The following is a 57671-nucleotide window of genomic DNA, read 5'->3' on the forward strand; positions in this document are numbered from 1 at the left end:
ACCTGTCTTCTGGTTCCTTACGGCACTCTCCCCTTTCAAGGAGATTCCAGAGATGTCAAGTCCTGGTAAGGTTCTTCGCGTTGCATCGAATTAAACCACATACTCCACCGCTTGTGCGGGCCCCCGTCAATTCCTTTGAGTTTCACACTTGCGTGCGTACTCCCCAGGCGGGAAACTTAACGCGTTTGCTTCGGCACGGCCCGGGTCGATACAGGCCACACCTAGTTTCCATCGTTTACCGCTAGGACTACTGGGGTATCTAATCCCATTCGCTCCCCTAGCTTTCGTCCCTCAGTGTCAGTTATAGCCCAGCAGAGCGCCTTCGCCACCGGTGTTCTTCCTGATCTCTACGCATTTCACCGCTACACCAGGAATTCCCTCTGCCCCTACTACACTCTAGTCTTCCAGTTTCCACTGCCTTTACGAGGTTAAGCCTCGCTCTTTAACAGCAGACTTGGATGACTACCTACGGACTCTTTACGCCCAATCATTCCGGATAACGCTTGCATCCCCCGTATTACCGCGGCTGCTGGCACGGAGTTAGCCGATGCTTTTTCCTCAGGTACCGTCATTGTGTTCTTCCCTGAGAAAAGGGGTTGACAATCCAAGAACCTTCCTCCCCCACGCGGTCTTGCTCCGTCAGGCTTTCGCCCATTGCGGAAAATTCCCCACTGCTGCCTCCCGTAGGAGTCTGGGCCGTGTCTCAGTCCCAGTGTGGCTGATCATCCTCTCAGACCAGCTACTGATCGTCGCCTTGGTGGGCTCTTACCTCACCAACTAGCTAATCAGACGCAAGCCCCTCTCTAGGCGATTAATCTTTTACCTTTCGGCTCATCCGGGTTTAGCAGTCGTTTCCAACTGTTGTCCCCGTCCTAGAGGCAGGTTCTTACGTGTTACTCACCCGTCCGCCACTAAATCCCTAAGGATTCCGTTCGACTTGCATGTGTTAAGCAGACCGCCAGCGTTCATCCTGAGCCAGGATCAAACTCTCCGTTTTGAAGAATCTGTTGTTTTGGCTCTAAAACTTGTTTCTCAAAGTTTTAGAATTTTTTGCTTTTTCAGAAAGTTTGTGTTAAACTCCCTGGTTAAGCTCTAAATTCTGTTTCGACGAGAATAAAATGTTTTAACTTGGCTTTCAAACTCTTTAGTTGTCCAGGTTCGGTGTGTCTTTGTTTTTCGACACTTTTATAAATCTATCAGTCTTTCTCGAAGATGTCAACCATTTTGAGAAAATATTTTTTTATGCCCGCCAAATCCTATCTGTATAAAGGGTTCAGCTTTTTGTCTCTGGGATTGACTCGCCTAGGGAACAAATGATGGCATCAGGATTTAATTGTTTTTGTCCGATACAAGGGTCAACGGTCTAATCTTGGACATACGCAGACACATATATATGGATATTGGGCGTTGCTGAATCAGGGGGTATGCCTAAGAAGCGAAGCGATTCTGCAAGGTGGAGACTACGCCATTTTGTTAATTTTGTATGATAGAATTTGGGATCTTCGCCCAGATGCACTTAAATAAGTGAAGTCCCGAAAGGAAAATTTACTTTTTAGACTCTGATTGACAATCCACCCATCTGAAATTAATGAGGTTATGAGCTAATGTCTACTTCTAGTCATTCTCAACCAAATGGAGATCCTAATTAGGGTTGAAGCCCGCCCCAACCCTAGGATTTTTGAAGTCTCAGCCAATTTATAAATCCATTCAAATTTAAGTTTATTAGTCGTTTTTTTACAACTTAAACCGCTATTTTTTGATGAAGTTTTTTAGAAGCTGAAATAACTTCTTGTCTTGCCCAACGGTCTGACTCTATAATATCTTCTAAAGTTGGATATTGACGATTATCAATTTGATGACGATCGCAAGTTAGTTCTATGACCTTGGGAATATCTAAAAATGCAATTTTTTCTTCTAAAAATAAAGCAACTGCTTGTTCATTTGCTGCATTTAAAACCGCAGGCATCGAACCCCCAGCCCTGCCGGCAGCATAGGCTAAAGACATACAAGGATATTTTTGATCATCCGGTTCTTTAAAGGTTAGATTCCCCGCTTTAACTAAATCCAAACGTTGCCAATTTGTATAAATTCTTTCCGGCCAAGACATGGCATATAAAATTGGTAAACGCATATCTGGCCAACCCAATTGGGCTAAAACGGAGGTATCTTGTAGCTCAATTAAAGAGTGAATAATACTCTGGGGATGAATCACAATTTCGATATCATTATAATCCAATCCAAACAAGAAATGCGCTTCAATCACTTCTAAACCTTTGTTCATCATTGTGGCTGAATCAACGGTGATTTTTTTGCCCATTGACCAGTTAGGATGGGTAATGGCATCAGCAACGGTTACTTCCTTTAATTTTTCCACAGGCAAATCTCTAAAAGCACCCCCAGAAGCTGTTAAAATAATTCGTCTTAATCCCGCTTGGGGAACTCCTTGTAAACATTGAAAAATTGCTGAATGTTCCGAGTCCGCAGGTAATAATTTTACCCCATGTTTTTTGATTAAAGGATTGACAACAGGCCCCCCAGCAATTAAGGTTTCTTTATTAGCTAGGGCGATATCTTTTCCGGCTTCAATGGCGGCAATTGTAGGTAATAAACCTGCACAACCGACGATTCCGGTAACTACTGCTTCCGAGTCCCCATAGCGTGCAACTTCGATAATTCCTTCCTCTCCCGCGAGTAAAATTGGTTGGGGGTTAATATCAGTAATCAGGGCTTTTAATTCGGGTAACTGGTCAGGATTGGAAATGGCGACGATACTGGGGCAAAAGGCGCGAATTTGTTGGGCTAATAGGTTAATATTGCTTCCGGCAGTGAGTCCCACAATCCGAAACTGTTCGGGATATTCTGCTACAATGTCTAAGGTTTGAGTCCCGATGGAACCTGTAGAACCCAGAAGTGTAATTGCTTTCATCTTTTCTTAACAAGTATTTGATATAACCATAGTACGATGGTTGATCCCCATTTCCCAATTCCTGCTCAAATCGAGTTAGGGATATTATCTAGGAATTAAAAGATTGAGATATAATCGAAGATTCTACTGTTCAGAAGATTCACTCTCAGGTAGACTGAACTTCGTTGTGAGTAATGAACAAAATGCAAACCCACCCAGACCATCCCGAAGATTCAGCGCCGATAGAGACTAAGAGCCTATTTTCCATTTCTATCTGGAAAGTTATGGGAATTGGCACATTTATTTTATTTTTCTATAGCAGTTTACGTCACTTTTTATTTCAGTCTACTGCTTATGATTTAGGAATTTATGATCAAATTATATACTTAATTAGTATAGGAAGGCAACCCATTTCTTCATTTTTGGGTTTTCATTTTTTGGGAGATCATGGAGCGATCGCAATTTATCCTTTAGCATTATTATACAAAATTTATCCGAGTGTTTATTGGTTATTTTTAGTGCAAGCAATTTGTTTGGGATCTGCGACTGGATTAACCTGGAAATTAGCTCAATTAGCGGGATTAAATCAACGATTAAGTTTAGCCGTTGCGATCGCCTATTTACTCTATCCTGAAATTTTTAATATTAATTTATTTGATTTCCACCCCGATGTTTTAGCAGTCCCAGCAATTTTTGGAGCAATTTTAGCAGCAAAACAGAAAAAAATTATCTGGTTTACTATAGCAATTATTTGGATATTAGCCTGTAAAGCCGTTTTCGCATTAACCGTAATTGCTATTGGATTTTGGTTGATCTTTTTTGAACAACGTCGTTTTTATGGAATGATAGCAATAGCGCTAGGAATCACTTGGTTTTTAATTGCAACTCAGGTTATGATTCCTTTTTATAGTGGTCAAGAAGCCGCCGGAGTATCTCGATATGATTATTTAGGGGATTCGGTTTTAGGGGTAATTTTCAATACAATTATTAAACCTAAATTGATTTTAGGAAAATTATTATCTATCAATACTTTAGTTTATTTCTTGGAGTTTAGTGTCGCGGTGATTTGGTGGTTAAATCCTCAAAAGTTTATCGTATTAGTTCCCGCCATTCCAACTTTATTACTCAATATATTATCTATTGACCCGATGCAACGCAGTTTAATTTATCAATATTCTCTCCCGGCATTACCTTTTTTATTATTAGTGATGATAGAAACTTTAGCAGCAGAAAAGCCAGGACTTGCTAATAGTTTATGGGGTTTATGGAATAAATTTCAGACCCCCCCTAGCCCCCCCTTGCTAATGGGGGGAAAAGAACTGGGTGAAAATGTATCTTCTCACCCCCCATTACTAAGGGATGGACGGCGGGGGTCTTCTTCTCATCTATTCACAATTCCCCATCAAAAACTACCGAAATGGATCATACTTTGGTCAATTTTAGTATTCTTATTATGGGCAGATCATACACAAGTTTTAGGCTATTTTACTCGAATTAATAATTGGTCAGCAACCCAAAAAGCTGTCAGCCAAATTCACACTAAAGGTGGAGTTTTGACCGATAACAGACTTGCACCCCATTTTACCCATCGTAAAACTATTAAATTACTCAATCAAGTATCACCAGACTTTAATTTAATAGAATTTGATTATGTGATTTTAAATTTACGTCATCCTTGGCCCGATACAAAAGATTTAGGGGAAAAATATGCAACTCAATTAAAAGCAAAACCCAATTTTAAATTGTCCTATCAAAAGAATGGTGTATTAGTTTTTAAACGACTTTAATAGATTTAAAGCGACCAGAAAGACGAAAACACAAAGACAAAAAAAAGAAGAATTAAATTATTTTCTAGGTATTCTTCTTTTTTGTGAAAACTTGCATTATCAAGAATATTTAAGTGATTTTTAGCAGGCATCTTTTTATTGATTTTTCTAAACTTAGTTTTTCATTATACCCTATTTAGATACTTAACAGCTTATTCCCAATGTAATATTTAAGATGGTTCATGGTTAGCTCTGATGGAAAATTCTTTCTATAGTATCATTTTATTAACAAGGAATCTCAATCATAAATTCTGTGCCGTTTTTCTGTTGAGTCTTAAATTCCAATTTGCCACCATGGGCTTTAACAATGACTTGATAACAAATCGCCAGTCCCATTCCTGTCCCTTGGCCTACGGGTTTTGTCGTAAAGAATGGATCAAAAATTCGAGATTTAATTTCATCTGGAATTCCTAGTCCATTATCTTGAATTGTAATTCTGATAAAATCTGGACTGTGATCTTCAGTTGTTAAAGTAACTTCTCCCTGTTTTGGATTAGATTTAACCGCATCAATGGCATTACTTAAAACTTGGAAAAAGACTTGATTAATTTGACTAGGGAAACAATTAACTTTGGGAATGGTTTGATAATTTTTATTGATTTTAATTTGAGTCATTCGATGTTCTAACAAGGTCAAACTACTTTCTAAACCTTCAGTTAAATCAACGGATTTCCATTCGGATTCGTTTAAATGGGAGAAATCTTTTAAACTATCAACAATAGAACGAATTCTCACACTTCCCTGTTCCATAGAATCAATTAACAGGGGAAAGTCCTCTTGAATAAAATCGAGTTCTACTTCCTCACCCATTTGATTTAAAAAATCTCCCACTTCTGGGCTAAACTCTCGACATTTATTCAAGACTTCTAGCAAGTTTTGAACGTAGTTTCTGGCGTGGGAAATATTAGCATATATAAAATTATTGGGATTATTAATTTCATGGGCAATTCCGGCTACCATTTCACCTAAACTTGATAATTTTTCACTTTGAATTAATTGAATTTGAGTATTTTTTAATTCTTCTAAGGTGGCTTGCAACTCTTGGGTTTGGAGTTGATATTGGCAAGCGGTTTCTTGAACTTGGGTATAAAGTTGGGCTTGTTTAATCGCGATCGCTAATTGATCAGCCAGTTGTTTTAAGCCATCAATTTCCCAAGTTTTCCAACCACGAGGATTACTACATTCATGGGCAATTAATAATCCCCAAAGTTGACCATCTATTTCAGGTTGGTGATCTTCTATTTCTGCTCCCATGATAATCGGGACAATTAAATTGGCTCGAACTTGTAACATATCCAAAAAATTCAGATGACAGGGATCTAAATCGGATTTATGAATATCATTAATCGCCCGTACTCGTCCATTTTTGTATAGTTGTCCATGTTGTTCGGGAAAACAATTATCGGTAATTTTATCTCCAAAAATTGATGGCCAAGGGATGCGATAATTCTCGACTTTGATTTCTCCTTCCCAGCCATTAATAAACTGATAAATCACCACTCGATCTGTATTTAGAACTTGCCGAACTCCCTCAACTGCGGTGTTTAAAATTGCTGTCAGATCTAAACTACTTCTAATTTGGTTAATAACTAATCTTAATAATGCTTCTTGTTCCCCTTTAGCACGGCTTTCCTGATAGAGTTGGGCGTGATGAATTGCGATCGCTAAGGGGGAAGCAATACCCTCTAAAAGTTGAATTTCCCAGTCTTGCCATTCTCGCTCATGATCGCATTGATGCAGCCCAATAATCCCTTTGATTTCACCTTGATAACGCACCGCAACCGCTAACATTGATTGAATGTCTAATTGCTCAATTAAGGCTTTGGTCGTCTGATCAAAACCCGGAAATTCTTTAAATTTTGTTACCGCTAAAGGTTGAGATTGAGATAATAATGCTTGTAAATGGGGGTTATCATTGACATTGAGTTTAATCCCTAATTGACATGAATATTCTCCTTGATTATATTCATTTCTGGTGGTAAATTCTTGATCAGAATGGGATTCTTTAACTAAAATACTAACTCGACTACAGTTAATAATTTTACCTAAATGTTGACAAGCAGAACTTAATACCCGATCTAAATCCAATGTACTAATAATCTCTTTATTAATCTGATGAACTAGATCATAAAACTGCATCCGGTGTACTTCTGGATTTTCTTTGGAGGAAGTAACTGATGATAAGTTTTCAGAATTGCTAAAAATAGAATTTTTAGGTAATGAACAGTATGGAGAATCTAAATCAAGCATAGACATAAAAATGTATACAATATTGTTCATAAAATTGGAAGTATTCCTAAAGATAGATGTGTGAATCCCCTCAATTATACTCATTCCGAAATCGTCTCTGGTTAGGATTGATGCTAGGAAATTCTCGACGCCATTGGGCTAAGTTATGCGGTCAAACGGTATTAGAGACTTGGGATGAGGACAATACCGAACCACCCCCAACCCTAAAAGATGATTTACCTTTAATCGTTGCTTCCGTGGTCTGCGAACCCACCCAATATTGGGCCAGATTCCCCCAAGTTCGGGTTTTGACCTTAGCTGATATTCCCCTGAACGGAATGTACTCAACCCTAGGCATTGATCGCGCCTTAGCGGTATTAGGAGCAGGAACACACTATGGATGGCCAATTTTAGTAATTGATGCGGGAACAGCCCTAACCTTCACCGCCGCCGACGCCGATCAACGGCTAGTGGGAGGAGCTATCTTACCCGGTTTAGGGCTACAACGGTCTTCCTTGGCTCAGAAAACCGCCACCCTACCGAGGGTTGAATTCCCTCCCCATCTACCGCCACGCTGGGCTACGGGAACCTCAGAGGCAATTCAGAGCGGAATTATTTATACCCTGTTGGCCGGAGTGCGGGATTTTATCGAAGCCTGGCAAACACAATATCCCCATGGGGCGATAGTGATCACTGGAGGCGATCGCAATTTATTACTGTCCTACTTCACCAAGCGGTTTCCTGATAGGGGTATTCATCCTGTGGCTGATCCTGATCTAATATTTCGGGGGATGGCGGCTCTGAAAACTGAACCTGATGGGTAATAAATTCCCGAATATATTGGGCGATAACTTCTGGCATTTGCAAGGGTAAATTCGGTTTCCCGCCCTCAATTATATGATATTGAGTCATCGGTGCGATTTCGGAGAAAGTTTTACTCTGGTTCAAGGCGGTGGCGGTATCCTCATCTCCTTGTAAGACCAAAGTGGGTAATTTCAACGACTCCAGAGGTTGATTCAACATTTCTGCCTGAATTTCTGCCCAGCGACGACGGTACAACAGTTGACTGGCAACAGGCCACTCCAACAGAATTTGGCGATCGCTAAACCAAGCCTGAATTTTTTTTCCTTGTCCGAATAGAAACCCTAGGGGATAAATCAGTTTCAAAAACAAAAATAACGGAGAAAAATAAGCCGATAATTGTCGTTTCCATCCCCATTCTTTTTTATAGTTTTTAAAGGTTATTCCCTCCGGGGCAATAACCACTAAACCCTTAACCACTTGGGGATATTTCAAGGCATAACTGGTTGCTATCCAAGCTCCCAACCCATTACCTACTAAACAGACTTCTTCAATTTTGAGGGTTTGAATATATTCCGCTAAACACTCAACTTCTAAATTAATAGAAGGGTGAATTTTTGTAAACGGTCGAGACTCTCCAGATCCCAAAGTATCCGGTGCAAAACAATGGTGATCCAGACTTAAATACTGCATCAACGGTACCCACTGACTGCTATCCGTCCAAGACCCATGCAGAAAAATAATTGCCGGGCCATCACCGACTTCACACCAGAAAATCTGTCCCTGGGACACTTGAATTCGGAAGTGATGAAATAATTGATACATCCTAAATTTTTAATATTGTGGACAAAACCTTACGCTAGGGTCGTTAAACCCTGTAAATAGTCCTGAAGATGTCGTTCACAGTCATGGCTAAAATCGGAGGGGAGGGATGTAACAGAAAAGGCTTTAACCTCTGTAATTTCCTGGATGTCCTGAACTTGAAAGTTACCTTGAACATCCGCTTCTACGACAACACAAATGGAATGGACTCGCGGATCTCGATCAGGCGCAGAATAGACACCCGCCAAACGGCGAATCTTAACCAATTCTAACCCAGTTTCTTCTGCCAGTTCTCTTTTAATAGTGGTGGGGATATCTTCACCCCAGTCTACCATGCCCCCGGGTAAAGCCCATTTCCCATTATCTCGACGGCGCACCAGCACAATTTTGCCATCAGGTAGAATTGGAATAATACTGGTTCCAGGGATAGGATGACGAAAAATAATTCCTAATACCGTTTGTCCAAAATTCCAAACATATTTGGCAAAGGATACTACCAAAGTGTTTTTTCTCCTCTAATTAAAAAAATAGACAGGTTTTGAGTTTTTGTTACTAATTAGCCTATCCCTATCATAAGTACAAAATCAGGAAAATTCTATGGTTTCTCAAGAGTTTGCAGGATTTCTAGGCTATGGGTTTCCGGTTTAACTTTCCGATAAATTGCTTCTATGCGACCCTGAGCATCAATCACAAAAGTATGACGAAATATCCCCATAAATTCTTTCCCCATAAATTTTTTCAGTCCGTAACTGCCATATTCGGTTGCTACTTTCCCCCCTTCATCAACTAATAGAGGAAAGGGTAACTGATATTTACTAATAAATTTACGATGAGCAACCTGGTTATCCGTACTTACCCCTAGAACAATTATATTTTTTTCTTGGTATTCTCCGTAATTATCCCGAAACCCACAGGCTTCCTTTGTACATCCAGGGGTATTATCCCTCGGATAAAAATATAAAACCACCGGTTTCCCCCGAAAATCACTGAGACGGACAGGGTTACCATCGCTATCGGGTAGAACAAAATCCGGTGCTAATTCACCGAGGTTCAGGGTTATGTCCATTTTAAAGAATTTTAATATGGGGTGATTGGGATACAGAAACCTTGAAATAATGATAAAGCCCTAAAGGGCTTACTACGCGAGTGAAGCTCTTTAAGGCTTAGAAGTGGGCGGGAAGAGACTTGAACTCTTATGACCGAAGCCGCCGCATTTTGAGTGCGGTGCGTCTACCAATTCCGCCACCCGCCCTTTCGGTTGGCTTCACCATCATACACCATAAACTTTCTTTTTAGCAAGTCCTGATAATTTGAACTACTCGACCAGCGATCAATTTCCCTCGCCCGTAGCACCGGGAGAGGATGGCTTAATTGGGCGGTTTGGGCTTGTTTAAGCAGTTCTCCGAGTTCCGTACTACTAATTTGATCATACGTCCGAGCTTGGGCTACAAAGGCATCTAAGTTGAGTTGGGGGGCTAAACTGGGAGAGCCTCCCGATAATTTCATTAATACCGACATCACAATTCTGGGATCTTGAGTGGCCAATAATGCCGCCCGATCACAAGTAAATTCTGCACAACGTACCCATTCCATTAACTGAGTCTGTAAACCCTGGGTCAACATTGTTCCCCAAGGCGATAATTGATTAGCCGCTAATATGACTAAATTCGCCAAAGTTAAATAAACCCCATGTTCACACTTTAAATGTCCCAACTCATGGGCGATCACCGCTTGAATTTCATCCGGGGTCAATAATTCAATTAACGACGTATGAATCACAATAAACGGTTGTTTTCCCCGCATCGCAAAAGTATAGGCATTAGGAATTGGATTTTGGCGAATATACAGTTGAGGAGGTTCTAAATCCAATATTTGACAAGCATCTAATAATAATTGATGCAAATTAGGTAATTGTTGCTTACTCACCAAAATACTAGAAGCAATATTTTCTAAATAAAAAAACTGTTCTCCCACACCCCCCAGAATTTGCCGAATTAATATATCTAAACCCGGAAATTGTTTTAAAGTATTCGTAGATTGTAAATCCAAAGGATGACGGAAATGGTTAGCGCGTAGCCCAATTAAAGGAATAGTTGAAAATGTCATAATAGGTAATGGGTAAGAGGTAATGGGTAATGGGTAATGGGTAATGGGTAATTGGTAATGGGTAATTGGTAATGGGTAATTGGTAATGGGTTTGGTCTATTATCGTCTTTTTCGGCTACGACTGCGACTCGAACTCCCAGAATAACTAGAATAATTATTGTTCTTCCGTCTCAACCTTTGATAATCATTGTTGTCATCTGTTTCTACAACTATGACTGGCCGAGAGGCTTCTAATTCTTGAACAATAGATAGGGTTAATTGTTGTGTTTTAATATCCCCATCATTTCCCAATAATTCCGAGGCTTTTTTAAAGTCGGCAATGGCTTTTTCTGGCTCCTTTAATTCTCGATAAATATAACCCCGATCTAAATAAGCATTTGTATGATTAGGATTCAATTTAATTACTTGATTGTAGTCCCATAACGCCAGGCCATAATCTCCTATTTTTAAATATTGTTCTCCTCTAAATAAATAAGCTTCTGGACTTTCAGGATTAATTTTAAGGGCTTGATCAAAATTAGCGATCGCAGATTGATGACTATTTAATCGAACATAAACAACACCTCGATTCAAATAGGATTCGATTAACCCTGGATTTAGTTTTGTGGCTTGGTTTAAAGTTTGAATCGCCTGTTTATATTCACCCAATTCTATTTGCTTGAGAGCTTTATTATTAAGTTGAACAGCTTGATTTGCTTGTGTGGCTCTAACACTAATAATCTCATAATTTTGCCCATAACTAATCATTTTTTTTTGAGCTTCAAGGTAAGCATAGGTATTGTTAGGAATCCCCTTTAATAAATTAATTGCTTGCTCCCATTGTTGTTGAGCATCTAACCAAACTTGGGTGGGGTGAGGTGGATTTTGAACCAGCACAGAAGCTGACATGGCTAATTTTTGAGCCGATTCTAAATTCTCTAACGCCTGGGTTTCTGGTTTCAACTGTGCTTCAATTTTTTCTAACTTTGAACCCAGGGTTTGCAGTTCAAAAGGTTCGGGAAAAATCGGTAAATTGGGTATATTATCTAAACGAATATTCACCGCTTCTAGTTGATTTTTTTTAGCCTTTAAAGTATTCAAATCCGACACTTTTCTGGATTCAAGTTCAGAGATTTGAGTTTGGACTTGAGCAATAGCTTCTTGTTGTTGGGAGTTAATCCATTGCATCCCTAAAAATGCACCCACACCCAAAATACCTAATCCTCCCAAGATTAGTTTGCCTATACCCATATTTCCCCCTAAAATTAAAATGAAATATACAACAATAGGCTGATAAAATGTCACCAAAGTTTATCAGTCTTTTCAGACGTTGAAAGATGTGTTGTTGTTGGGTAGCAGGTCGAAAATGGTGGAGTCAACTCATGGAACATCTTGAGTTCAATGAGTATATTATCATTCTTCGTGTCTTTGTGTCTTTGTGTTTAAATCAAGCCTCCCCCCCTAACGTCTTTTCCACCACACAAACACCCCCATCCCAAACCCAAATATCGGTAAAACCAATAACGCCAACCAACTCAAAGTTTGTCCTAAAAGTGGGGTCATGGCAATTCGGCGACTGGTGGCTAATTTCGGACGAATAGATAAAGTCTCTTGGTCAGACTGACTCAACCAACTCACAGAATTGAGAAACACATCGGCATTCAGTTGCTGACCAAACCAGCCATTAGTGGCAAATTGGGAATTTCCGAACACCACTAACCGGGCTTCGGATTTCTCTGGAGAGGGGCTGGGTGAGGGTTTAGTTTGCGACTTTTCAGCCTGTTTCTGGGGGCGACTCAAGGCAACTCCTAGGGATAGGGGGCCGGCTCGGTCTACTTCAGGGTTAAGTTTGAGTTCAGGACTTTTGAGATCGCTTTCCGCCCAGGTTTGATCATTTGTCCAAATTAACGGAATCTCGGTAATCCCATCAATAGTGCGGGTTTCCACCGGACTGGCGTAGGGATAAATCGAAATTCCATTCCCAAAATCCTGGGTAATCGGATGTTTACCATATTCTCGCACAATCGGAACGGTCGGCCCCAAACCAACTAAACGGCCACCCCCTGACCCATCAATAGCCAGACGCGGATCAACTTTAACCCCCCATTTTTCTAGGAGTCCATCTAAACCATGATTCGTTTGCGGGTCTAATAATAATAAAACACTACCACCTTGATCTAAATAGGTTTCTAAGGCCTTAACTTCTCCTTCAAATAATTTACGTTGGGGACTAGCCAGGATAATCACATCTGCATCCGAGGGAACAGCAGTTTGTTCGGCTAAATTTAACGGTTCGGCGATGAAATTCTTTTCAGTTAAACTTTTGATCGCCTCCGATAATCCTCCCTGTCCCTCGGTTAACGGTCGTTCTCCATGACCTTCGATAAAATAAACTTTTGGAGTCCGGTTACTGAATAATTGTGCAATATTATTGGTCAGTTTTAATTCGGTTAAGGGTTCTAAGGCTTCTTTTCTTACCCGTTGTCGTTTTTTTCCTGATTCTAAATAGATTTCGCCAAACTCTTTCACCCCAAATTGTTGCGCTAGTCCGGGTTGAGCTTGGGGGTCGATAAATTCATACTGAAAATTTTTACCGCCCAGGCGTTGATAGTTGGCTAATAATTCTTGAATTTGGGGATTTTTCCCTCGGTCAAAAACCCAAACTTTTAGCGGTTGTTCAAAGGTTTTAACTAGGTTTTGGGTTTGGGGAGATAGGGTAAATTGTTGATTTTCGGTTAAATCAATGCGGAAGTTATTTCTAATTGCGACAAAATTAATTAATCCTAAAATTAGGAATACAGAAACCGTAGATGCTAAAGCATTAGTTCCAGCTTGGGTAGCTCGGCGACGACCGTAGGGAGTTTGAGACTGATCTTGGGGTTTAAAATAGGCTTGGAATAAAAACCATAATCCTAAAATTACAACTCCAGTAATAATTAAGATTAAAGTAATTGGTTCCCAACTGCCAATCACGACCCCCGCAGATAATCCCATGACGATCAAACTAGGGCCAAGCCAGAATAGGAATTGTATAAATTGACGATTGATTTTAAATTGGTTTTTGATCATATTATTAAGAACGTTGGAAGCGTAAAGCATCAATTGACTGCGCTGTTAGAAATACACCTAAAATAATATAACTAGCTAACAGGACTATACTACTACTATCCACAATTCCTCGGATAAAGTTAGTATAACTAGAAATTAGAGATAATTGTTTTAACCCCTCTCCTAATAATCCTCCCAGACTTCCACCAATTAAGTCAATTACCCAGAGAAATAAAACTAAAGCAAAGGTAAATACCGCCGCCAAAATTGTACTATCGGTTAGAGAAGAAATAAACATTCCCAGGGATAAAATTCCCGCCGCCAATAAAATTAACCCCAAATGAGCTAATAAAAACAAACCCGGAGAAACCGGAGGTTTAGAAGCGCTGAAGGCTAATACCTGTAATCCCATTAAGGGTAAAATCATAGTTATATAAAACGTCAGCACCCCTAATAATTTTCCCGTGGCGATCACCCAATTCGTTATCGGAGAAGTGGCTAACAATTCCAAAGTTCCCAGTTTTCGTTCTTCTGCATATAACCCCATCGACAACATCGGTAACACAAATAACGATAAGGTTCCAATCAAACGCAAATATACTTGTAAAAATTCATAAGGTAAATCAATCGGGGGGTCAGTCATTCCCATCTGATCTCGGTAGGCAACCTGTTGAATTAACCCTTCTGGCCCTAATAAAATTGCTATGAAAAAGTATCCGGTAATTAGCCAAAAAACTCCCGCAATAGCATAGGCCAATGGAGAGGCAAAATATCCCTGTAATTCCTTGCGATAAATTGCCATAATATTGTTCAAAATTATTAACACAATTATTCCTCCTCCCGATCTAATGTTGAATTTTTAGGTTGAGAATCAGGATCTTCTATATTTTTAGATTCCTCATTCCCCAATTCTGAACTAATATTTTTCTCTGTTTCCATATCCTCTACAGTCTGGGAATCTGTTGTTGTGAACAACTCGGTTTTTTCAGGCTGAGTTTGGGTAGTTAACTCTAAAAATACATCTTCCAAACTTGCACGAGTCCGCCGCAGTTCATACACTTTCAAATCCGATGCCAATAACATCGCTAAAATTTCCGGTGCAGGTTCTTGATCTAGTTCACAACCAAACCGCCATATCCCTCGGTTCAAATCCCCTAAATTACCAACTTTTTCAATAACTTTTACCCCCGATATCTGTTTCAACCCGACCAATTTCTCCTCCTCTATTTCTCCGTCGAGTTCTACTTCATATCCCGAACCTCCCGTCAACTGTTCCATAAGGGTTTCCGGTGTCCCCGTTGCCACAATTTCACCTCGGTTAATAATCGCCACTTGGCTACAGGTCATACTAACTTCCGGTAGAATATGCGTTGACAAAATAATCGTATGACTCCCGGCTAAACTCTTAATTAAATTCCGCACTTCAATAATTTGTCGCGGGTCTAACCCTACCGTCGGTTCATCTAATACAATTACAGGGGGATCATGGACAATAGCTTGAGCAATTCCTACTCGTTGACGGTAGCCTTTCGATAATTTTCTAATTAGGAATTTTCGCCTTTCCAATAATCCACATTTTCTGATCGCCGTTTCTACGTTGGTTTGGCGATCGCCCGCCGATACTTGTTTAATTTGTGCCACAAAATACAAATAACTTTCCACACTCATATCGGGATACAGTGGCGGATTTTCCGGCAAATAACCAATCCGTTGTCGCACATCCATGGATTTTTCATGCACATCAAACCCGGCAATTCTCGCAGTTCCACTGGTAGCCGGAAGATAGGCCGCTAAAATTCGCAGGGTGGTGGTTTTTCCCGCCCCATTCGGCCCTAAAAATCCTAAGATTGCCCCAGGTTCCACCGCAAAGGAAACATCCCGCAGCGCTACAGTAGAACCGTAGGTTTTACACAACTTTTCAACTTCAATCATGCTTACCGCTTGAGCAACGTCTCTTACTTTAGCTTGAAACGGACATTCAATTATCCACTATTATTTTTAACTCTATTATCTCCCATGCCCAAGGAAAAAACAATAAGTAAAAATAATAAATCTGTACAGATGATTTTAAAATTTAAAACATTCGGAATTGTAAACAACTGTAAACCGCCAAATTATTGAGAATTATTCTCATATTTTTGACGAAAAATCAGGGGGTTGACAGGATGAGGTGGGTGAGATAAAATCTTTCTCAAAATACTATAATGGTTTTCTTGTGCAAAAAATCAGCGAGAGTGGCTACAAGTCTCAATTTATTGTGAATTTAGCTAATTAAACTGTGAATTTAGGGATAATATCTGCCCAAATTATCCTTCCTAATCCCCCTTGAAGAACATTTCTGATTATTACGGAGTATAAATATTTGTAACTGCTATTGACAAAATTATAATAGTGTGCATATTATCTGAGATAAATTTCTGATATGGGGTATTCTATTGTAATCCTTGAGTAATTCCATTATATTTTAATATGGCAAATCGCCTGTTTTTAGACAACCGACTCCGAGAAAAATTTTTGAGTCAGAATGTCAAAGAATTCAATATCAGTTTACCCCAAGATATTCTGGATATTGAGGACAAAACTCGGTCTAACCTGTTTAACTGGCGTGGACAATTTGCTCCTCAATTAGTGGAAAATCTAATTTTTGCCTATGCTCCCAAAACCGCCACAATTTTAGATCCCTTTCTTGGAAGTGGAACTGTAGTTTATGAAGCTGGGTGTTTAGGCTTAAAAGCATTTGGATGTGAACTTAATCCCGCAGCCTGGATTTTAAGTCGTACCTATCAATTGATCAACTTAACACAACAGAAACGAGAACAGATCATTACATCCGTAACCCAGAAATTAGAAATTATACTGGAAATATCTAACTTTTTTGATATCCAGTACCATCAACCCCTGACAATAGAAGAATTTCAACAAAATTTGAGTGAACTCTATGATCAATTAGAAGATTTTGAGAGTATTATTGTTCATGGGTTAGTGATCCTATTAGATATCTCAGAAAATCATAACTTAACCAGAGAACAGATTTACCATACCGCTTGTAAACTCTACCAATTAATTCGGGAACTTCCCTATTCTGAAGCAAAAATTAATCCAGTTTTAGGAGATGCGCGTCAGCTTCCCCTCGAAGATGATTGTATTAATTTTGTGATTACCTCTCCTCCCTATATCAACGTTTTCAATTATCACCAAAATTATCGTTGTTCCGCAGAAATATTGGGTTGGGACTTACTCAAAATTGCTAAATCCGAAATAGGTTCAAATCGAGCTAACCGAGGCAATAGATTTTTGACTGTCATCCAATACTGTTTAGATCTAGTTGCTGTTCTCCAAGAGCTTCAGAGAGTCTGTCAAAAAGAAACACGAATCATTTTTGTAGTCGGTTATCAATCAACGGTGTTAGGTGTTCCCTTCTATAATTCAGAAATTATTGTAGAATTAGTGAAACAGTCTGGTGTTTTTGACTCGGTACTCACACAAAAACGTCAATTTAAAAATAAGTTTGGTCAAATCATTCGAGAAGATTTATTACACTTAGTCAACAAAAAAGTTTCTATATCAGTTCAAAACTGGGATATAATTGCTAGACAGGTTGCTGAACAAGTTTTAACCCAAGGATTAGATGTAGTTTCAGAAAAAAATGAATCTTTTCTCAGAGACGCAATTAATAAAGTTTACAGTTTAACTCCATCTCCCTATTTACAACAATAAAACCTCGAAAGGATCATCTGACAATGCTGAAATTCCCAACGCCTCATTATGATAAACTCAAAGCTTGTTTGAACAACCCTCAATTACCTGCTGCTGACAAACAACGAGTTGAAGAATCCCTAAAACAATATCAACAGTGGATACAAGCATTAGAAGCTGTTGAACAAGATCAAACAGATACGGTAGAAAAGTTAGTAGAGGTAACTAATTCCTATCAGCGTTTCATTGAACTGGACTTAATCTTTGATAGTTCTGATAATTTTCTATATCGTCAAAAAGGACAACTCAAAAATGAGGACATTTTTAACTAATTTTAATGAGCCACCAATACTAATTACCGATTTCCGGCGTGTTATAATGGGAATGATTGCTAGGCTGTATAGTCTAAATGCTGAACAGCTTATGCTATTATGAATTTATAAAACCCGATGAAATCACAATCAAATCATACCCCGAATAAAAATGCGATTAATTATTACTCACACAACTCTGTTAAAATTACGTCCTGTTGATTCTTCAGCCTTAACAGAGGCTCAAAAAATCAATTTTCCAGTTGGTAGTCGCTTAATCCTAAGCAGCTACGAGGATCACAACCCCGATCATTATAAACTTACATTAGTTGCATCTTTAGGAAGTGGCAACGATAAAAGTATGGTTTGGTATGTCTATAAACCCCATGGCTTAGTTGTGCTTTCTGATCGAGAATTTGCCACCGTGAATTTATCCACGGACACCAATCTTAATGTGCGTTCATCTCCTCATGTTGTTTCTGATAATGTAATTTATAAAATCCCTAATCATGTTGGTGTAGAATTAATTGAATGTTGCTTTAATCAGCAATTATGGTGGTTAGGAAAACCGTTAGGTGATGATAAAAAAGCCTATGGCTGGATGTCAGCAAAATATTTAAACCTTTATACTCCAGAAGGGTGTTCAATGTAATTGTTTTCCTGATTAATCCAATTTTCAATCAAGGGTTAAAAAGCGGTCAGTCTTTAAACCAGGCGATCGCTTTTTTAACTTTGAGCAAATATTGAATTAACCCGCACGCAACCAACCATTGAGGGTAAAGCGTCCATCTTCAAACCGTTGGGACGGACAACTGACAGGCATGACCTCATGTTTGCAACGACTATCAAAAAAAACAATACTATTATTATGGGGTTCAATATCAATAAATTCCCGTTCATTCAAGGCATAACCATTTTGCCATTCCGTAGCATATAGTCTTAAATTTCCCCCTGAAAAGTTTTTAGGTTCTCTATAAAAATAATAGACATAAGTAATTACGCGAGTATTAGTTTCGGGACTACCCGAATCATTATGAATTTTATAAAAACACCCGTCATTATGGGCGGTTAATTGCATTTCCACCTGAGAAACGGTAAAGGGTGAAAGGTTTAACTGGGTGAGAACAGAAGGAATGGTAGCAATTAATTTTTTACGCAGTAATTCATAGAAATCAGGGAATAGAGTGGCATAGAGAATGGAAGATTTTCGATAATTACTTGCTTGAGTGGTTGTTTTTGAACCTACAAATTTATCCGGTTGTTTGAAAGCAATTTTCAATGCTTCTTTGTGTTCTTGAGGTTTTAAAAAATTTTCAATCTGCACATAATTAGCAGGTAAAATTTCCAGATTATTCTCAGCTACAATTGGGACGGAAGATGGGAGAAGTTCAACGGTTGTTGTAGAGGGTTGGGAAATAGGAGAAGCGTTAAAACTTACAGATGGAGCCAGTAGGGAGGGAGATTGTAGAAGTTCCAGGGGAGTAACGGAAGAACATCCCGACATTTCTAATATTTTTAAGGCAATATTCGCTCGTTCAGTCGGAGAAACTGCTGGATCTTGAAGTAGGGTTTCTAGGGTGGTAATCGATTGATTAATTAAATGTTTGAGTCTTTCTATCGGAATTAGAGCAGGGGTTGGAGGAGGGATAGTATTCATACGGAGTTCGAGCAAAAACCATTAGAAAGCTATTTTTTCTATAGTGACATAAATTTTAGCATTGGGGTAGAGAAATGTAATAGCCACAACAGAGAGACGCGCCATGGCACGTCTCTACGACAGGTTAGATTTCGTCCCAACCACTGACCCCAGAAGACATCACATAACTGGTGACGCTGGCTTCAAAGAAGTTGGCTTTAGTATGGGCTTCTTTTTTGGTATCCGAGAAGCGTTCTAAATGGGTATAGGGACTTTTACTGTACTTTTTATCGGGATAAAGGGGCTCTAAACCGATAGAACGTAACCGAATATTGGCTAGATATTTGGTGTATTGTTCCGTACTATATTCCGTGATTCCTAAGATATTATTTCCGACAATATGATTAGTCCATTTACATTCATGTTCAACGGCGGTATTGAACATTTCGTAAATCTGATCAACGGAGTGGGTAAACACTTCCATGGCTTCAGGAATTAATTTTTGGAATAACCGAACATGAGAAAGTTCATCCTTAATATTCAACAAGGGTCGTTAGTCCTTGCCCGTTCTGGTGAAGAACTGCTGAAAGTCACCTTTCAGAATAGACTATATCATCTTCCTAATAGGAAGCCCCCCGTTTCGTAGCACTTGCTACTACGCTTTTCGGCTGGCTAAAGCTTTATGTTTAATTTATGTATCATACACGGAACTTGGGATACATATTCTTGAACAACCGCTAAAAATTTTCTAGCTTCCTTCGTTCCACATCTGATTCTATAATGCCCTCTATTCTTAACTTGGGTAAAAGATATATCCCATACATCACAAAAATAATCAATTATAATTTGATTATTTTCTTTAGTTGTGTGCGTGTTAAGAAAAAGTTCATTAGCGTGGATTTTCCCGTTTCTCTTTTTATGGGACAACCCGCCATCATCCATGTACCAAATTGCCAGATGCTCTCGATTTAGTTTATTAAGCAGTTTCCGGCGATAAATATTCTTGTATCCATCTTTATATAAAACCTTCCTATATAGTTTCCCATAGGATGTTGTTTTAATATACAAACGGTAAGCAGGAAAACCACTATTATTAAATGGTCTAATAGCTCCACACTCAACACCTTTAGAAACAAGATATTTTCTCTTCCACTGTAAATAATCCAACTGCGAGGAACAATGAGTAATTTTAGCAGAACCAGTTTTTGTAATCCATCCATCACCTAAAATGACAGACAAAAAAGCTGTTCTGGTTTCTTTGGTTGTTTTCATAAAGCATCCTTACACGCATAGGTGTAGTTTTTATCGCCTTTAGTCGTTGCACCTTTAGAATCAATAACTTCCCAAGCATCAATCCATGTTTTTATAAATATATAATGACAGGGGAAAGTTCATCTTTCTACTTGGCTCAGGATTGTCTCAATTGAGAGTTTCCCTGAATTAGAGGGGTTTTCGATTCACGTTACCGTGAAAAGCCGCTATGAATTTAACGGTTAATCATTTTGAAAATATCAGCAGATCCCGGCATCAACATTCGGGAAGCTAAATTGTAGAAGTAGATAAACCCATTATAGAAGTAAATCCCTTCTAACATATAGTCTGCTAATAGGGAAATAAAGTAATTTTCCAGGGTGGGATTATCCATATATTGTTGATAAATCCCGGCAATGAATTCACAGCGATCGCGTAAGACACTATCGGTTTTCCAAAACTCATAAACAAAGGTTCTCCGATCGGATGGAATAATCGTTTCAATCATGTATTGATACATTGTGTTCAGTTAGGTTCGCTAATCCTAACCCGCTTTATTCAAGCTGCCATAAGTCACCTTATGGATCAGACTATATCTTCAACCCATTGGGTTGCTCCCCATTTCGAGCCGCTTGGCTCTACGCCTTTTGGCTAGTCGTTGAACTTTTGACCAATCCAACTTCTTGACCGCTATTAATCAGCGAAAATGCAGTTATCTTGTTTGGTCACTTAGCTGCTGATTGTCTCTATCGTATATTTTAAAATATTCGAGTGAGATTTTCCAGCAATTAAAGGAGTGATCGATCGCCATTACTGACGAAAGGAGCTATCAATTAACTCTGATTGTGCATCGCCTCCTGAGAAGTTTGTTCTGCCATACAAAGACTAATTTCTGGGGCAGTTACACAACTTTTTAGATGAGGAATATTGCAGGTTTGAACGGAATCTAAGAACGTTAAATAACTTAAAATTCCATCAAATGCCCAACGTTCATCGGGAGTTAAGTTAACATAGTTAGAGTCGATAGGAGCGTTACCACTCCGACCTCTCCTTCAGAACCGTGCATGAAACTTTCGCCTCACACGGCTCCTTGATAATTCCATCCTTGTTATGGATACGATTCAAAACGGATTCTTGTCATAATTCTCAATTATTGGTAATTGCTTACTTTTCGTTAAAGAACCATCATGAGCCGTTTTTATGTCGTGGCAATGTTTGTGTAGAAGTTGTAAATTATCATAGATGTCTTTACCACTTAATGATGTTGGTTTGATGTGGTCAACTTCTACAATGTCTGTACTTGAAAAATACAAACCACAGTGGGGACAAATACCCTTTTGTTTTTTGATTAATTTAGAAACTCTGTTAGGAGTTTCAGGATATTCGCCTTGTCGTTTACTCCAATAAATCCAGTTACCGTCAAATGGACTAGCTTCACCTTTAACCTTTGTATGCCTGATGATTGGCGTACTGGCGTGTTTGATTAGTTCTATTCCATCTTCTGTACTGAAACACCAATTTTTGTCGCCTACTGTTTTCCAGTATTTGTCTTTGTTGATGTTCCCTTTTCCCCTCGTTTTTGCCCAAGCTCTTAGCTTGTCATAAGTTAGATGGTCAACTCTTGAGAAAGTGTCCTTGCTAACTTTAGTTGAGTAATAGTTTGACCAACCTCTGATAATTGGATTTAGCTTGTTAATTAAAGCCGCTTGAGGTGCATTTTTATGGATGTCTATTACTTCAGCTATTTTGGCAAGATGTGTTTTTATTTTGACTTTAGAGGGTGTGATTAATGTTTTAAAACCTAGTGGTATTCCATATGAACTATAAGCACCTCTGTAGTTTCCTACTCTGTGTTGTTGTATATGGAATCCTAAGAAATCAAACCCAATATTTCCATCAATTTTATCGAGGGTGTGGGTTAATTTTGTCTTACTTGGTTTTAATTCCAATCCCATGTCACTTAACCAGTTAGCTATTATCTCTTGACATTTTTTGACAACGTTTATATCCTTGTGGATTATTACAAAGTCATCAGCATAGCGGATTAGGCTAAGTTCAGAGCGGTTTGCTACTTTACTCCCTTTTAGAGTTTCTGCATATTGCATAACTCTTTCTTCCATACCATGTAGGGCAATATTTGCAAGTAAGGGTGAAATTATCCCTCCTTGTGGTGTACCTGAGTATGTAGGAAAAAGTTCTTTTCCGTCACAGTACCCTGCTTTGAGCCATCTTTTAATTAATCGGCTTAAAGTGGGGTATGTGTGTATTTTGGAGAGTAACGCTTTGTGGTTTATGCGGTCAAAGCATTTTGATATATCAGCATCAAGAACATATTTGGCTTTTTTGCTGATACTGGTAAATATTGCTTCAATCGCATCGTGACAGGAACGTCCTGGTCTGAAACCATAACTGTTTGGCTCAAAGAGCGCCTCCCATTCTGGTTCTAACGCTAGTTTGACTAACGCTTGCAATGCACGATCGTTGATTGTGGGTATTCCTAATGGACGAGTTTCAGTTGTGCCGGGTTTGGGAATATTAACTCTGCGAGTAGGTTTTACCTTACCTGTTAACTTTAATCGTCCTATAAGGCTCATACGTTGCTTTGGTGTTAGTGACTTAACACCATCTACACCCGCCGTATTTTTTCCTTGATTATCTTGTGTTACCCTTCTGACTGCAATACATTTAGCTGACCAGGAATTAATCAGGGTCTTTTGAAGTTTGCGAACTGCTTTAACATCGCCTCGTTCACTCGCTTGAAATATGCGCTTTTGCAACTTGAACGTCAATCTCTCGGCTTTACGCCAATTGATTTCGTTCCATTCCACCGTCTGATTTTTATTCAGCGTTTTAGACATATATATTGCTACTTGTTCTATTTCTTTGGAATTACCGAGTATCTGTCAGCATATCCCTTGCATTACCAAGGGCATTCGCTTTTGATACCATCCCTCCCCCATATATCGTTCATTAGCTACTTACTGGACGCACGACCTCTCCAGAGATATATAGGGGTTACTTCGTTCCGATTACATATTTGTTTGAAGTCTTTAGCGTGATGCTTTCCATCGGGTTTATTGGGCGGGTGCTTATAAGTCGGGTGGACAACCGCTTATGCCCTATCCTTGCCTTTTGGCTTGGTGTTAATCAGATTTTTACCGTATTTTTCAATGGATTTATTCCTGATTTAGCCTTTACACCATTAGATGTAACGATGGTTCAGACACATCTTTGCTTGCGCTACGCATGAACTTCTTGCTCGATAGTTACCAGATTTGGCTACCAGTAGTTCTACCTTTTAACCCCGCTTTAGCCTGTTGGTTGCTAACCAAGCAAACTAGGGGTTATGCTTTCACCTCAGCACTTGAGGGGTGGGACTTAACTCACGGAGTTTCACCCACAAATGTAATCAGTTGTCACTAACTGCCTGAGCAGCTAGGCTAACCGTCCCATAAGCATTTCAGCTTATTTTAGGTCAAACGAATCGCACATCCACGACATCCTGAGTAATATCTAATTTTTCAGGTCATTGGTGTTCAGTTAGATTCGCTAAGTCTAACCCGCTTGATTTAAGCTGCCATAAGTCACCTTATGGATCGGACTATCTCATCATCCTTTTAATATAAAAAGGAGTCCCCCGCTTCGACTGTCAATCGCTTACAGCCTACTCCCTTATAGGGTTAGTCTCTACACCTTCTACTATTTTTAATAGTAGCTTGGCACGGTATTGTCTGTCACCGAAAGAGATATTTTTTATAGATAATAAAAATTTCTCTTTCACAGATCCAGAGTTTCACCGTTTTCAAGGGATTTAGTCTGAGCTACCTAATTAACCCAGAAATTCTCGCGCATTTGTTTATACAAACCCACCGCCCAGGAATAACGCACATCATTTAATTGCATTAAATTTGTGGTTTCCCCAAACCAAATAGAACGATGATTAATATCATCATTTCCATTCGGATTGAAAATCGGATTTATGGGCATAGTTAAGGGCTTTCTACGCCCATTTTTGTCCAGGGGTGGGGATGAAGCAAAGTCTAAGGTCATACTCGTAAAATCAAGGAATTTAAGATAACTTTCCCCCACCAGTATGACATAGTTTTATCAAGTTAGCTTGTTAGCCTTTAATTAGCACAAGCAACGCAACCATCATCAGCTTCTTTGAAACTATCACGCTGCACGGTTCTGACATAATAAACCGCTTTACAGCCTTCTTGCCAAGCTAAGATTAAGGTATCAAAAATATCCTTAGCTTTGATAGCGCGATCGGGTTCATCAGGAAAGTAAACTCCCTCATTCAAATTAAACATTAATTCCATGGAAATTCCGGTATCAATCCACTTTTGAACCGTCGCCACCGCCTTAACAACAATTTGTTGATTTAGGCTTTTATTTTCCGGGTAAAACCAAAAATGATCCTGAAGAAACGGTGGAGCAATTGGAACTGTTCCCTTCGCCCATTTGTCATAGAAAAAACGACTATAACAGGGCAAAATACTAGCGGTACATCCTTGCACCAAAGAAGAGGATGTGTTAGGAGCGATCGCAGTAATATGAGAATTACGAATCCCATATTGTTGAATATCTAAACTCAATTGTTGCCAACGTTCTTTCTGCGCCGCGTGTTGCAAAAACCACTCTACGGGTTTCGCCCCAATTAACTTTCCTTGACTCCAAGCACTGCCTTTAAATGCTGGGTAATAACCCCGTTCTTTTGCCAGTTCCATTGAGGTTTTAGTACAATAGAAACCGATATCTTCAAACAGATGACTAATTTCGTTTAAATGGTTATAAGTTAAGCGATTTTTGGCTAACCAATCCGCTAATCCCATCGCCCCTACCCCAATTGTTCGATATTTTTGGTTATGGTTTTTACTAGCTTCAAAAGGCGTGTTAGTAATTTCAATGGTATTATCTAACATTCGCACCGCAATTTCACAGACTTCTGGCAGTTCTTCTCGTTCAATATTAGCTAAATTTAAAGAATCCAAGTTGCAAGTGTGGGCTTCTTCTCCGGGTTTAACATTCGACCAACTTTCTTGGCACAAATTCCCCCCCGGAATATAGCCTTCATGTTGATTAGGATTAGCCCGATTTGAGGTATCTTTGAACCATAAATAGGGCATTCCGGTTTCTACTTGGGAACGCATGATTAACTTAAATAAATCCCGAGCATTAACCTTTTTATAAAGGGTGATTTCCGTATCTAAGTTTGCTTCTATTTTTTGATATACACTTTCAAAGGATTCCCCCCAAGTTGTGGCTAATTCAATGCCCAGTTTTTCCCTAACTTCATAGGGGTCAACCAGTGTCCAATCTTCTCGACTGATCACCCGACGCATGAACTCATCAGGAATCACTAATTGAGGGAAAATATCATAAGCTTTGCGACGTTGATCGCCATTTTCTGTCTGCATTTCCAGAAATTCAGGAACATCTAAATGCCAGACATCTAAACTCACCGTAATCGCCCCCGCCCGACGTCCACCTTGATTTACCGCGATCGCCGTATCGTTTAATAATTTAATCCAAGGAATCACACCCCCCGAGGTGTTTTGTTTTCCCATCACCCAACTGCCAGTTGACCGCACTCGGCTAACATTTGTGCCCACACCGCCGCCATTTTTAGAAATTCTGGCGGCATCTTTAATCGTGTCAAAAATGCTTTCCAAATTATCATCCATTGCCGTAATAAAACAGCTACTCAGGGAGCCGTGAGGAATCCTTAAATTTGCTAAAATTGGGGTAGCTAAGGAAACTTTACGTTGAGCGATCGCTTGATAAAACTTTCTCGCCCAGAATAACCGATTTTCTGGTTTTTCTACAATTGCTAATAGCAACGCACAGGTTAATAGAGCTTCTTGGGGTAATTCATCTGTTAATAAATAGCGTTTATTTAACAAAACTGCCCCAGCATAATCATAATCTTTGTCCCATTCGGGATTAATCCAACTTCCGGCCTCTTGAAGTTCTTCGGCGGTGTAAGTCAGAATCCGAACGTCATATTGTCCCTGTTCCACTTTATTATGAACCGTTCTGCAATAGTCGCCGTATTCATAGCCCCGACGGACTAAGGTATCTTTCCATAAACTCCAAATCTGTAGTCTTCCCGCCACATAACGCCAGTTTGGGTCGGAGGGACTGCATAACTCTAAGGCGCAATTAATTAAATTATCCTGAATTTCTCGGGTAGTCACACCATGCCGCAGTCGGGTGGTTAGTCCCGCTTCTAGGGTAATCGGATTCGCCTCCATTCCCTCACAAGCCCAGTTAACGACTTCTCGAATTTTAGAGACATCTAATGGGGCCAGACTACCATCTCGTTTAATGACTTTAATATTTTTATTAGGGGTGATAGTAAGGGATGGTGATGTTGATTGCATAGTCAATATTTTTACCCAATGCTATAATGAATTGACGCCTTACCACTGTACTCTAATTCCATATTTAGTGACAGGGATTGACAGAAATCTTATTTTACGCTATATTTAGTGTGACACTGGGTAACTTTACTTAAAATTAGGCTTATTAGTATTATTAAGTTGCCCAAAAAGCCAACCCCAAACTTCTAACCATGGGTGGCTTGATGCGCCCAGATGAATCAGATCAATTGATACTTAAAATCAAATTAGCGATCGCAACTTCCCACTAACCTTAAATTTCCTTAACCACCAAAACCGAACAATTTGCTTCCGAAACCACCTGAGAACTCACTGACCCTTCCAGAATTCGTTTTACTCCCGTTAATCCCCGATTCCCAATAATAATTAAATCCGTCTTATATATATTAGCCAAACGAATAATTTCCGCCGCCGGATCACCCGCTACGATCTCAATTTCAGTTTCACAATCTAACTGATCCTGATAAACCCGCAGTTGCTTTTCCAAATTACCATAGGGAAACTCATCTGCACTCGGACGCGGTCGATCCGCCACCAGATCAAAATCTGATTCTACCGTTGGAATAACATGGCAGAAGATCACGTTAGTTGTGGGTTGCAATTGCAGTTGACCCAGGGCCTTAATCACAAACTTAGCAGTTAGTGAATCATCCACAGCAACCAAAATCGTATTCAGCACAAAAACGTCTCCTCTAAACAACTGGAAAATCACCGCGCCTTAAAATCCTACCGCTTCAAATCGCTATTCTAAAGGCAAGACTTGACACTCCCCACATCTGAAGCCGGGGGATTCTTGAAGATCTGTGAACCGTTTCAATGGTGCTATCAAGACACCCTACACGCTCAAAACAACTACCAGTACGATTTGTTTTGATTATATCACTATGGCTAAAGCCACGCAATCGTTTCACGGGATTTAAAAATCCCTACCGACTTATCCATGAGTCTGAATCCAGGGGCTTGCGTCTCGCTTTTTGGTCAAAATTAACAGCCATCACTCACGATTAAGGTTGAGTTCTGAGTCGTACCGAGTCACCATGGGAGGGTAAACCCTCCGCATCAGTCAACACCTGAATCAATCCGGCAACTTTCTGTAAAGCCGTTGGCGAATACTGAATTAAACTTGAATGTTTCATAAACGTTTCCACCCCCAAGGCCGAGGCATAACGGGCTGCCCCCGATGTGGGTAAGGTATGGTTAGGGCCAGCCAAATAATCCCCAACCGCCTCCGGGGTCGAACAACCCAAAAAGATTGCCCCGGCATGGCGAATTTTTTCTAGTAAATCCCAGGGTTCGGCTACCTCTAGTTCTAAGTGTTCTGGGGCAAATTCATTAGATAACTCGGCTGCGGCCTCCAAGGAATCCACCACTACCACCACACCATAATGGGCGATCGCCTTTTCCGTCAACGTCCGTCGGGGATGATTCACCAACTGCCGTTCTACCTCCGCCACCACCTGTCGGGCTAAAGCCGAATCCGTTGTTAATAAAATTGCCGCAGCCATGGTGTCATGTTCCGCCTGGGCCAATAAATCCGCCGCGATATGAACCGGATTCGCCGTACTATCCGCAATAATTAGAACCTCCGATGGCCCCGCCAGGGAATCAATGCCCACCGTCCCATAAACCAACTTTTTCGCCAAGGTCACATAAATATTGCCCGGGCCGGTAATCACATCCACCTTCGGGATCGTTTCCGTGCCATAGGCTAAAGCCGCCACGGCCTGTGCCCCACCCACCCGATAAATTTCATGGACTCCTGCCTCTTGAGCCGCCACTAACACGGCTGGGTTTACCTTAGAGTCTGGCCCTGGGGGAGTCACCATCACAATCCGGGGAACCTTGGCTACCTGAGCCGGAACTGCATTCATCAAAACCGTACTGGGGTACGACGCTTTCCCCCCAGGTATATATAATCCAGCCCGGTCAACGGGGGTAAACCGTTTCCCCAGAACCACATCATCCTCCCCAAACTGCACCCAGGACTTAGGAGTGCGCTGGCGGTGAAAGGCTTCAATTTGTTGGCGAGCAAATTGGATCGCATCCAACAATTCCTTCGAGACTTGCTGGTAAGCTGCGTCCAACTCCGAACCACTCACCCGCAACTCATCTAATGTTAATATTTTTTGATCGAATTCTTCCGTATAGTGCAAAAGAGCCTTATCCCCTTGACGCCGAACCGTTTGCAAGACTTCTCGCACGGTTGCTTCTTTATGGGTCATCGCGTCATCATGGGTACGGTCAGAGATCCGTCGTAATTCAGCTTGTGCTTCAACCCACTGAGTAATAATTCGCAGCATGGTGATTCGGAGTGCCAACCTTAAAAAAACTAGGGCGCAGATACGGAACAGACAACAGGGTTGAATATCTTGACACCGAGGCTTATTAACCCAGGTGAAAAATTTCTCCCCCTTGTTTCCTTGGCCATACCCAGACTTTGTATCCTTAAGCGATACTTTAGAGTTCTAGCCACAGGGGCAACACTCTGGGGATTCATACCGCATCTAGCATAGCACAAAAAGCTATACCCGCCTACGCGAGAGCAACCCTAGAAGCACAGGATGTTAAACCCGTTTTTTTTTGCTACAATGGTTCAAATCCAGAACTTTATTGCTCCTTCCTATGGGTAAATAGGAAGATAGGTTGAATTTGACAAAATAAATGTTATATTGGTATGTCTGTAACTGAGTATCTCTAATCGAAATACTTGCGTCTTCTTCAATCACAACCTATGGCTAATATAAAATCTGCTGTCAAACGAGTCGAAATCGCAGAGCGCAATCGCCTGCGTAACAAATCTTACAAGTCAGCCGTCAAGACTTTAATGAAAAAATGCCTCACCTCTGTTGATAAATTTGGGACTGACCCCACAACCGATAATCTCACTACCGTAAATCAACAAATGTCGGATGCCTTTAGTAAAATCGACAAGGCTGTAAAAAAGGGTGTCCTGCATCCTAACAATGGCGCTCGTAAAAAATCTCGCCTGGCGAGAGCCTTAAAGCGCCACCAAACCGTTGCGGCCTAGCTCATCATTGATCAGTTATCAGTAAACGGTTAACAGTTAAGAGCCAATGCTTAGTAGTAGTCAACTCTTAGCCATGAAGGATACGGGTAATATAAACTATCCCGCGAGGACGCTGGCACTGCAAAATTGGTAACTGATCACTGATTGCTGATGAATCTGAATAAAAGGACTATGCAACTGATCGATACCCACGTCCATATTAACTTCAAAGCATTGGCATCCGATTTAGATGCAATTCGGCAGAGATGGCAGGAGGCGGGAGTAGTCCGTTTGGTGCATTCCTGTGTTCACCCTGGAGAATTTCAGGAAATACAGGAAATTGCTAATCAAGTCCCCGAACTAAGCTTTGCTGTTGGGTTGCATCCCTTGGATGCTAAACTCTGGAATTCAACCTCGGCCCAAACCATTACCCAACTCGCCCAATCCGATGATAGAGTCGTTGCGATTGGAGAAATGGGACTCGATTTCTATAAAGCCGATAACCGAGATCAACAAATCCAGGTCTTCACCCAACAGCTAGAGATTGCTTATAGTTTGAAGAAACCTGTGATTATCCATTGTCGGGAGGCAGCAGAAACCATGATTCCCTTATTAAAGCAATTTTGGCAACAACAAGGCCAAGTTTCCGGGGTAATGCACTGTTGGGGAGGAACTCCCGAAGAACAGCAGGAGTTTCTGAAGTTGGGTCTGTATATCAGTTTTAGCGGAACCGTTACCTTTAAAAACGCAATTGCTATTCAGGAATGCGCTCGTCTAGTTCCGTCTGATCGAATTTTAATTGAAACAGACTGTCCTTTTCTAGCGCCTGTTCCTCAACGGGGAAAACGCAACGAACCCGCCTTTGTGCGCCATGTTGCCGAAACCGTTGCCCGAGTGCGGGACATTTCCCTAGAAACCCTATCTCAACAAACCACGAATAATGCCTGTCAACTCTTTCAGTTATCAGTTATCAGTTAACAGTGATCAGTTGAGGAGTGATTCAGTTGAGGAGTGATCAGTTGAGGAGGTAATAAATTAACTGTAAACTTCTTAACGATTAACTGATGACTGATGACTGATGACTGATTATTGATAACTGACAACTATTAACTCAATCACTGATAACTGATAACTGATAACTAATAAATGGCAAGTCTAACCCATAACGAACCCACTTTTGTACTCCCTGACTTAATTGAAATTCAACGGTCAAGTTTTCGTTGGTTTTTAGAAGCAGGGCTAATTGAAGAATTAGAAAGTTTTTCCCCCATTACCGACTATACCGGGAAACTAGAACTCCATTTTTTAGCCAAAGATTATAAACTTAAACGTCCTAAATATGACGTTGATGAAGCCAAACGGCGGGATAGTACCTATGCCGTTCAAATGTACGTTCCGACTCGTTTAATTAATAAAGAAACTGGAGAAATTAAAGAACAAGAAGTCTTTATTGGGGACTTACCCCTAATGACAGAACGGGGAACTTTTATTATCAATGGGGCTGAACGAGTTATCGTCAACCAAATTGTCAGAAGTCCTGGGGTTTATTATAAATCTGAAATTGATAAAAACGGCCGACGGACATATAGTGCGTCCCTAATTCCCAACCGAGGTGCCTGGTTAAAATTTGAAACCGATAAAAATGACTTAGTGTGGGTCAGAATTGATAAAACCCGCAAACTATCCGCCCAGGTTTTATTAAAAGCCTTGGGACTCACCAATAACGAAATTTTTGATGCCCTGCGCCATCCCGAATACTTTGAAAAGACCATTGAACGGGAAGGGGAATTTAGCGAAGACGATGCCTTAATGGAACTGTACCGCAAACTCCGTCCAGGGGAACCCCCAACGGTGGCTGGTGGAGAACAGTTACTCAATAATCGCTTTTTTGATGCCAAACGCTATGACCTAGGCCGAGTCGGACGCTATAAACTCAATAAAAAACTGCGGCTGACCATTCCCGATACCACCCGGGTTCTAACCTCCGTGGATATTTTATCGGCGATTGATTATTTAATTAACCTAGAATTTGATATTGGTGAAACCGATGATATTGACCACTTAGGAAATCGTCGTGTCCGGTCAGTGGGAGAACTGCTGCAAAACCAAATTCGGGTCGGTTTAAACCGCTTAGAAAGAATTATCCGAGAACGGATGACCGTGAGTGATGCCGATGCCTTAACCCCAGCATCCTTAGTCAACCCCAAACCCCTAGTGGCTGCCATTAAAGAATTCTTCGGTAGTTCCCAATTATCGCAGTTTATGGATCAGACCAATCCCTTAGCGGAACTGACCCACAAACGGCGCCTATCTGCCCTCGGCCCCGGGGGACTAACCAGGGAACGGGCCGGGTTTGCTGTCCGAGATATTCACCCCAGTCACTACGGTCGGATTTGTCCGATTGAAACCCCGGAAGGGCCCAACGCTGGATTAATTGGATCTTTAGCAACTTTGGCGCGGGTGAACCCCTACGGATTTATTGCCACCCCCTATAACAAAGTTGAAAACGGCAAAGTCCGCTTAGATTTACCTGCGGTGTACATGACCGCCGACGAAGAAGACGATTTACGGGTGGCACCTGGGGATATTAGCACCGATGCCGAGGGAACGATTTTAGGGGATATTGTTCCGGTGCGGTATCGCCAGGAATTCACCACCACAACTCCCATGCAGGTGGACTATGCCGCGGTATCTCCGGTACAGATTGTCTCCGTCGCCACCTCCTTAATTCCTTTCTTGGAACATGACGACGCGAACAGGGCATTGATGGGGTCTAATATGCAACGGCAAGCCGTCCCTCTCCTCCGTCCCGAACGGCCCTTAGTGGGAACCGGATTAGAAGCCCAAGCCGCCCGGGATAGTGGGATGGTGATTGTTTCGCGTATGGACGGGGAGATCAGTTATATTGACGGATCTCGGATTATTGTCAAATCCCTGACGGTAGATGCCGATTCAAATTCCAGCGAGGAAAGTTTCCTGATTCGCGAATACGACGATCTCGACCTCAAAACCAAACAGCCCTCGGTATGGAAGCAAAAATACGCTGGCTATATCGAGTACGAACTGCAAAAATATCAACGTTCTAACCAAGATACTTGTTTAAACCAGCGTCCCTTGGTTTATGAAGGAGATCAGGTGGTAGCGGGTCAGGTATTAGCCGATGGTTCCTCCACCGAAGGGGCAGAACTAGCTTTAGGTCATAATATTCTGGTGACTTATATGCCCTGGGAGGGATATAACTACGAAGACGCGATTTTAATTAGTGAGCGTTTAGTCCAAGAGGATATTTACACCTCCATCCACGTTGAAAAATACGAAATTGAAGCCCGACAAACCAAACTTGGCCCGGAAGAAATTACCCGGGAAATTCCTAACGTCGGGGAAGACTCCCTGCGACAACTGGATGGGAATGGGATTATCCGAGTTGGGGCCTGGGTAGAGTCCGGGGATATTTTAGTCGGGAAAGTCACACCCAAAGGGGAATCCGACCAACCCCCCGAAGAAAAATTACTCAGGGCAATTTTCGGAGAAAAAGCCCGGGACGTGCGGGATAACTCCCTACGGGTTCCCAACGGCGAAAAAGGTCGGGTTGTAGATGTGCGGGTGTTCACCCGGGAACAGGGGGATGAGTTACCGCCTGGGGCGAATATGGTGGTGCGGGTATATGTGGCGCAAAAACGCAAAATCCAAGTCGGGGACAAAATGGCCGGACGCCACGGCAACAAAGGAATTGTGTCTCGGATTCTCCCCATTGAGGATATGCCCTATTTGCCCGATGGTCGGGCTGTGGATATTGTTCTTAATCCCTTGGGTGTACCCAGTCGGATGAACGTCGGCCAAATCTTTGAATGTTTATTAGGGTGGGCGGGTCAAAACCTGAAAAAACGGTTTAAAGTGGTTCCCTTTGATGAAATGCACGGCCCGGAAATGTCACGGGAAACCGTTCACGGGAAGTTAAAAGAAGCCCGGGATAAAACCAAGAAAGATTGGTTATTTAACGAAAACTATCCGGGGAAAAGCATCGTTTATGACGGTCGCACCGGAGAACCCTTTGACCAACCCGTCACCGTGGGGATTGCCTATATGTTGAAACTGGTTCACCTGGTTGATGATAAGATTCACGCCCGGTCTACTGGCCCTTACTCTTTGGTGACTCAGCAACCCTTGGGAGGGAAAGCCCAACAAGGAGGACAACGATTTGGAGAAATGGAGGTTTGGGCATTGGAAGCCTTCGGAGCAGCCTATACCTTGCAGGAGTTGTTAACGGTGAAATCCGACGATATGCAGGGACGCAACGAAGCCCTCAACGCCATTGTCAAGGGTAAAACCATTCCCCGTCCTGGGACACCGGAATCCTTTAAGGTGTTGATGCGGGAGTTGCAGTCGTTGTGTTTGGATATTGCGGTACATAAAGTGGAAACCACCGACGAAGGTGGAAGTCGAGATGTGGAAGTAGACTTAATGGCTGATATCCCAGCCACCCGGATGACCTACACCTCCAATAACTTTGCCCCCGCTAAACCTACTTATGATTTAAGTAGTTCAGTCGAAGAAGACGAATAAATTCAGTCATCAGTTAACAGTTATCAGTCATCAGTCAACAGTTATCAGTTGAGGAGTAGTTATCAGTTGAATTCCTTAATGTTCCCTGTTCCCCATTACCTGTTCCCTGTTCCCTGTTCCCTGTTCCCTATTCCCTATTCCCTGAATAAAATGGCTAAAATTGAACAACGATTTGATTACGTTAAAATTGGAATCGCATCTCCAGAACGCATTCGGCAGTGGGGAGAAAGAACCCTACCCAATGGTCAAGTGGTTGGAGAAGTTACAAAACCTGAAACCATCAATTACAGAACCCTGAAACCGGAGATGGACGGGTTGTTTTGTGAACGAATTTTTGGCCCAGCAAAGGATTGGGAATGTCATTGTGGGAAATATAAACGGGTCAGACATCGTGGAATTGTCTGTGAACGCTGCGGGGTAGAGGTAACAGAATCCCGTGTCCGTCGTCACCGTATGGGTTTTATTAAACTAGCCGCTCCTGTAACCCATGTTTGGTATCTCAAAGGCATTCCTAGTTATATGGCTATTTTATTAGATATGCCATTGCGGGATGTAGAACAGGTGGTTTATTTTAACGCTTATGTGGTGTTAAATCCAGGTAACTATGACGGCCTATCCTATAAACAGTTATTAACCGAAGATACTTGGTTAGAAATTGAAGACCAAATTTATAGTGAAGATTCCACCTTAACCGGAATTGAAGTGGGAATTGGAGCCGAAGCCATTTCCCGTTTGCTCGAAGATATTCCCTTAGAAGAAGAAGCCGAAAGATTACGGGAAGAAATTGCCGTTGCTAAGGGACAAAAACGCGCCAAATTAATTAAACGATTGCGGGTAATTGATAATTTTGTGGCGACGGGTTCCAAACCGGATTGGATGGTTTTGAATGTAATTCCCGTCATTCCTCCCGATTTACGGCCAATGGTGCAGTTAGATGGGGGTCGATTTGCCACCTCCGACTTAAACGACCTATATCGTCGGGTGATTAACCGGAATAATCGGTTAGCCCGGTTACAGGAAATTCTCGCCCCAGAAATTATTATCCGTAACGAAAAACGGATGTTACAGGAAGCCGTTGATGCCTTAATTGATAACGGTCGCCGAGGTCGGACAGTGGTGGGGGCGAATAATCGACCCTTAAAATCCCTCTCCGATATTATCGAAGGAAAACAAGGACGATTCCGTCAAAACCTATTAGGAAAACGGGTCGATTATTCTGGACGTTCCGTGATTGTGGTGGGGCCTAAATTAAGAATGCACCAGTGCGGTTTACCACGGGAAATGGCAATTGAATTGTTCCAACCCTTTGTAATTAACCGCCTAATTCGTCAAGGATTAGTTAACAATATTAAAGCGGCGAAAAAACTGATTCAACGGAATGATGCCAGCATTTGGGAAGTCTTACAGGAAGTCATCCAAGGACATCCGGTGATGCTAAACCGCGCCCCAACCTTGCACCGTTTAGGGATTCAAGCCTTTGAACCGATTTTAGTCGATGGTCGGGCGATTCAACTGCATCCGTTAGTTTGTCCCGCCTTTAACGCTGACTTTGACGGTGACCAAATGGCCGTTCACGTTCCCCTATCAATTGAATCCCAGGCTGAAGCTCGGTTATTAATGTTAGCCTCGAATAATATTCTATCCCCAGCAACGGGTAGACCGATTGTTACACCTAGTCAGGATATGGTGTTGGGATGTTATTATTTAACCGCAGAAAACCCTAAATTAGAGGATCAAAGTCACCGCTATTTTCCTGATTTAGAAGATGTAATCTTAGCCTATAAACAGGGCGCTTTGGGTTTACATTCATACATCATGGTGCGATTTGATGGGGAGATTTTATCGGATGAAGTAGAACAGATAGGGGTCGAACTTAAAGACGACTTAACTGGAGTGATCACTAAAACTTATGTGGGCAAAAAAACAGGGAAACTAATGCGACGAGTTCGAGAAGATTCCGAGGGGAATATTCTTGCCCAATATATTCGTACTACCCCGGGGCGTGTCATTTTCAATAAAACCGTTCAAGATACCCTAATTCAATAGGTAATAGGTAATGGGTAATGGGTAATGGGTAATGGGTAATGGGCAATGGATAAATATTTTCTTCCCTATTCCCTATTGCCTCTTGCTATAACTGATAACTGATAACTGATTTAAAATCATGGCTAACAAAAAAATCTTTCGGAATCAAGTTATTGATAAAGGACAATTAAAAAAAATCATGTCCTGGGCTTTTATGAATTATGGTACGGCTCGCACCGCCCAAATTGCCGATGAATTAAAGGAATTAGGGTTTACTTATGCCACAAAAGCCGGGGTTTCTATTAGTGTGGATGACTTACAGATTCCTCCTTCCAAAAAAGCTCTATTAGAAGAAGCGGAAGAAGAAATTAGAAATACAGAACGTCGTTATATTAAAGGGGAAATTACCGAAGTTGAACGGTTTGAAAAAGTTATTGATACTTGGAATGGTACATCCGAAGCCCTAAAAGATCGGGTGGTGGAAAACTTTAAAGCCAGTAACCCCCTGAACTCGGTTTATATGATGGCCTTCTCCGGTGCGCGGGGGAATATTTCCCAAGTCCGTCAGTTAGTTGGAATGCGGGGTTTGATGGCTGACCCCCAAGGGGAAATTATTGATTTACCGATTAAAACCAACTTCCGAGAAGGCTTAACCGTTACGGAGTATATTATTTCCTCCTATGGGGCGCGTAAAGGTCTAGTAGATACGGCCCTACGAACCGCCGACTCTGGGTATTTAACCCGCCGTTTAGTCGATGTTTCCCAGGATGTGATTCTGCGAGAAATTGACTGCGGAACCAGCAAGGGGATTTGGACTCGCAGTATGACCGATGGCGAACGGGTGTTAATTCCAATCAAAGATCGGTTAATGGGTCGGGTGTTAGGGGCAGATGTCCACCACCCCGAAACCGGAGAAATTATCACCTATCAGTCAGAACAGGCGGTCAAAAATCATTCCGTGAGTGAGGAGTTGGCCGTAGCTATTCAGGAAGCTGGAGTTGAGGAGGTATTATTGCGATCGCCTCTCACCTGTGAAGCCAATCGTTCCGTCTGTCAACATTGCTATGGCTGGAGTTTAGCCCATGGTCATAACGTCAACCTTGGGGAAGCGGTGGGAATTATTGCCGCCCAGAGTATCGGCGAACCCGGAACCCAGTTAACCATGCGGACATTCCACACCGGAGGGGTATTCACCGCCGAAGCCGCTGGAATGATCCGGGCCGGAATTAATGGGGTGGTCAAGTTCTCTAAATCCCTGCGAGTCCGTCCCTTCCGTACCCGTCACGGAGATGATGCCTTCATCGTGGAAAGCACGGGCCAGATTATTGTGGACGGTAGTGGAAAAAATACCGAAAAACACAGTATCACCCAAGGAACAACGATTATTGTCCAAGAAGGTCAACAAGTTAAAGCTAACGAAATCCTAGCGGAAATTGCCGCCGGGGGTCGGACAGCCCGCAAAACCACGGAAAAAGCTACTAAGGACGTCGCCACGGACTTAGCTGGGGAAGTCAAATTTGCCGATGTGGTTCCCGAAGAAAAAACCGACCGTCAAGGAAACATGACCCGTATCGCCCAACGGGGGGGGCTGATTTGGGTTCTCGGAGGAGAAGTTTATAACCTACCCCCGGCGGCGGAACCATTGGTCAAAAATGGTGATCCGGTGCATCCGGGAAGCGTTCTCGCCCAAACCAAACTGGTTTCAGAGCATGGGGGATTAGTCCGAATTCGGGAACAGTTTGCCGAAGGTGAGCTACCTCGGGAAATTGAGATTATCACCGCCTCGGTATTACTAGATCAAGCCTTAGTGCGGTTGGTACAGATGCAGGGACGGGAACAATATATTATTGAAACCAATAGTAACCATCGCTTCATGCTCAAAGTCAGTCCGGGTTCCAAAGTGGAAAACCACGATGTGATTGCGGAACTGATGGATGATAGCTACCGGACAAAAACCGGGGGTATTATTAAATACGCCGGGGTAGAAGTCGCCAAACGGGGTAAGGGAAAACAGGGTTATGAAGTCACCCAGGGAGGGACTTTATTATGGATTCCCGAAGAATGCCATGAGGTGAATAAAGATATTTCCTTACTGTTAACTGAGGATGGACAGTATGTGGAAGCTGGGATGGAAGTGGTTAAGGATATCTTCTGTCAGAGTAATGGGGTGATCGAAGTTACTCAGAAAAATGATATTCTGCGAGAAATCGTCATCAAACCCGGAGAACTGCATCTGGTGGATGACCCGGAAATGGTGATGGCAATTGATGGCCAGATTGTCAATCCCGGCCAAGAGGTGATTCCAGGGATTATCTCGGACAACTTGCGTTATGTGGAATATGTGGAAACTCCCGAAGGCCCAGCCTTGCTGTTACGTCCCGTGGTGGAGTTTAGCGTTCCCGAAAATCCCACCGTCCCCTCTCAGGAGTCTCTGAACGAGTCCATCGTTCTGCGAGCCGTGCAACGTTTAACCTACAAAGATGGGGAACGGGTACGCTCTGTGGAAGGGGTGGAACTGCTACGAACCCAGTTAGTAATTAGTATTGGCATCGAAGCCCCGCAGTTAGCCGCCGATATCGAGTTACTTCCCGATGAGAATGACCCCGACGTCAGGAAGTTACAGTTAGTGATTTTAGAATCCTTGGTAATTCGTCGGGATGCGATCGCTGATGCGACTCAGGGCAGTACCCTGACGCGGTTAATGGTCAAGGATGGAGATGAAATTGAGAAAGGCGCCGTTGTTACTCGCACGGAAATCATGTGTAAGGAAGACGGGATTATTCAGGGGATTCGGTCGGGGTCGGAAATTGTGCGCCGTTGTTTGGTGGTGCGCGAGAGTGACCAAATGACCATTCAGTTACCCGAAGGCGTTAAACCTACGGTGAAATTGGGTCAACTGTTGGTAGAAGGAATTGAAATTGCTGAAGGGGTTAACCTATCGGAGTCCGGTCAAGTCATTGCCGTTGGTAACAAAATCGTGGGTCAGGGGACTATCCCGGTAACGGGAAATCAGATTACCATGCGTCGGGGTCGGCCCTATCGGGTGTCTCCCGGTGCGATTCTGCATATTAAGGATGGGGACTTAGTACAACGGGGGGATAACCTGGTGTTGCTGGTGTTTGAACGGGCTAAAACCGGAGATATTATTCAAGGGTTGCCCCGGATTGAAGAATTATTAGAAGCCCGTAAACCCAAGGAAGCCTGTATTTTAGCCCGACGCCCGGGAACCGCCCAGGTGACTATGGATGATGACATCACCGAACTGCGGGTAATTGAAAATGATGGCACGGTTACGGATTATCCCCTGGGTTCGGGTCAATCCCCGATTGTCTCCGATGGTTACAAAGTAGAGGCCGGACAAACCTTGACCGATGGCCCTAGTAATCCCCATGAAATCCTGGAAGTGTTCTATGACCATTATCTGGAACAGGGAGAAGGGATGTATGACGCGGCTTTGGGTAGTTTCCGCCACTGTCAAGCATTCTTGGTTAACGAGGTACAGTCGGTGTATCAGTCCCAGGGGATTGATATTTCCGATAAGCATATTGAGGTGATTGTCCGTCAGATGACCTCGAAGGTGCGGATTGACGATGGGGGCGATACCACAATGTTACCTGGGGAATTGGTGGAACTGCGCCAGGTAGAACAGGTGAATGATGCCATGTCGATTACCGGAAGTGCGCCCGCCAAATATACTCCTGTGTTATTGGGGATTACCAAGGCGTCCTTAAATACCGATAGCTTTATCTCGGCGGCTAGTTTCCAAGAAACTACCCGGGTCTTGACTGAAGCGGCTATTGAGGGCAAATCCGACTGGTTACGCGGTCTCAAGGAAAACGTGATTATCGGACGTCTGATTCCGGCGGGAACGGGATTTAATGCCTATGAGGAATCGGGTAATGCCGAGTATGGCTTTGATAATGGCACGTTGTATTTGGATGAGGAGGATGAGGACGAACTGCGGGATGTGGTTTTGGATGATAAAACCGCCCGGGTTTATAACAGTTTTGAACGGGAATTACCCCCGGAGTCCAAAGCAGCACCGTCTAGTTTAGGAAAAGGTAGCAAGGTTATATTTGAAGATAGTGAAGATGATCCTTTATTATCAGCTATCCTCGATGACGAGTTAATTGATGACGAATACGAAGACGACAACGAGGACGAAGACGAATAAAATTAGTAGAGACGTTGCATGCAACGTCTCTACTGGTCTATCAATTTAAGAGTTAATCAATGACTCAAATTATCCCCAAATTTACAATTAAACCGGGTTATCGACCTCAATCTCAAGATACGACACCGGAAGTTGATTGTTTGGAATTCTGGCTACTAAAACAACGAACACCCGAACAGCGATTGATAATGGGAAGTTCGATTAATCAAAATGCTCGTCGCTTTTCCATAAGTTGTTTTCGTCAAAGATTCTCATATTTATCTAAGGAACAATTTTCCCGAAAACTTGCGGAAGCTTGGTTGGCAGAAGATTGTCCGCACCATTATATTCCCACTGGAAATGAAATGAGTTGGGTTCAAGATTCTATTACTTTAGCTGAAATTCTCCACCCGATTTTGGAGTCCCTTAATATTCCTTATTATATTACGGGCGGTGTGGCTGCTATTGCTTATGGAGAAGTCCGAACCACCCGAGATTTGGATATCGTTATCTCAATTTCATCTCAAGATTTAACGTTATTAATTTTACAATTAGAAGCAATAGGTTTTTATGTTTCGGGTGTAGATGATGTGGTTTCGGGTCGAATGCGAATTCTACAAGTTACCCATATAGAAACAATCTCCCGTGCTGATTTAATTATGGCAGAAAATTCGGAATTTGAACAGATCAAATTTGAACGACGGCAACAATATAAAATTCCAACGGGTGCAACTGTTTTTCTAGCTTCTGCGGAAGATGTAATTCTGAATAAATTATATTGGCGAAAATCAAACCAGTCCGAAAAGCAATGGCGAGATGTATTGGGTGTATTAAAAGTACAAGGACAGTGTTTAGATTTAGCTTATCTCAAGCTTAGGGCTGAATCTTTGGGGTTAGTTGAGGATTTAGACCAAGCTTTAATTGAAGCCGGATTTTAGCTATAATGAGATGACTAATAACTGATTACTGATTTATGTCTGAAACAATTAAACTTGATCAATTTCTAAAATTTATGGGTGAAGTTTCCACCGGGGGACAAGCCAAAATCCTAATTAAATATGGTGATGTTGAAGTTAATGGTGAGGTTGAAACCCGCAGGGGACGAAAGTTAGTCACCGGAGATCAAGTATTGGTTAATGGAAAAACCTTAACGGTTAATTTATATAGCAGGGAACACCGGAACAGCCCCCCTAGCCCCCCGTGCAGGGGGGCTAGGGGGGGAGGGAACACCGGAGGAAAAGACTTCACCATCTAGCTTTGCTGCATCACTCTTTGTCCTAATAGGTCTGGCGACTGCTATAACATAGATAATAGCACTTGACCATTGGGCATAATCGTATTATAAATTATTGCATCCTGATCATTAAATCCGATGGCATCGGTTAGGTTGGCGTCGGTTAAGTTAGCTGCTTTGAAATTTGCTTTGTGTAAATCGGTATCGCGTAAATCTGCGCCCACTAACCAAGCATTTTCTAAATTACATTCATATAGAGTTGCATCGCTTAAATCTGCTTGATAAAGATTAGTATAACTTAAATTTGCTTGAGTTAAATTTGCTCCATTGAGATTAATATGGGAAAGATTTGCTCCCATCATTTGGCCACTATATAAACTGGTTTGTTTTAAAATGGCATAACTCAAATTCGTCCCCATTAAGTTAGCCCCGCGCAACGAAGCTCGACTTAAATTTGTGTAACTGAGATTCGCCCCACTCAAGTCCGCCCCAATAAAGACTAACCTACTCAGATCAAAATTTTGTAAATCTGCACCCCTGAAATCCACTCCTTTAAAACTCCATTCTCCTTCTGCCTTTCGCTGTAGTAATTCCAACCCATCCATAATATTAAGCCAAAATCCAATACGATTAATACCATCAAATGTCTATTTAAGGAAAAGCCCAGATGACACCAACAGTCCTGCCAGAAATCGATCAAAAGTTTCACCTAGTTTTACTGACTGCCCGACTTCTCCTCCAGAATAGTGCGGCAACTGAAAGAGTGCATCGAGTCACTCATCAATTGGCGGATAGTTTAGGAATTGAAGCCCGGTTATTAGTTTCCTATGAAGCCATCACATTAACAACAAAAATCCATAATCAATTCTATTCGCGCATTAGCATCCCGATTCCGGTGATGAAAATTAATATGATGGTGATCACTCAAGTGATGCGTTTAGTTGATGATATTCAACAAGGACATAAAACCTTAGAACAACTTACGGATGAGTTAGAACTAATTAATTATCATTAAAATTAATTATCATTAAAATTCAAAGTTCCCTCGGCAGCCATCGCATTTGGTGCCGTTGTGGGAATGATTCCTGGGATTTATATTTTCAGGGCGGGAAGTGGTTTGATTTTAATGATGAAGTTAGGAATCCATGCCGATGTTCCGTTAATTGCTAATACTATTGTTATGGCAGGCACAGGATTATTAATGACACTAGCTATTCCTGTGGGTTTAGCATTGCCTAATCTCTTGTTTTTTCGTTCAGAGGATTAGAGGGAATAGGTAATAGGTAATAGTCACGTGATTAAGTATATGGAGTAAACATTTAAGTATTAAGAATTAAAAATTTATGGTTAAGAATTCCAGTTAAATGTTAGCAATCCCTGAAAAAATCAATAATTGAGTATGGGCGATACCTGATGTTTGACAGAATGTAAAGTTAAATTACAACTGTGATTAAAATGTTGAGAAATTTTCCAAAATTGAATCAATCCCTTAATCTGGAAGTTTAAAGTAATATTACAAGAGAGAACCAATGCAAGATCTGAAAAAGTATCGTATTCGATGCACACTAACCTATGGTGATATCTATAGCCAAATCATCATTTGGTTAATTGTCATCTTTATCGCCTTAGCGACTTCCCTAGCCCTGTGGAGTACAACCCGTCAAATTTATGCGTTAGCGACGGTTGGCTTAATTATTGTGCTGTCTTTACCTTTCCTACTCTTTGCATTCGTCACCACTTTATTTAACCATATTGAAATTCTATCCGTAGACCCCTTAATTCAAGACGAACCCAGTCGTACTGAATTTCCGGCTTCCTAAACGGCACAGATCAGTTATCAGTTAATAGTTAAGAAGTTTACAGTTAATTGATTAACTCCTTAACTGATGACTGATAACTGATGACTGATGACTGATGACTGATAACTGATAACTGATAACTGATTAAGATGCTAGAACATGATGTGATTATTGTTGGGGGCGGGTTGGCAGGATGTCGGGCGGCCGTAGAAATGGCCCGGACTAACCCCAGCCTGAATATAGCTATTGTTGCCAAAACTCACCCCATCCGTTCCCATTCCGTCGCTGCCCAAGGGGGTATTGCTGCCACCTTAAAAAATATTGATGAAAGTGATAGTTGGCAAGCCCACGCCTTTGATACCGTCAAGGGTTCAGACTATTTAGCTGACCAAGATGCTGTCGAAATTTTAGCCAAAGAAGCCCCGGATGTAATTATTGATTTAGAACATTTGGGCGTATTATTTTCCCGTCTTCCCGATGGCCGGATTGCTCAACGGGCTTTTGGGGGCCATTCCCATAATCGCACTTGTTACGCTGCTGATAAAACAGGTCATGGGATTTTACACGAACTGGTCAGTAACCTGCGACGCTATGGTGTCCATATCTATGATGAATGGTATGTGCTGCGTCTGATTTTAGAAGACGGACAGGCCAAAGGGGTGGTCATGTTCCGAATTGATGATGGACAGTTAACCGTTGTCCGGGCTAAGGCGGTGATGTTCGCCACCGGGGGCTATGGTCGGGCATTTAATACCACTTCCAATGACTATGCCTCAACCGGGGACGGGCTGGCGATGGCGGCAATGGCGGGGGTTCCCTTGCAAGATATGGAATTTGTCCAGTTCCATCCTACGGGACTATATCCGGTGGGGGTGTTAATTTCCGAGGCTGTGCGGGGGGAAGGAGCCTATTTAATTAATAGTAATGGGGAGCGGTTCATGGCGACTTATGCCCCGAGTCGGATGGAATTAGCACCTAGGGATATTACTTCTCGCGCGATTACTTTAGAACTGCGGGCAGGCCGTGGAATTAACCCCGATGGCAGTGCCGGGGGGCCCTATATTTATTTGGATTTGCGACATTTAGGACGGGAAAAAATTATGAGTCGGATTCCCTTTTGTTGGGAAGAAGCTCACCGTTTATTAGGAATTGATGCGGTGGTGGAACCGATGCCTGTACGTCCCACGGTTCACTATTCTATGGGAGGTATTCCCACTAATATTAATGGTCAAGTTTTAAGTGGTGCGGATAGTTTTGTTGATGGATTATTTTCCGCCGGAGAAGCCGCTTGTGTATCGGTGCATGGAGCTAATCGTTTAGGCAGTAATTCTTTATTAGAATGTGTGGTTTATGGAAAAAGAACCGGGGCGGCTATTGCCCAATTTGTGCAAAATCGCAAGTTACCAAATATTGATGAACAGCGTTATTTGAAAGAAACTGCATTGCAATTACAAGGTTTATTAGACCAGTCTGGAGACTACAGAATTGGAAAACTGCGTCAGGAGTTTCAAGATGCTATGACCTCCCATTGTGGTGTATTTAGAACCGATACAGTTATGCGAGAAGGGTTAAGTCAAATTCAGGAGTTACAGAATCGTTATCAACGGATTTATTTAGATGATAAAGGCAAATGTTGGAATACAGAATTAATTGAAGCATTGGAATTAAAAAGTCTGATGATTGTAGGAAATATGATTTTAACTTCGGCCTTAAGTCGCCAAGAAAGTCGAGGCGCCCATAGTCGGGAAGATTATCCTCAACGCCATGATGAAACCTTCCTAAAACATACTTTAGCCTATTATTCCCCTGCGGGTATTGATTTAGCCTATCGTCCGGTAAAAATTACCCTATTTGAACCCCAGGAACGTAAATATTAAGGTGAATAAATAGAATTTTTATATTTTATTTATGGGATAAAACCAAAAAATCCTCTTGTTTTTGGTGACTGAACACCGTAACATTCAGGAGGATAATCTCAAAACCTGTTGAATTAAATCAAACCATCATGGAGCCAAATTCACTACCAACGGAATTGATACTAACACATTCTCATCAATCTCTTGGACGTATTTGTTTAGATTGGACACCCCAACCGGGTCATTATCTAAATTTCCAGGGTCAAACCTATACTGTTTTAGAGCGTCGTCATCGCTATCAACTCAAATCCGGTCGTTACCGACTGCATAAAATTTCCTTGTATGTGCAATCAGTACAACGACCTGAAGATAGAACCTTAATTGATGGACATTGGATTCTAGGAAATGCAAACTGTCGTTTTAATGCCTATTCTGAACTGATACGCTGTGCGGTGAATCCCCTTGGCCCTTGTCAAGAATGTCGTTTTTTTGAATCCGTTTTAACTGATTAAGGATTGAATTTCTCAAATCATTTCTGCCCGATATTCTTCAGCCGAAACCAGACGCCATTTTTGATCTCCCATGAGTTCTAAAACGTTGTTATGGTAGCGCAATAAACTGATTCGATGCCCAACACTAATATAAGTTGTTCCGGTTTCATGTAGTTTTTTATAAAGTAGTTCTTCATTTTTTAAATCTAAGGCGCTGGTGGCTTCATCTAAAATTGCGTAGCGGGGTTTACTAATTAATAATCGAGCAAAAGCTAACCGTTGCTGTTCTCCCACAGACAGAATATTAGCCCAATCTAATTCCGTATCAAAACCACTAACTCGTTCCGGTAAATCCGCTAAATTAACTAGCTTTAAGACTTGATATAATTCCTGTTCACTCACCTCTTGATTACTATTAGGATAGAGTAATTGTTGACGCAATGTTCCGAGTATCATATAGGGACGTTGGGGTAAAAATAACATTGATGAGAGTTCAGGACGAATTAAGCGCCCGGTTCCCGATGTCCATAATCCGGCAATGGTGCGTAATAAAGAACTTTTTCCGACTCCACTTTGACCCATAATTAATAATCCTTGACCGTCGGGTAAGCTCAGAGATAGGTCTTTAACCAGGATTTGTTGATAGTTTGGTGTGTTGACGGTAACGTGCTCTAAAGCTAGGGAATCATCAACTTTCATATCAATTTGTGTCTGACCTTCCTCCATGGATTTAGGAGATTCTAAAAATTCCGAGAAGGTTGATAAACGGTTAATTCCGGCGGCAAAAGCACTTAATATTTCAATCTGACTGACTACAATTGAAAAGGCTTTTAAAACTTGACTAAAGGCAAAACTCGCTTGGGTAATATCCCCATATTTAATCGTTTCAGCAAAATAAATAGGAGCTAAGATCAGCGAAGGAATAATAACCACAGCATATCCATAACTTGTGGTAAAATAATCAACATTTCTCTGCCAACCAATTAATAAATTAAAGTTTTTAAAGGCTTTGAAAAATCGTTCTTTGACTTGGATGAGTTCCTGTTCTTCCCCTTGATAAAAAGCAATGGATTCTGCATTGTCTCGGACATGAATTAATCCATAACGAAAATCCGCTTCTCGTTTTAATTGATTGAAGTTTAGAGGAATTAAACGCTGTCCAATAAAAACCGTGATTATCGTACCGACAGAAGCGTAAATTAATAGAAATACGGAAAGAGATTTAGAAATAGACCAGAGGATTCCCGTAAAAGAAATTACATCAATAATGGAACTTAGAATAATTAGTAAAAATCTTAAACTGGTAATCGTAAATGCCTTAATATCCTCGGTAATTCGTTGATCTGGGTTATCAAGTTTATTTTCCGATTCTATTTGATAAAATGCTCGCTGACTTAAATATTGGTCTAAAAATTTATCCGTTAACCATTTCCGCCAATAGTTTCCCAAGCGATCGCGGGTATAAGCATAGATGACAATAATGGGAGTTCCCACCACAAACACACTGGCATAAACATACAGAAAACGCCAAAAATTATCTTGATTTCTTTCAGCTAAAGCTGTTGAAAAAAAGTTGCCCACATAGCTAATAATTACATTCAATCCACTAACGGATAGGGATAAAAATAGCAGGACGCTCAAAAATGCCCAAGGTTGCCAACGAGTTTTAATTTGGTTTCTGTACACTAAAAATGTTCCGATGGGAACAATCAACATTAAAATAACGATAATAATATAGCGAGAATAAATAATACTTTCGATCAATTCATACAACCCCGGAGCAATGCTATTAAAGAATTCGGAAAAAATAGATTGACTGATAACAGTAACAATACTCACTAAAACAAAGACAGTCGCCGCCAGAAAAATTAATAATAATAATAACAAACTTATAAAAATCTTGCTACTTCCTGGTTCTACAGGATAAAAGAAGGGTTGGGCAATTCTTAAAAAGCGTTGCCAAAGTTGAGTATCAAATTTATTCATATTTTCCATCACGTTTAGCACAGGTCTTTTATCCTATAAAAGTTATGTATTCTCTAGGGTTTTCTACAGATTAAATCTGTGAAAAGGGCTACAGTTTTTTGTAAGTAGTTAGAAAATCGGCACAATCGAATAAGGATATCAACAGCCACGGACGAGAGAAATATAACCCTAATCACTCTACCATATTAATTTCAACTTTTAGCATTCATCCTGATTTTACTGAGTTGATTATTCTGACATTCTATAATATATCTTAGGATAGATGACAAAAGTTGATTCAGTTTATCCGATTAATTTGAACATTCTGTACACAACCAGGAAAGCTCAATACTCAGATCGGCTGCGCTCAACGATAGAATGGTTCAGGGTCTAATAAGAACACGATGTCTCAAACCTATACCGTCGAATTTCACAATCAAGGGAACATCCAAACAGTCGAAGTTCCAGAGGATAAACAAATCCTCCAAGCTGCCTTGGATGCCGGAATTAAGTTGCCCAATTCTTGCAATGCTGGGGTTTGTACCACCTGTGCAGCCAAAATTATAGAAGGCGAAGTTGATCAACGTGAGGGCATGGGATTAAGTCCCGAACTTCAAGCCGAAGGTTATGTCCTGCTTTGTATTGCCTATCCCCGCTCTAATTTAAAATTGATCCCAGGGAAAGAAGACGAAGTTTATGATCGTCAATATCCCCAAACTTCTTAACGAGTGAACAGAGGGGGCAGGGGGAGCAGGGGAGGCAGGGGGAGGCAGGGGGAGCGTCCTCGGTCGCTGAATATCACCCATTACCCATTACCCTGTTACTGAGCGAAGTCGAAGTATTACCCATTACCCATTACCCATTACCCATTACCCATTCGTAACATGACAACCCATTTTATTACGGCTGAAATTGATCTTCAGGAATCTCCAACCCAGTTAAATCAAGCCATTGAAGCGGAATTAAAAAAACGGGGTGAACCCCTACGCTGGGCAATTACCAGTATTGATTCTGAACAACAAAAAGCCCATGTTGAAGCTGTTGTAACTGTTCAAGAAACCTCTAAGGTTTGATGGTTAATAGTTAACTTTTCTTAGGGTGTTTCCCCTGATCTTCTATGCCTCGTCCTTATACGGTTGTTTTAATTATCCCAACGGGAATTGGTGCGGCCATTGGCGGATATGCGGGGGATGGTTTACCTGTGGCGCGGGCGATCGCTCAAGTTGCAGATACCCTGATTACCCATCCTAACGTTCTCAATGGAGCCCAACTGTATTGGCCGATGGCTAATACTCTGTATGTGGAAGGGTACGCTCTGGATCAATTTGCGGCGGGAACTTGGGGACTTCAACCCGTTCACTGTAACCGGGTGGGGTTACTCCTCGATCAAGCCATTGAGCCAGAATTGCGCCTGCGACATTTACAAGTGGCGGATGCAGCTAGGGCAACCCTGGGCCTAACTTTAACGGACTATGTGGTCACAGATGCCCCCCTGAACGTGGCTATTCGAACCTCGACTTCGGGGGCTTCCTGGGGAACTATTGGCAACCCAGACAGCCTGCTACGGGCCGCAGAACGGTTAATTAAGGATGCTAAAGCCGAAGCGATCGCAGTAGTTGCCCGTTTTCCTGAACCGGAAAATATTGGGGTTTTAGAGGCCTATCGTCATGGACAGGGGGTTGATCCCCTAGCCGGGGCGGAGGCGGTGATCAGCCATTTAATTGTCCGCACCTTTCAAATTCCGACAGCCCATGCTCCGGCCCTTTCTCCCCTGGCCATTGACCCGCAATTATCCCCCCGGTCGGCGGCGGAGGAATTGGGCTATACCTTCCTACCCTGTGTTTTAGTGGGGTTGAGTCGCGCCCCCCAATTCGTCACAACTCATAAGGCGGAGACAATTTGGGCCGATCAGGTGGATGCAATTGTGGTTCCAGCTACGGCCTGTGGGGGTGCGGCGGTACTTAGTTTTGGCCAAGACGCGCCAATAGCCTTCGGCATGGCTTCGCCTGGGCACGTCTCTACCACTCAAATTATTGCCGTCGGGGAAAATCAAACCCGAATGGAAGTTACCCCGGAACAGTTAGGAATTAAAGCAATACAGGTAAACTCTTATTTAGAGGCTTTAGGGGTTTTAGTGGTGCATAAAGCTGGACTTGATCCTAACTCCCTGCGTCCGAATATATTATCCTTGAATCAACTTAAATCCTATTAATTTTTAACTCCCGTGGTAGAACAAAAAACACCTAACAATTTTGAACTCGAATCTTTAACCCGGACTCAGGTTTTGATAGCCATGGGGGGGACGGCTATTATATTATTAGCGATCGCTAAAGCTTGGTTATATCTGAGTCATGTCACCCTTTTACCGATTAACTTAACGTGGGTTAGTTTGGGGTTGGGGTTAGGTGTGGGATCAATGATTACAGTTGCTAGTTTTGTCATGTATAGAATCTGGCCTGCCTATAGTCGCAGTGCAGATATTTATTTAAAATTAGTCTTAACTCCTTTATTATGGCCGGATTTAATTTGGTTAGGCTTATTACCCGGACTGAGTGAGGAGTTATTATTTCGAGGAGTAATGTTATCGGATTTGGGATTAGGAACTCTGGCTTTAGTTGTTTCTAGTATTGCTTTTGGGGTTCTACATTTTAGCGGTTCTCAACAATGGCCTTATGTGATTTGGGCAACGGTTGTGGGGTTTATTTTAGGGTATAGTGCGATCGCCACAGGTAATTTATTAATTCCGATTATAGCCCATATTTTTACTAATTTTATGTCTGGTTGTTTATGGAAATTAAACTATTTTGGTGCTAAACTCCCATAAATCCCCCTGATATCCTGCTGCATTTCTTTGTGTCTTAGTGCCTTTGTGTTTACTTCAAATTGTCAAATTCTCAGTCTTCACGCCATACTCCATGCTTATTTACCGACAAAAACAAACTTCAAAACAAAAATAACCGCTAAAATCCACATCGCAATATTGGTTTCATGAAACTTCCCTTGACAGGATTTAATCACAGGATAAGTAATTAAACCAACAGCCAAACCATCGGCGATAGAATAACTTAAAGGCATAATAAAAATCGTTAAAAATGCCGGAATAGATTCTGCTGGGTCATCCCAGCGAATATATTGAACACTCCCCATCATTAACACCCCCACAATAATTAAAGCCGGGGCGGTGGCAAAACTGGGAATTCCAGATAATAGGGGAATAAAAAATATCGAAATTGTGAATAATATTGCCACAATTACAGCCGTAAATCCACTTCTTCCCCCCTCAGAAATTCCCGATGCGGATTCAATATAAGTAGTTACCGTTGAAGTGCCAAAAATTGCCCCGGTTGTAGTGCCCACTGCATCGGCCATAAATGCTTCTGTAACCCTCGGAAATTCCCCATCTTGATTAATATAACCTGCTTTCATTCCTAACCCCGTTAGAGTGCCTACCGTATCAAATAAATCCACAAAGAAAAATACAAAGGTAATTGTAAATATTTGGAAAAAATTCACTTCTAAAACTTGTTTTAACCCAATAATTCCTTGACCGAATAAATCCACAGGTAATTGAGGTAAACCGATAATTCCTTGGGGCCAAGGAGCAATTCCTAGAATCCATCCTAACCCGGCTGTGGCTAAAATTCCTAATAATAACGCCCCGGTAATTCGACGAGCAATTAAAGCAGAAGTAATCAAAATTCCGGCAATTGTAATTAATACAATCGGGTCGTTTAAGTTTCCTAATGTAGTGGTAGTGGCTGCATCAGTTACAATAATTTTTGCACCCGTTAAGGCAATATAGGCAATAAATAAACCAATTCCGGCGGCGACGGCGTGTTTAATTCCTTCAGGAATAGCGGTGATAATTTTAGTTCTAAATTGACTCAGAGTTAAGGCGATAAAAATTAAGCCTTCAATTAAAATAGCGGCTAACGCCACCCGCCAAGGAATGCCTAATTTTAACACCACTGAAAAGGCAAAATAGGCGTTTAATCCCATGCCTGGGGCTAAAGCAAAGGGATATTTAGCATATAATCCCATGACTAACGTTGCTAAGGCAGAAGCCAGGGCGGTTGCTATAACTAATTCTCCAAATAAATCCCCCGATGTTTGTAGAAAAATAGCATTGGATAAAATAGCAGGATTGACAATTAAAATATAAGCCATAGTCATAAAAGTCGTGACTCCGGCGATAATTTCGATCCTAAAATTAGTCTGAAGTTCTCGAAAGTTGAAAAAACGGGCAATTGATTCTAAAGTGGAAGAATTAGAGTTCATATTATCGCTGAATCAAAAATAAATTATGGATATTAAAGCCGCCGTTGCTTGGGAAGCTGGAAAACCTTTAAACCCGGAGATCATGTTATTCCTTTGTATATTCTAGAATGTCGTAAATGTCAATATTGTTTAAGTTTTAAGACGAATTTATGTCAGGCAATTCGAGGGACTCAGGGCAAAGGTTTAATGCCCGATGGTAGTAGTCGTTTTTCTAAAAACGGTCAGATGATTCATCATTATATGGGAACTTCTACCTTTTCAAATTATACGGTTTTACCGGAAATTGCCTTAGCAAAAATTTGAGAATATGCTCCATTTGATAAGGTTTGTTATATTTTTATGGGGTAGTTTTCAAATATTTAGATGGCTTTTAAAATTAGCTATTTTGTTCTAAATATTCTCAACTTACCCCATTATTTTAAAGATTTATTTTGACAAATTGATAATTTTAGGAGCAGAAAATACAGGTTAATTGCGATGTGGATTTTTGAGAAGGACAGGTTAAATGATTGGAACCAAACCAAGGATAAAAATTAGCATCCCAATCCGCCTTTGGTACAAATTCAAGAAATAAATCCATCATAATTTGATTGACAACCTTGGCAATAAATTGATTCACTAACCAATTATAGGTTTTCTCAAAATCTCGATCCCACTCTAAATAAACTGCACCAACTAATGCTTCAAACATTTCTGATAATATTTTTTGTTGTTCAAACTCCGGTTTGAAAGGATAGTTTTTTCCCAAATCACTGCCTTGATCGATCTTGATTTTTAACGCTAATTTTGCTAAAATTATGGGACTAACTAAATCACTTTTTAAAAGCGTCCGGGTTGCTTCTCCTAAATGGGAATAGTGCAGATATAAATAATCACTCACCATTTGGCTAAACAAGTTAGAACCTAAATGAGTAATACCCCAATATTCTAGGGTTCTGAGTTTCCTTTCCTTGGGCGTTAAATCCAGGTTTTCTACAATAGCATCAGGATGAGTTAAGGCAATTTCCAATAACTCTTGATGAGTAAAAAACTTAATTCCAATTTGGTGTTTGACAAAATTTGGATTAATCATGATTGAAAAAGATTTTAAGGTTTAATTAAAAGGAGTCTACAAGATATTAAAAGGAGATTACGGAAAACCAGAGATCGCTTTTCCGATTGATAAAATAAGTTGAGAAATTGAAAGTTTACAGAGGATTTCTGCTTGGAATCTAATCCGTGAAAGTTTATGCTTTGGTGGTAAAGTCTGGTTCTATCGCCATTTTTACTGCAAGTTGTCATAGCGAGATGGGATCTTTCGTCTGTCAACCACCCCAAGCTCAATCTCACCCTCTTCCCGTACTTTACTACCTTTTGGGATTAATCTGTAGGTCAGAAAACTTTACAATTCAAGCAGATATCCAAAATTTTCCCGTCATCCCCCATAAAACAGGAATTTTCGGTCATTCTATGGAAGGACATGGTGCTTGTCGTTAAACTAAGCCAGAGAGTCTGGGAATATTGAGCGTCCACAACAGCGTTCAATTCCTAAGCTATCTAATAACAAATCGCTGACCGCATTAGCGATCGCAAATTCTCCAAAAAAACTTTTAGAAAAATCAAAAGATTCCATTTCAGTCACAATCGCCAGCACCAAAGAACCCACATCATTTTCCCCTTCCATTCGTTGACGAACATAAATTTGAGCGACACGCTGTGCAATAGTTTCATTCACAGATTCAGGGATAAATTGTTCATCCAACCAACGATTTAAGGTTTGTTTTAACCATTCTCCTTCCTGTTGCAAATTCTCACTAGGGGGTAAGGTTATGGGTGCAATGGGTTCATTCATATCCGGTTAAATATTCACGGTTGACTTTTGACTATAACATTTGATGGTTCTAGTCTTGAATTAGGGTAATAATCGGAGAATCTTTACCTTTATATTCCTCTGATATTTTGTTTTTAATTAATTCGGCAAATAACCGATTAATTGAGGATTCAATGGAATTAGCTTCTCTTTTAAAACAAACCTGAAAACTCTTAGCTTTGTCGTAGGTCTTTGTTTCTTTCCTATAGGTTTTTTCGGTTTTTGCCTCTACAAAAACTGAAGGATTGGGACGTTTATACCAATATAATTGATAGGAATAGGTGGAATCATTACCTTTAAATTTTAGAATATCATCTCCGTATCCGGGGATGGTGAGATAATATAATTCTCCCCTATGATAGACTTGGAGATAACCCCAGGTTTTCTCGGTTTTATTGAGAAGTTTTGTTAAGGTACTCTCTAACATAAAAGATGAGTTAAGATTTAGCATAGATGAGACAATACCCCTTAGTATATTAACCAAAGTATAGCAAAGTTTGTCACCTATGCAATATGATGTCAACGCAATTATCCAAGGGTATGCAGTAGGATACTTTTTGATGGCAAATGACGGGGAACATAGCTTGGAATGGTATTCTAGTCGAGAACGGGCCCTAATTCCCCTCGATCAACGATTTCGCTATCCCAGTTCTTTGCAACGGGTTTTGAATCAAAATCGGTTTACCGTCGCCATTAATCGAGATTTTACTAGCGTTGTAGAAGGTTGTGCAAATCGAGAAGAAACTTGGATTTCTTCAGAATTAAAAGAAATTTATCATGCCTTAAACGAAGCTGGATTTGCCTATAGTTTTGAAACTTGGCAAGGAGATGAATTAGCCGGAGGCATCTTAGGAATTGTGATTGGTGGAGCTTTCATTGGGGAATCCATGTTTTTTAGAATCCCCGATGGTTCCAAGGTAGCAATGGTAAAGTTAGTTGAACGGTTAAGACAGAAAGAGTTTATTTTATTTGATGCTCAAATGAATAACCCTCACCTAGAAAGATTTGGCTCTTATATTATTAAAAATAAAGAGTACAAAACTATCTTAAAAAAAGCAATCAATCAACCCTGCTCTCTCAATTAGTGAGTCCTTCAGGACTCAATCAAATCTTTCTTAATTATCTCAATTGAGATAAACCCGCCCCTAGGAATGAAACTAATTCAAGCAATATTAAATAGATATTTAAAATTCTATTCCGGGTTGAGCCTTAATACCTTGTTCTCGAAAAGGATGTTTAATTAAAGACATTTCTGTCACCAGATCTGCTTGTTCAATTAAAGCCTGGGGAGCACCTCGACCTGTTAAAATAATATGGGTATCCTCAGCTTTTTTTTCAAGTCCAGCGAGAACTTCTTCAACGGGTAAATAACCTAGTTTTATAGCAATATTAATTTCATCCAGTAAAATCAATTTAAACTCAGAATTTCCAATAAAAGTTAGGGCTAAATTCCAAGCCTCCCGGGTTTTTTCAATATCTCGATCTCGGTCTTGAGTTTCCCAAGTAAATCCCTCCCCTAACGCATGAAATTCTAATTGTTCCGGCCATTTACTAAAAACCGCCTTTTCTGCGGGTTCCCAAGCACCTTTAATAAACTGAATAATAGCGACCCGATAGCCATGACCCAAAGACCTTAACACCATCCCTAAAGCGGCAGTGGTTTTTCCCTTTCCGTTTCCAGTATTAACAATAATTAATCCTTTAGTTTGATTCCGTTCGGCTACTCGTTGATCCTGAACTTCCTTGCGCCGTTGCATTTTTAAACGGTGTTGTTCGGCGGTGAGACTGAATTCGCTCGTTGTGTTAGTTTCCATTTTTCATCTTAGATACTTGTTCGATCCTTATTTTACCTCTTTACTTTGAAAGAATTTAGGCGCAAAGATGCTAAACTCAAATATAATCCTATTGTCCAAAAACAATAGTTTACAATAAAAACCATTTAACTTACACCGCCGGGAAGTCCCCCGATCTACCTGTACCCAGGTGAGCGGTGGTATGAAAGACAGGTCAACTCCGTACCTACGTTGACCCCATCTTTTTTCAGTATTATGTAGTAAGATATTCAGTTACCGATGGTGAAAAGGTTTCTAAATATGACAATCCTAATCTATCTCGAGAAAGATATAGACCGATCTTAATATATTGTAGCTTTAGATTAAACTCTAATTTAGTCTCAATTTGATCGCTATTTTACTCTGATAAAAATGACCTTAATTTTGGCTGAACCATGTCTAATTTGCAATCCCCAAAATCTAACGTGAAAAAACAGGATCAAGAATGGATTCAGCAAGAAAACTACCGAGAAAAAACTGATTTTCTTGCTGAATCTTTACCCATAAAAATTACCCCACAACCATCAAATTCTAAAACGGGATGGTTCCAAATTCTACTTATTATTTCAATGGCATTGGGGATTGGTTTTGTTGGAGGACAATGGTGGCAAAGCACGCCTAAAAATGAGGATAATCCAAAGTCAGAAAAAGCTAATAAGCCGAGGGGAAATACAGTTAAAATCGCTGCGGTAGAAACTTTTAAATTTGAAGAAACCTCTGATTTTGTAGGCACATTAGAGGCACAACGGGCGGTAGATATTAAGCCAGAAATCGAAGGTAGAATTACTCAGATTTTAGTGCGTTCGGGGCAAGTGATTCAACAGGAAGAAACGATCGCTCGCCTCAAAAGTGATAGTGTAGAATCGAGTTTAAATCAAGCTAAAGCTAATTTAGTTAGAAATCAGGCTCGTTTATCAGAATTACAAGCCGGAAGTCGTCCTGAAGAAATTGCTCAGGGAAGGGCAAAATTAGCCGAAGCAAAAGCCAGATTAGCTGATGCCGAATCGGGGAGTTTATTAGCAGAAATTAATCAAGCCACATCTCAAATTGATTCGATTCAATCCGATGCTGAATTAGCTCAAAATCGGGTCAATCGCTTTAAAGATTTAAGCGAATCAGGGGCAATTTCTCAAGATCAATTTGATGCTTTATCCGCTCAAAAAAACAGTGCTAATGCAAATTTACAAGCGGCTAAACGCCGTTTAGAACAATTACAAAAAAATCGACAATCAGAAATTAATCTCCGTAAAGCCGTTGTTGAACAGGAAAAACAGGCTTTAAACCAATTAGAAAATGGCACTCGAATTCAAGAAATTCAACAGGCGGAAGCCCAGGTTGCTGAAGCGGCTGCTCAGGTTCGCAATATTGAATTAGATTTACAAGAAACAGCCGTTTTAGCACCGTTTACCGGAGTAGTTGGCGATGTGGGAATTAAAGTTGGAGATTATGTTAGTAAAGGAGATATCCTCACCCGTTTAACCGCGAATGATCAGTTAGAATTGCGTTTACCCATAGCCCTAGAACGTAAAGAGGATTTAAAGTTAGGATTATCGGTAAAAATGGTAGATGCTCAGGGAAAAGTATTAGCCACCGGACGCATTAGTT

At 41.1% G+C, this 57671-nt stretch carries 51 protein-coding genes, 1 tRNA gene, 1 rRNA gene and 1 pseudogene (2 of these 54 running past the window's edge); 25 read left to right on the plus strand and 29 right to left on the minus strand.

From position 1 onward, the window contains the following. A 16S ribosomal RNA gene (locus tag NMG88_RS18565) occupies positions 1 to 997 on the minus strand (it extends 496 nt beyond the left edge of the window). Positions 998 to 1741: 744 nt separating this feature from the next. After that, positions 1742 to 2926: a 1-deoxy-D-xylulose-5-phosphate reductoisomerase gene (gene dxr / locus NMG88_RS18570; protein WP_227381257.1), complete on the minus strand. Its 1185-nt coding sequence runs from the start codon at positions 2924 to 2926 to the stop codon at positions 1742 to 1744. A 182-nt stretch (positions 2927 to 3108) separates the two neighbouring features. Here dxr and NMG88_RS18575 point away from each other — a divergent pair, with 182 nt between their 5' ends. Further along, positions 3109 to 4692: a DUF2079 domain-containing protein gene (locus NMG88_RS18575; protein ID WP_254035694.1), complete on the plus strand. Its 1584-nt coding sequence runs from the start codon at positions 3109 to 3111 to the stop codon at positions 4690 to 4692. 264 nt (positions 4693 to 4956) lie between these two features. Here NMG88_RS18575 and NMG88_RS18580 read toward each other — a convergent pair whose 3' ends face one another. After that, positions 4957 to 6987: a GAF domain-containing sensor histidine kinase gene (locus NMG88_RS18580; protein ID WP_141296240.1), complete on the minus strand. Its 2031-nt coding sequence runs from the start codon at positions 6985 to 6987 to the stop codon at positions 4957 to 4959. A 104-nt stretch (positions 6988 to 7091) separates the two neighbouring features. Between NMG88_RS18580 and NMG88_RS18585 the strand changes: the two genes are divergently transcribed. Next, positions 7092 to 7784: a pantothenate kinase gene (locus NMG88_RS18585; protein WP_235751929.1), complete on the plus strand. Its 693-nt coding sequence runs from the start codon at positions 7092 to 7094 to the stop codon at positions 7782 to 7784. Here NMG88_RS18585 and NMG88_RS18590 read toward each other — a convergent pair. From NMG88_RS18590 to NMG88_RS18630, 9 genes are all read right to left on the minus strand, one after another. Further along, complete coding sequence (locus tag NMG88_RS18590) at positions 7687 to 8586, minus strand: alpha/beta fold hydrolase (protein ID WP_042155948.1); 900 nt, start codon at positions 8584 to 8586, stop codon at positions 7687 to 7689. The two genes, NMG88_RS18585 and NMG88_RS18590, sit on opposite strands and share 98 nt — an antisense overlap. A 29-nt stretch (positions 8587 to 8615) precedes the next feature. Beyond that, the gene (locus NMG88_RS18595) at positions 8616 to 9083 is read right to left on the minus strand and encodes an NUDIX hydrolase (protein ID WP_026798273.1); all 468 of its coding nucleotides are present in this window, start codon (positions 9081 to 9083) and stop codon (positions 8616 to 8618) included. Between the two features lie 95 nt (positions 9084 to 9178). Further along, complete coding sequence (bcp, locus tag NMG88_RS18600; protein ID WP_026798272.1) at positions 9179 to 9643, minus strand: thioredoxin-dependent thiol peroxidase; 465 nt, start codon at positions 9641 to 9643, stop codon at positions 9179 to 9181. A 110-nt stretch (positions 9644 to 9753) separates the two neighbouring features. Then, positions 9754 to 9835 (minus strand) — tRNA-Leu (locus tag NMG88_RS18605). Further along, positions 9814 to 10689: a M48 family metallopeptidase gene (locus NMG88_RS18610; protein ID WP_254035695.1), complete on the minus strand. Its 876-nt coding sequence runs from the start codon at positions 10687 to 10689 to the stop codon at positions 9814 to 9816. The genes NMG88_RS18605 and NMG88_RS18610 overlap by 22 nt, the downstream gene beginning before the upstream one ends. Before the next feature lie 99 nt (positions 10690 to 10788). Continuing rightward, positions 10789 to 11919 (minus strand): tetratricopeptide repeat protein, encoded by a 1131-nt coding sequence (locus tag NMG88_RS18615; protein ID WP_254035696.1) that lies wholly within the window; start codon positions 11917 to 11919, stop codon positions 10789 to 10791. Positions 11920 to 12129: 210 nt separating this feature from the next. Further along, complete coding sequence (locus NMG88_RS18620) at positions 12130 to 13737, minus strand: GldG family protein (RefSeq protein WP_254035697.1); 1608 nt, start codon at positions 13735 to 13737, stop codon at positions 12130 to 12132. A 4-nt stretch (positions 13738 to 13741) separates the two neighbouring features. Beyond that, positions 13742 to 14518, minus strand: a complete 777-nt coding sequence (locus tag NMG88_RS18625; RefSeq protein WP_375295663.1) for an ABC transporter permease — start codon at positions 14516 to 14518, stop codon at positions 13742 to 13744. Positions 14519 to 14544: 26 nt separating this feature from the next. After that, positions 14545 to 15648: an ABC transporter ATP-binding protein gene (locus NMG88_RS18630; protein WP_227351134.1), complete on the minus strand. Its 1104-nt coding sequence runs from the start codon at positions 15646 to 15648 to the stop codon at positions 14545 to 14547. 537 nt (positions 15649 to 16185) lie between these two features. Here NMG88_RS18630 and NMG88_RS18635 point away from each other — a divergent pair. The 3 genes from NMG88_RS18635 (at position 16186) to NMG88_RS18645 (ending at position 18375) form a co-directional block, all read left to right on the plus strand. Then, complete coding sequence (locus NMG88_RS18635) at positions 16186 to 17433, plus strand: DNA methyltransferase (RefSeq protein ID WP_042155957.1); 1248 nt, start codon at positions 16186 to 16188, stop codon at positions 17431 to 17433. A gap of 23 nt (positions 17434 to 17456) precedes the next feature. Beyond that, positions 17457 to 17744 carry a hypothetical protein gene (locus NMG88_RS18640; protein WP_042155958.1) on the plus strand — a complete coding sequence of 96 codons (288 nt, stop codon included), beginning with the start codon at positions 17457 to 17459 and terminating at the stop codon, positions 17742 to 17744. A gap of 151 nt (positions 17745 to 17895) precedes the next feature. After that, on the plus strand, positions 17896 to 18375 hold the full coding sequence (locus NMG88_RS18645; protein ID WP_042155960.1) for an SH3 domain-containing protein: 480 nt from the start codon (positions 17896 to 17898) through the stop codon (positions 18373 to 18375). Between the two features lie 96 nt (positions 18376 to 18471). On the opposite strand, the gene NMG88_RS18650 is transcribed toward NMG88_RS18645, so the two are convergent. The 10 genes from NMG88_RS18650 to hisD form a co-directional block, all read right to left on the minus strand. Then, the gene (locus tag NMG88_RS18650; RefSeq protein WP_042155961.1) at positions 18472 to 19380 is read right to left on the minus strand and encodes a 2OG-Fe(II) oxygenase; all 909 of its coding nucleotides are present in this window, start codon (positions 19378 to 19380) and stop codon (positions 18472 to 18474) included. A 124-nt stretch (positions 19381 to 19504) separates the two neighbouring features. Next, positions 19505 to 19906 carry a ribonucleotide-diphosphate reductase subunit beta gene (locus NMG88_RS18655; protein WP_079679901.1) on the minus strand — a complete coding sequence of 134 codons (402 nt, stop codon included), beginning with the start codon at positions 19904 to 19906 and terminating at the stop codon, positions 19505 to 19507. Positions 19907 to 20031: 125 nt separating this feature from the next. Next, on the minus strand, positions 20032 to 20631 hold the full coding sequence (locus NMG88_RS18660; protein ID WP_042155963.1) for a hypothetical protein: 600 nt from the start codon (positions 20629 to 20631) through the stop codon (positions 20032 to 20034). Between the two features lie 214 nt (positions 20632 to 20845). Next, positions 20846 to 21130 (minus strand): ribonucleotide-diphosphate reductase subunit beta, encoded by a 285-nt coding sequence (locus NMG88_RS18665; protein ID WP_042155965.1) that lies wholly within the window; start codon positions 21128 to 21130, stop codon positions 20846 to 20848. A 313-nt stretch (positions 21131 to 21443) separates the two neighbouring features. After that, positions 21444 to 21635, minus strand: coding sequence for a ribonucleotide-diphosphate reductase subunit beta (locus NMG88_RS22605; protein WP_329603311.1), 192 nt, complete (start codon positions 21633 to 21635; stop codon positions 21444 to 21446). A 96-nt stretch (positions 21636 to 21731) separates the two neighbouring features. Continuing rightward, positions 21732 to 23468 (minus strand): group II intron reverse transcriptase/maturase, encoded by a 1737-nt coding sequence (gene ltrA, locus NMG88_RS18670; RefSeq protein WP_235751930.1) that lies wholly within the window; start codon positions 23466 to 23468, stop codon positions 21732 to 21734. Positions 23469 to 24435: 967 nt separating this feature from the next. Beyond that, a complete protein-coding gene (locus NMG88_RS18675) occupies positions 24436 to 24660 on the minus strand; it encodes a ribonucleoside-diphosphate reductase (RefSeq protein WP_227351138.1) in 225 nt (74 codons plus the stop codon). Between the two features lie 77 nt (positions 24661 to 24737). Next, a complete protein-coding gene (locus tag NMG88_RS18680; RefSeq protein WP_227381253.1) occupies positions 24738 to 26996 on the minus strand; it encodes a ribonucleoside-diphosphate reductase subunit alpha in 2259 nt (752 codons plus the stop codon). Between the two features lie 271 nt (positions 26997 to 27267). Further along, a complete protein-coding gene (locus NMG88_RS18685; RefSeq protein WP_042155969.1) occupies positions 27268 to 27693 on the minus strand; it encodes a universal stress protein in 426 nt (141 codons plus the stop codon). Positions 27694 to 28018: 325 nt separating this feature from the next. Continuing rightward, positions 28019 to 29314 carry a histidinol dehydrogenase gene (gene hisD, locus NMG88_RS18690; protein ID WP_026785758.1) on the minus strand — a complete coding sequence of 432 codons (1296 nt, stop codon included), beginning with the start codon at positions 29312 to 29314 and terminating at the stop codon, positions 28019 to 28021. Positions 29315 to 29745: 431 nt separating this feature from the next. On the opposite strand from hisD, the gene rpsT reads away from it, so the two are divergent. The 7 genes from rpsT (at position 29746) to NMG88_RS22740 (ending at position 42017) form a co-directional block, all read left to right on the plus strand. Beyond that, positions 29746 to 30042, plus strand: a complete 297-nt coding sequence (gene rpsT / locus NMG88_RS18695; RefSeq protein WP_042157802.1) for a 30S ribosomal protein S20 — start codon at positions 29746 to 29748, stop codon at positions 30040 to 30042. 171 nt (positions 30043 to 30213) lie between these two features. Continuing rightward, a complete protein-coding gene (locus tag NMG88_RS18700; protein ID WP_235751931.1) occupies positions 30214 to 30999 on the plus strand; it encodes a TatD family hydrolase in 786 nt (261 codons plus the stop codon). A 168-nt stretch (positions 31000 to 31167) separates the two neighbouring features. Next, positions 31168 to 34584 carry a DNA-directed RNA polymerase subunit beta gene (gene rpoB / locus NMG88_RS18705; RefSeq protein WP_027248840.1) on the plus strand — a complete coding sequence of 1139 codons (3417 nt, stop codon included), beginning with the start codon at positions 31168 to 31170 and terminating at the stop codon, positions 34582 to 34584. A gap of 150 nt (positions 34585 to 34734) precedes the next feature. Continuing rightward, complete coding sequence (locus tag NMG88_RS18710) at positions 34735 to 36630, plus strand: DNA-directed RNA polymerase subunit gamma (RefSeq protein WP_026795574.1); 1896 nt, start codon at positions 34735 to 34737, stop codon at positions 36628 to 36630. Between the two features lie 115 nt (positions 36631 to 36745). Then, complete coding sequence (locus tag NMG88_RS18715) at positions 36746 to 40783, plus strand: DNA-directed RNA polymerase subunit beta' (protein ID WP_254035824.1); 4038 nt, start codon at positions 36746 to 36748, stop codon at positions 40781 to 40783. Positions 40784 to 40842: 59 nt separating this feature from the next. Further along, the gene (locus NMG88_RS18720; protein ID WP_227351140.1) at positions 40843 to 41700 is read left to right on the plus strand and encodes a hypothetical protein; all 858 of its coding nucleotides are present in this window, start codon (positions 40843 to 40845) and stop codon (positions 41698 to 41700) included. 35 nt (positions 41701 to 41735) lie between these two features. Continuing rightward, entirely contained in the window at positions 41736 to 42017 is a 282-nt protein-coding gene (locus tag NMG88_RS22740) for an RNA-binding S4 domain-containing protein (RefSeq protein ID WP_081694770.1), read from the plus strand. Between the two features lie 41 nt (positions 42018 to 42058). Here NMG88_RS22740 and NMG88_RS18730 read toward each other — a convergent pair whose 3' ends face one another. Next, entirely contained in the window at positions 42059 to 42601 is a 543-nt protein-coding gene (locus tag NMG88_RS18730) for a pentapeptide repeat-containing protein (RefSeq protein ID WP_052369667.1), read from the minus strand. A gap of 62 nt (positions 42602 to 42663) precedes the next feature. Between NMG88_RS18730 and NMG88_RS18735 the strand changes: the two genes are divergently transcribed. The 5 genes from NMG88_RS18735 to NMG88_RS18755 all read left to right on the plus strand — a co-directional run bounded on the left by NMG88_RS18735 (position 42664) and on the right by NMG88_RS18755 (position 46163). Next, the gene (locus NMG88_RS18735; RefSeq protein WP_026798264.1) at positions 42664 to 43011 is read left to right on the plus strand and encodes a threonine/serine exporter family protein; all 348 of its coding nucleotides are present in this window, start codon (positions 42664 to 42666) and stop codon (positions 43009 to 43011) included. A gap of 57 nt (positions 43012 to 43068) precedes the next feature. After that, positions 43069 to 43263 carry a hypothetical protein gene (locus NMG88_RS18740; RefSeq protein ID WP_144390494.1) on the plus strand — a complete coding sequence of 65 codons (195 nt, stop codon included), beginning with the start codon at positions 43069 to 43071 and terminating at the stop codon, positions 43261 to 43263. A 262-nt stretch (positions 43264 to 43525) separates the two neighbouring features. Continuing rightward, a complete protein-coding gene (locus NMG88_RS18745; protein ID WP_026798262.1) occupies positions 43526 to 43816 on the plus strand; it encodes a hypothetical protein in 291 nt (96 codons plus the stop codon). A gap of 128 nt (positions 43817 to 43944) precedes the next feature. Further along, a complete protein-coding gene (locus tag NMG88_RS18750; RefSeq protein ID WP_227351141.1) occupies positions 43945 to 45672 on the plus strand; it encodes a succinate dehydrogenase/fumarate reductase flavoprotein subunit in 1728 nt (575 codons plus the stop codon). A gap of 128 nt (positions 45673 to 45800) precedes the next feature. Further along, a complete protein-coding gene (locus tag NMG88_RS18755) occupies positions 45801 to 46163 on the plus strand; it encodes a DUF6464 family protein (protein WP_227358129.1) in 363 nt (120 codons plus the stop codon). 12 nt (positions 46164 to 46175) lie between these two features. On the opposite strand, the gene NMG88_RS18760 is transcribed toward NMG88_RS18755, so the two are convergent. Beyond that, positions 46176 to 48128 carry an ABC transporter ATP-binding protein/permease gene (locus NMG88_RS18760; protein ID WP_227358130.1) on the minus strand — a complete coding sequence of 651 codons (1953 nt, stop codon included), beginning with the start codon at positions 48126 to 48128 and terminating at the stop codon, positions 46176 to 46178. Positions 48129 to 48511: 383 nt separating this feature from the next. Here NMG88_RS18760 and NMG88_RS18765 point away from each other — a divergent pair, with 383 nt between their 5' ends. From NMG88_RS18765 to NMG88_RS18780, 4 genes are all read left to right on the plus strand, one after another. Next, entirely contained in the window at positions 48512 to 48832 is a 321-nt protein-coding gene (locus tag NMG88_RS18765; protein WP_027248846.1) for a 2Fe-2S iron-sulfur cluster-binding protein, read from the plus strand. Positions 48833 to 48991: 159 nt separating this feature from the next. Then, positions 48992 to 49180, plus strand: coding sequence for a hypothetical protein (locus tag NMG88_RS18770; protein ID WP_027248847.1), 189 nt, complete (start codon positions 48992 to 48994; stop codon positions 49178 to 49180). 44 nt (positions 49181 to 49224) lie between these two features. After that, positions 49225 to 50319, plus strand: a complete 1095-nt coding sequence (locus NMG88_RS18775) for a DUF3326 domain-containing protein (RefSeq protein ID WP_027248848.1) — start codon at positions 49225 to 49227, stop codon at positions 50317 to 50319. A gap of 12 nt (positions 50320 to 50331) precedes the next feature. After that, positions 50332 to 50931: a CPBP family intramembrane glutamic endopeptidase gene (locus NMG88_RS18780; RefSeq protein ID WP_027248849.1), complete on the plus strand. Its 600-nt coding sequence runs from the start codon at positions 50332 to 50334 to the stop codon at positions 50929 to 50931. Positions 50932 to 51026: 95 nt separating this feature from the next. Here NMG88_RS18780 and NMG88_RS18785 read toward each other — a convergent pair whose 3' ends face one another. Beyond that, positions 51027 to 52385, minus strand: coding sequence for an NCS2 family permease (locus tag NMG88_RS18785; protein WP_027248850.1), 1359 nt, complete (start codon positions 52383 to 52385; stop codon positions 51027 to 51029). Positions 52386 to 52448: 63 nt separating this feature from the next. On the opposite strand from NMG88_RS18785, the pseudogene NMG88_RS18790 reads away from it, so the two are divergent. After that, positions 52449 to 52685 (plus strand): annotated as a pseudogene (locus NMG88_RS18790) (S-(hydroxymethyl)glutathione dehydrogenase); the annotation flags it as partial. Positions 52686 to 52833: 148 nt separating this feature from the next. On the opposite strand, the gene NMG88_RS18795 reads toward NMG88_RS18790, so the two are convergent. Then, a complete protein-coding gene (locus tag NMG88_RS18795; RefSeq protein WP_026785774.1) occupies positions 52834 to 53457 on the minus strand; it encodes a ribonuclease III domain-containing protein in 624 nt (207 codons plus the stop codon). Between the two features lie 146 nt (positions 53458 to 53603). Between NMG88_RS18795 and NMG88_RS18800 the strand changes: the two genes are divergently transcribed. After that, positions 53604 to 53861, plus strand: coding sequence for an alpha/beta hydrolase (locus tag NMG88_RS18800; protein ID WP_036831661.1), 258 nt, complete (start codon positions 53604 to 53606; stop codon positions 53859 to 53861). 1 nt (position 53862) lies between these two features. Here NMG88_RS18800 and NMG88_RS18805 read toward each other — a convergent pair whose 3' ends face one another. Together NMG88_RS18805 and NMG88_RS18810 are read right to left on the minus strand one after the other, a co-directional pair. Continuing rightward, positions 53863 to 54216, minus strand: coding sequence for a hypothetical protein (locus tag NMG88_RS18805; protein ID WP_042155981.1), 354 nt, complete (start codon positions 54214 to 54216; stop codon positions 53863 to 53865). A 49-nt stretch (positions 54217 to 54265) separates the two neighbouring features. Further along, entirely contained in the window at positions 54266 to 54685 is a 420-nt protein-coding gene (locus tag NMG88_RS18810) for a hypothetical protein (RefSeq protein ID WP_026785776.1), read from the minus strand. Between the two features lie 55 nt (positions 54686 to 54740). On the opposite strand from NMG88_RS18810, the gene aat reads away from it, so the two are divergent. Further along, positions 54741 to 55319 (plus strand): leucyl/phenylalanyl-tRNA--protein transferase, encoded by a 579-nt coding sequence (gene aat, locus NMG88_RS18815; protein ID WP_027248852.1) that lies wholly within the window; start codon positions 54741 to 54743, stop codon positions 55317 to 55319. A gap of 99 nt (positions 55320 to 55418) precedes the next feature. Here the strand turns inward: aat and cobO are convergent, their stop codons facing one another. Continuing rightward, positions 55419 to 56048 carry a cob(I)yrinic acid a,c-diamide adenosyltransferase gene (gene cobO / locus NMG88_RS18820; RefSeq protein WP_026798255.1) on the minus strand — a complete coding sequence of 210 codons (630 nt, stop codon included), beginning with the start codon at positions 56046 to 56048 and terminating at the stop codon, positions 55419 to 55421. A 413-nt stretch (positions 56049 to 56461) separates the two neighbouring features. On the opposite strand from cobO, the gene NMG88_RS18825 reads away from it, so the two are divergent. Next, positions 56462 to 57671 carry the 5' portion of an efflux RND transporter periplasmic adaptor subunit gene (locus NMG88_RS18825; protein WP_254035699.1) on the plus strand. 374 nt of this gene lie beyond the right edge of the window, so only the first 1210 of its 1584 coding nucleotides appear in the window; it begins with the start codon at positions 56462 to 56464; the stop codon falls past the right edge of the window.

It is taken from the genome of Planktothrix agardhii, assembly GCF_904830935.1.
Taxonomy (GTDB): domain Bacteria; phylum Cyanobacteriota; class Cyanobacteriia; order Cyanobacteriales; family Microcoleaceae; genus Planktothrix; species Planktothrix agardhii.

Bases quoted from the DNA above. Each gene is read 5' to 3' on its own strand.
- dxr (WP_227381257.1), bottom strand. From the start codon at position 2,926: ATGAAAGCAATTACACTTCTGGGTTCTACAGGTTCCATCGGGACTCAA.
- NMG88_RS18575 (WP_254035694.1), top strand. From the start codon at position 3,109: ATGCAAACCCACCCAGACCATCCCGAAGATTCAGCGCCGATAGAGACT.
- NMG88_RS18580 (WP_141296240.1), bottom strand. From the start codon at position 6,987: ATGTCTATGCTTGATTTAGATTCTCCATACTGTTCATTACCTAAAAAT.
- NMG88_RS18585 (WP_235751929.1), top strand. From the start codon at position 7,092: ATGCTAGGAAATTCTCGACGCCATTGGGCTAAGTTATGCGGTCAAACG.
- NMG88_RS18590 (WP_042155948.1), bottom strand. From the start codon at position 8,586: ATGTATCAATTATTTCATCACTTCCGAATTCAAGTGTCCCAGGGACAG.
- NMG88_RS18610 (WP_254035695.1), bottom strand. From the start codon at position 10,689: ATGACATTTTCAACTATTCCTTTAATTGGGCTACGCGCTAACCATTTC.
- NMG88_RS18615 (WP_254035696.1), bottom strand. From the start codon at position 11,919: ATGGGTATAGGCAAACTAATCTTGGGAGGATTAGGTATTTTGGGTGTG.
- NMG88_RS18620 (WP_254035697.1), bottom strand. From the start codon at position 13,737: ATGATCAAAAACCAATTTAAAATCAATCGTCAATTTATACAATTCCTA.
- NMG88_RS18625 (WP_375295663.1), bottom strand. From the start codon at position 14,518: ATGGCAATTTATCGCAAGGAATTACAGGGATATTTTGCCTCTCCATTG.
- NMG88_RS18630 (WP_227351134.1), bottom strand. From the start codon at position 15,648: ATGATTGAAGTTGAAAAGTTGTGTAAAACCTACGGTTCTACTGTAGCG.
- NMG88_RS18635 (WP_042155957.1), top strand. From the start codon at position 16,186: ATGGCAAATCGCCTGTTTTTAGACAACCGACTCCGAGAAAAATTTTTG.
- NMG88_RS18640 (WP_042155958.1), top strand. From the start codon at position 17,457: ATGCTGAAATTCCCAACGCCTCATTATGATAAACTCAAAGCTTGTTTG.
- NMG88_RS18645 (WP_042155960.1), top strand. From the start codon at position 17,896: ATGCGATTAATTATTACTCACACAACTCTGTTAAAATTACGTCCTGTT.
- NMG88_RS18650 (WP_042155961.1), bottom strand. From the start codon at position 19,380: ATGAATACTATCCCTCCTCCAACCCCTGCTCTAATTCCGATAGAAAGA.
- NMG88_RS18660 (WP_042155963.1), bottom strand. From the start codon at position 20,631: ATGAAAACAACCAAAGAAACCAGAACAGCTTTTTTGTCTGTCATTTTA.
- NMG88_RS18665 (WP_042155965.1), bottom strand. From the start codon at position 21,130: ATGTATCAATACATGATTGAAACGATTATTCCATCCGATCGGAGAACC.
- ltrA (WP_235751930.1), bottom strand. From the start codon at position 23,468: ATGTCTAAAACGCTGAATAAAAATCAGACGGTGGAATGGAACGAAATC.
- NMG88_RS18675 (WP_227351138.1), bottom strand. From the start codon at position 24,660: ATGACCTTAGACTTTGCTTCATCCCCACCCCTGGACAAAAATGGGCGT.
- NMG88_RS18680 (WP_227381253.1), bottom strand. From the start codon at position 26,996: ATGCAATCAACATCACCATCCCTTACTATCACCCCTAATAAAAATATT.
- hisD (WP_026785758.1), bottom strand. From the start codon at position 29,314: ATGCTGCGAATTATTACTCAGTGGGTTGAAGCACAAGCTGAATTACGA.
- rpsT (WP_042157802.1), top strand. From the start codon at position 29,746: ATGGCTAATATAAAATCTGCTGTCAAACGAGTCGAAATCGCAGAGCGC.
- NMG88_RS18700 (WP_235751931.1), top strand. From the start codon at position 30,214: ATGCAACTGATCGATACCCACGTCCATATTAACTTCAAAGCATTGGCA.
- rpoB (WP_027248840.1), top strand. From the start codon at position 31,168: ATGGCAAGTCTAACCCATAACGAACCCACTTTTGTACTCCCTGACTTA.
- NMG88_RS18710 (WP_026795574.1), top strand. From the start codon at position 34,735: ATGGCTAAAATTGAACAACGATTTGATTACGTTAAAATTGGAATCGCA.
- NMG88_RS18720 (WP_227351140.1), top strand. From the start codon at position 40,843: ATGACTCAAATTATCCCCAAATTTACAATTAAACCGGGTTATCGACCT.
- NMG88_RS22740 (WP_081694770.1), top strand. From the start codon at position 41,736: ATGTCTGAAACAATTAAACTTGATCAATTTCTAAAATTTATGGGTGAA.
- NMG88_RS18730 (WP_052369667.1), bottom strand. From the start codon at position 42,601: ATGGATGGGTTGGAATTACTACAGCGAAAGGCAGAAGGAGAATGGAGT.
- NMG88_RS18735 (WP_026798264.1), top strand. From the start codon at position 42,664: ATGACACCAACAGTCCTGCCAGAAATCGATCAAAAGTTTCACCTAGTT.
- NMG88_RS18745 (WP_026798262.1), top strand. From the start codon at position 43,526: ATGCAAGATCTGAAAAAGTATCGTATTCGATGCACACTAACCTATGGT.
- NMG88_RS18750 (WP_227351141.1), top strand. From the start codon at position 43,945: ATGCTAGAACATGATGTGATTATTGTTGGGGGCGGGTTGGCAGGATGT.
- NMG88_RS18755 (WP_227358129.1), top strand. From the start codon at position 45,801: ATGGAGCCAAATTCACTACCAACGGAATTGATACTAACACATTCTCAT.
- NMG88_RS18760 (WP_227358130.1), bottom strand. From the start codon at position 48,128: ATGAATAAATTTGATACTCAACTTTGGCAACGCTTTTTAAGAATTGCC.
- NMG88_RS18765 (WP_027248846.1), top strand. From the start codon at position 48,512: ATGTCTCAAACCTATACCGTCGAATTTCACAATCAAGGGAACATCCAA.
- NMG88_RS18770 (WP_027248847.1), top strand. From the start codon at position 48,992: ATGACAACCCATTTTATTACGGCTGAAATTGATCTTCAGGAATCTCCA.
- NMG88_RS18775 (WP_027248848.1), top strand. From the start codon at position 49,225: ATGCCTCGTCCTTATACGGTTGTTTTAATTATCCCAACGGGAATTGGT.
- NMG88_RS18785 (WP_027248850.1), bottom strand. From the start codon at position 52,385: ATGAACTCTAATTCTTCCACTTTAGAATCAATTGCCCGTTTTTTCAAC.
- NMG88_RS18795 (WP_026785774.1), bottom strand. From the start codon at position 53,457: ATGATTAATCCAAATTTTGTCAAACACCAAATTGGAATTAAGTTTTTT.
- NMG88_RS18805 (WP_042155981.1), bottom strand. From the start codon at position 54,216: ATGAATGAACCCATTGCACCCATAACCTTACCCCCTAGTGAGAATTTG.
- NMG88_RS18810 (WP_026785776.1), bottom strand. From the start codon at position 54,685: ATGCTAAATCTTAACTCATCTTTTATGTTAGAGAGTACCTTAACAAAA.
- aat (WP_027248852.1), top strand. From the start codon at position 54,741: ATGCAATATGATGTCAACGCAATTATCCAAGGGTATGCAGTAGGATAC.
- cobO (WP_026798255.1), bottom strand. From the start codon at position 56,048: ATGGAAACTAACACAACGAGCGAATTCAGTCTCACCGCCGAACAACAC.